The organism is Salinivibrio sp. PR6 (assembly GCF_001995955.1).
Classification (GTDB): domain Bacteria; phylum Pseudomonadota; class Gammaproteobacteria; order Enterobacterales; family Vibrionaceae; genus Salinivibrio; species Salinivibrio siamensis.
Map to the genome: position 1 here is coordinate 1 of NZ_MUFA01000022.1, position 47,731 is coordinate 47,731.

At 49.3% G+C, this 47,731-nt stretch carries 45 protein-coding genes and 1 pseudogene; 17 read left to right on the plus strand and 29 right to left on the minus strand.

From position 1 onward, the window contains the following. The first annotated feature begins 262 nt into the window (after positions 1 to 262). Positions 263 to 1,177 (plus strand): LysR family transcriptional regulator, encoded by a 915-nt coding sequence (locus tag BZG72_RS13950; protein ID WP_046075863.1) that lies wholly within the window; start codon positions 263 to 265, stop codon positions 1,175 to 1,177. An 18-nt stretch (positions 1,178 to 1,195) separates the two neighbouring features. Here BZG72_RS13950 and BZG72_RS13955 read toward each other — a convergent pair whose 3' ends face one another. Beyond that, the gene (locus BZG72_RS13955; protein ID WP_077667064.1) at positions 1,196 to 2,353 is read right to left on the minus strand and encodes a lysophospholipid acyltransferase family protein; all 1,158 of its coding nucleotides are present in this window, start codon (positions 2,351 to 2,353) and stop codon (positions 1,196 to 1,198) included. Positions 2,354 to 2,547: 194 nt separating this feature from the next. Here BZG72_RS13955 and BZG72_RS13960 point away from each other — a divergent pair, with 194 nt between their 5' ends. Further along, entirely contained in the window at positions 2,548 to 3,219 is a 672-nt protein-coding gene (locus BZG72_RS13960; protein WP_077667065.1) for a hypothetical protein, read from the plus strand. Between the two features lie 34 nt (positions 3,220 to 3,253). Here the strand turns inward: BZG72_RS13960 and BZG72_RS13965 are convergent, their stop codons facing one another. Further along, complete coding sequence (locus BZG72_RS13965) at positions 3,254 to 3,772, minus strand: nicotinate-nicotinamide nucleotide adenylyltransferase (protein ID WP_046075865.1); 519 nt, start codon at positions 3,770 to 3,772, stop codon at positions 3,254 to 3,256. A 198-nt stretch (positions 3,773 to 3,970) separates the two neighbouring features. Between BZG72_RS13965 and nadE the strand changes: the two genes are divergently transcribed. After that, the gene (gene nadE, locus BZG72_RS13970) at positions 3,971 to 4,810 is read left to right on the plus strand and encodes an ammonia-dependent NAD(+) synthetase (RefSeq protein WP_077606614.1); all 840 of its coding nucleotides are present in this window, start codon (positions 3,971 to 3,973) and stop codon (positions 4,808 to 4,810) included. Positions 4,811 to 4,859: 49 nt separating this feature from the next. Here the strand turns inward: nadE and BZG72_RS13975 are convergent, their stop codons facing one another. The 9 genes from BZG72_RS13975 to BZG72_RS14015 all read right to left on the minus strand — a co-directional run bounded on the left by BZG72_RS13975 (position 4,860) and on the right by BZG72_RS14015 (position 13,667). Then, the gene (locus BZG72_RS13975) at positions 4,860 to 5,414 is read right to left on the minus strand and encodes an HD domain-containing protein (protein ID WP_077667066.1); all 555 of its coding nucleotides are present in this window, start codon (positions 5,412 to 5,414) and stop codon (positions 4,860 to 4,862) included. Between the two features lie 85 nt (positions 5,415 to 5,499). Beyond that, entirely contained in the window at positions 5,500 to 5,658 is a 159-nt protein-coding gene (locus tag BZG72_RS13980; protein ID WP_077579155.1) for a YoaH family protein, read from the minus strand. Positions 5,659 to 5,744: 86 nt separating this feature from the next. Continuing rightward, entirely contained in the window at positions 5,745 to 6,875 is a 1,131-nt protein-coding gene (gene traF / locus BZG72_RS13985) for a conjugal transfer protein TraF (RefSeq protein ID WP_077667067.1), read from the minus strand. 123 nt (positions 6,876 to 6,998) lie between these two features. Further along, the gene (locus BZG72_RS13990; protein ID WP_077667068.1) at positions 6,999 to 7,901 is read right to left on the minus strand and encodes a DUF2861 family protein; all 903 of its coding nucleotides are present in this window, start codon (positions 7,899 to 7,901) and stop codon (positions 6,999 to 7,001) included. Next, positions 7,901 to 8,566 carry a response regulator transcription factor gene (locus tag BZG72_RS13995; RefSeq protein WP_046075870.1) on the minus strand — a complete coding sequence of 222 codons (666 nt, stop codon included), beginning with the start codon at positions 8,564 to 8,566 and terminating at the stop codon, positions 7,901 to 7,903. Before BZG72_RS13995 ends, BZG72_RS13990 begins: the two co-directional genes overlap by 1 nt. Further along, entirely contained in the window at positions 8,538 to 9,977 is a 1,440-nt protein-coding gene (locus BZG72_RS14000; protein ID WP_077667088.1) for an ATP-binding protein, read from the minus strand. Before BZG72_RS14000 ends, BZG72_RS13995 begins: the two co-directional genes overlap by 29 nt. A gap of 156 nt (positions 9,978 to 10,133) precedes the next feature. After that, positions 10,134 to 11,510 (minus strand): Re/Si-specific NAD(P)(+) transhydrogenase subunit beta, encoded by a 1,377-nt coding sequence (gene pntB, locus BZG72_RS14005; RefSeq protein WP_046075871.1) that lies wholly within the window; start codon positions 11,508 to 11,510, stop codon positions 10,134 to 10,136. A gap of 9 nt (positions 11,511 to 11,519) precedes the next feature. After that, entirely contained in the window at positions 11,520 to 13,073 is a 1,554-nt protein-coding gene (locus BZG72_RS14010; RefSeq protein ID WP_077639154.1) for a Re/Si-specific NAD(P)(+) transhydrogenase subunit alpha, read from the minus strand. Positions 13,074 to 13,385: 312 nt separating this feature from the next. Next, positions 13,386 to 13,667 carry an HlyU family transcriptional regulator gene (locus BZG72_RS14015; RefSeq protein WP_046075873.1) on the minus strand — a complete coding sequence of 94 codons (282 nt, stop codon included), beginning with the start codon at positions 13,665 to 13,667 and terminating at the stop codon, positions 13,386 to 13,388. 662 nt (positions 13,668 to 14,329) lie between these two features. Here BZG72_RS14015 and BZG72_RS14020 point away from each other — a divergent pair. After that, the gene (locus BZG72_RS14020) at positions 14,330 to 15,262 is read left to right on the plus strand and encodes a hypothetical protein (RefSeq protein ID WP_198531486.1); all 933 of its coding nucleotides are present in this window, start codon (positions 14,330 to 14,332) and stop codon (positions 15,260 to 15,262) included. 229 nt (positions 15,263 to 15,491) lie between these two features. On the opposite strand, the gene BZG72_RS14025 is transcribed toward BZG72_RS14020, so the two are convergent. Then, the gene (locus BZG72_RS14025) at positions 15,492 to 17,240 is read right to left on the minus strand and encodes a bifunctional metallophosphatase/5'-nucleotidase (protein WP_077667069.1); all 1,749 of its coding nucleotides are present in this window, start codon (positions 17,238 to 17,240) and stop codon (positions 15,492 to 15,494) included. Positions 17,241 to 17,347: 107 nt separating this feature from the next. Here BZG72_RS14025 and BZG72_RS14030 point away from each other — a divergent pair. After that, positions 17,348 to 18,259, plus strand: a pseudogene (locus tag BZG72_RS14030) (NAD(P)-dependent oxidoreductase); the annotation flags it as partial. A gap of 325 nt (positions 18,260 to 18,584) precedes the next feature. Further along, positions 18,585 to 19,529: a ribosome biogenesis GTPase YlqF gene (gene ylqF, locus BZG72_RS14035; protein ID WP_077667089.1), complete on the plus strand. Its 945-nt coding sequence runs from the start codon at positions 18,585 to 18,587 to the stop codon at positions 19,527 to 19,529. Positions 19,530 to 19,599: 70 nt separating this feature from the next. Here ylqF and BZG72_RS14040 read toward each other — a convergent pair whose 3' ends face one another. The 3 genes from BZG72_RS14040 to nrdD all read right to left on the minus strand — a co-directional run bounded on the left by BZG72_RS14040 (position 19,600) and on the right by nrdD (position 23,512). After that, positions 19,600 to 20,790: an amino acid aminotransferase gene (locus tag BZG72_RS14040; protein ID WP_077579160.1), complete on the minus strand. Its 1,191-nt coding sequence runs from the start codon at positions 20,788 to 20,790 to the stop codon at positions 19,600 to 19,602. A gap of 74 nt (positions 20,791 to 20,864) precedes the next feature. Continuing rightward, the gene (gene nrdG / locus BZG72_RS14045) at positions 20,865 to 21,362 is read right to left on the minus strand and encodes an anaerobic ribonucleoside-triphosphate reductase-activating protein (protein WP_077606620.1); all 498 of its coding nucleotides are present in this window, start codon (positions 21,360 to 21,362) and stop codon (positions 20,865 to 20,867) included. Positions 21,363 to 21,370: 8 nt separating this feature from the next. Next, a complete protein-coding gene (gene nrdD / locus BZG72_RS14050) occupies positions 21,371 to 23,512 on the minus strand; it encodes an anaerobic ribonucleoside-triphosphate reductase (protein ID WP_077667071.1) in 2,142 nt (713 codons plus the stop codon). A gap of 350 nt (positions 23,513 to 23,862) precedes the next feature. Between nrdD and BZG72_RS14055 the strand changes: the two genes are divergently transcribed. The 4 genes from BZG72_RS14055 (at position 23,863) to BZG72_RS14065 (ending at position 26,312) form a co-directional block, all read left to right on the plus strand. Continuing rightward, complete coding sequence (locus tag BZG72_RS14055; protein WP_158075482.1) at positions 23,863 to 24,708, plus strand: endonuclease/exonuclease/phosphatase family protein; 846 nt, start codon at positions 23,863 to 23,865, stop codon at positions 24,706 to 24,708. A gap of 122 nt (positions 24,709 to 24,830) precedes the next feature. Then, positions 24,831 to 24,974, plus strand: a complete 144-nt coding sequence (locus tag BZG72_RS16265) for a hypothetical protein (RefSeq protein ID WP_158010265.1) — start codon at positions 24,831 to 24,833, stop codon at positions 24,972 to 24,974. Positions 24,975 to 25,066: 92 nt separating this feature from the next. Further along, on the plus strand, positions 25,067 to 25,384 hold the full coding sequence (locus BZG72_RS14060; RefSeq protein WP_077667073.1) for a hypothetical protein: 318 nt from the start codon (positions 25,067 to 25,069) through the stop codon (positions 25,382 to 25,384). 100 nt (positions 25,385 to 25,484) lie between these two features. Next, positions 25,485 to 26,312 carry a DUF2797 domain-containing protein gene (locus BZG72_RS14065; RefSeq protein ID WP_077667074.1) on the plus strand — a complete coding sequence of 276 codons (828 nt, stop codon included), beginning with the start codon at positions 25,485 to 25,487 and terminating at the stop codon, positions 26,310 to 26,312. 71 nt (positions 26,313 to 26,383) lie between these two features. Here the strand turns inward: BZG72_RS14065 and BZG72_RS14070 are convergent, their stop codons facing one another. Beyond that, positions 26,384 to 26,608, minus strand: a complete 225-nt coding sequence (locus BZG72_RS14070; protein ID WP_046075886.1) for a DUF3389 family protein — start codon at positions 26,606 to 26,608, stop codon at positions 26,384 to 26,386. Positions 26,609 to 26,613: 5 nt separating this feature from the next. Further along, a complete protein-coding gene (locus BZG72_RS14075; RefSeq protein WP_046076078.1) occupies positions 26,614 to 27,060 on the minus strand; it encodes a hotdog fold thioesterase in 447 nt (148 codons plus the stop codon). 184 nt (positions 27,061 to 27,244) lie between these two features. On the opposite strand from BZG72_RS14075, the gene BZG72_RS14080 reads away from it, so the two are divergent. Continuing rightward, positions 27,245 to 28,069: a M48 family metallopeptidase gene (locus BZG72_RS14080; RefSeq protein WP_077579166.1), complete on the plus strand. Its 825-nt coding sequence runs from the start codon at positions 27,245 to 27,247 to the stop codon at positions 28,067 to 28,069. A 99-nt stretch (positions 28,070 to 28,168) separates the two neighbouring features. After that, positions 28,169 to 29,764: a sensor domain-containing diguanylate cyclase gene (locus BZG72_RS14085; RefSeq protein WP_077667075.1), complete on the plus strand. Its 1,596-nt coding sequence runs from the start codon at positions 28,169 to 28,171 to the stop codon at positions 29,762 to 29,764. Positions 29,765 to 29,792: 28 nt separating this feature from the next. On the opposite strand, the gene BZG72_RS14090 is transcribed toward BZG72_RS14085, so the two are convergent. The 3 genes from BZG72_RS14090 to BZG72_RS14100 all read right to left on the minus strand — a co-directional run bounded on the left by BZG72_RS14090 (position 29,793) and on the right by BZG72_RS14100 (position 32,956). Beyond that, the gene (locus BZG72_RS14090) at positions 29,793 to 30,260 is read right to left on the minus strand and encodes a PAS domain-containing protein (RefSeq protein WP_069362946.1); all 468 of its coding nucleotides are present in this window, start codon (positions 30,258 to 30,260) and stop codon (positions 29,793 to 29,795) included. 4 nt (positions 30,261 to 30,264) lie between these two features. Further along, positions 30,265 to 31,266 carry a response regulator gene (locus tag BZG72_RS14095; RefSeq protein ID WP_077667076.1) on the minus strand — a complete coding sequence of 334 codons (1,002 nt, stop codon included), beginning with the start codon at positions 31,264 to 31,266 and terminating at the stop codon, positions 30,265 to 30,267. 124 nt (positions 31,267 to 31,390) lie between these two features. Next, positions 31,391 to 32,956, minus strand: coding sequence for a hypothetical protein (locus BZG72_RS14100; RefSeq protein WP_077667077.1), 1,566 nt, complete (start codon positions 32,954 to 32,956; stop codon positions 31,391 to 31,393). Positions 32,957 to 33,261: 305 nt separating this feature from the next. Between BZG72_RS14100 and BZG72_RS14105 the strand changes: the two genes are divergently transcribed. Further along, a complete protein-coding gene (locus tag BZG72_RS14105) occupies positions 33,262 to 34,410 on the plus strand; it encodes an acyl-CoA desaturase (protein ID WP_077667078.1) in 1,149 nt (382 codons plus the stop codon). A gap of 76 nt (positions 34,411 to 34,486) precedes the next feature. On the opposite strand, the gene BZG72_RS14110 is transcribed toward BZG72_RS14105, so the two are convergent. Continuing rightward, entirely contained in the window at positions 34,487 to 35,461 is a 975-nt protein-coding gene (locus BZG72_RS14110; RefSeq protein ID WP_077667090.1) for a CobW family GTP-binding protein, read from the minus strand. 213 nt (positions 35,462 to 35,674) lie between these two features. On the opposite strand from BZG72_RS14110, the gene BZG72_RS14115 reads away from it, so the two are divergent. Both BZG72_RS14115 and BZG72_RS14120 read left to right on the plus strand, forming a co-directional pair. After that, positions 35,675 to 37,063, plus strand: a complete 1,389-nt coding sequence (locus BZG72_RS14115) for a TldD/PmbA family protein (RefSeq protein WP_077667079.1) — start codon at positions 35,675 to 35,677, stop codon at positions 37,061 to 37,063. Beyond that, on the plus strand, positions 37,060 to 38,412 hold the full coding sequence (locus tag BZG72_RS14120) for a TldD/PmbA family protein (RefSeq protein ID WP_077667080.1): 1,353 nt from the start codon (positions 37,060 to 37,062) through the stop codon (positions 38,410 to 38,412). The genes BZG72_RS14115 and BZG72_RS14120 overlap by 4 nt, the downstream gene beginning before the upstream one ends. Positions 38,413 to 38,437: 25 nt before the next feature. Here BZG72_RS14120 and BZG72_RS14125 read toward each other — a convergent pair whose 3' ends face one another. Both BZG72_RS14125 and BZG72_RS14130 read right to left on the minus strand, forming a co-directional pair. Further along, positions 38,438 to 39,343, minus strand: a complete 906-nt coding sequence (locus BZG72_RS14125; RefSeq protein WP_077667091.1) for an alpha/beta hydrolase — start codon at positions 39,341 to 39,343, stop codon at positions 38,438 to 38,440. A 96-nt stretch (positions 39,344 to 39,439) separates the two neighbouring features. Next, positions 39,440 to 40,030 (minus strand): TetR/AcrR family transcriptional regulator, encoded by a 591-nt coding sequence (locus BZG72_RS14130; RefSeq protein WP_046076083.1) that lies wholly within the window; start codon positions 40,028 to 40,030, stop codon positions 39,440 to 39,442. A 417-nt stretch (positions 40,031 to 40,447) separates the two neighbouring features. On the opposite strand from BZG72_RS14130, the gene BZG72_RS14135 reads away from it, so the two are divergent. Together BZG72_RS14135 and BZG72_RS14140 are read left to right on the plus strand one after the other, a co-directional pair. Then, a complete protein-coding gene (locus tag BZG72_RS14135; RefSeq protein ID WP_077579172.1) occupies positions 40,448 to 41,839 on the plus strand; it encodes an L-cystine transporter in 1,392 nt (463 codons plus the stop codon). A 185-nt stretch (positions 41,840 to 42,024) separates the two neighbouring features. After that, the gene (locus tag BZG72_RS14140) at positions 42,025 to 42,588 is read left to right on the plus strand and encodes a PhnA domain-containing protein (protein ID WP_077667081.1); all 564 of its coding nucleotides are present in this window, start codon (positions 42,025 to 42,027) and stop codon (positions 42,586 to 42,588) included. 410 nt (positions 42,589 to 42,998) lie between these two features. Here BZG72_RS14140 and BZG72_RS14145 read toward each other — a convergent pair whose 3' ends face one another. From BZG72_RS14145 to BZG72_RS14170, 6 genes are all read right to left on the minus strand, one after another. Next, on the minus strand, positions 42,999 to 43,955 hold the full coding sequence (locus tag BZG72_RS14145; RefSeq protein ID WP_077667082.1) for a hypothetical protein: 957 nt from the start codon (positions 43,953 to 43,955) through the stop codon (positions 42,999 to 43,001). A 1-nt stretch (position 43,956) separates the two neighbouring features. Then, positions 43,957 to 44,688: a hypothetical protein gene (locus BZG72_RS14150; protein WP_077667083.1), complete on the minus strand. Its 732-nt coding sequence runs from the start codon at positions 44,686 to 44,688 to the stop codon at positions 43,957 to 43,959. Positions 44,689 to 44,760: 72 nt separating this feature from the next. Then, on the minus strand, positions 44,761 to 45,495 hold the full coding sequence (locus tag BZG72_RS14155) for a hypothetical protein (RefSeq protein WP_077667084.1): 735 nt from the start codon (positions 45,493 to 45,495) through the stop codon (positions 44,761 to 44,763). 56 nt (positions 45,496 to 45,551) lie between these two features. Next, the gene (locus BZG72_RS14160) at positions 45,552 to 46,283 is read right to left on the minus strand and encodes a hypothetical protein (protein WP_077667085.1); all 732 of its coding nucleotides are present in this window, start codon (positions 46,281 to 46,283) and stop codon (positions 45,552 to 45,554) included. Between the two features lie 57 nt (positions 46,284 to 46,340). Further along, positions 46,341 to 47,075 carry a hypothetical protein gene (locus tag BZG72_RS14165; RefSeq protein ID WP_077667086.1) on the minus strand — a complete coding sequence of 245 codons (735 nt, stop codon included), beginning with the start codon at positions 47,073 to 47,075 and terminating at the stop codon, positions 46,341 to 46,343. 71 nt (positions 47,076 to 47,146) lie between these two features. Beyond that, on the minus strand, positions 47,147 to 47,731 hold a 585-nt coding region (locus BZG72_RS14170; RefSeq protein ID WP_206744444.1), incomplete at its 5' end, for a hypothetical protein.

Below are 47,731 nucleotides of genomic sequence, written 5' to 3' on the forward strand. Positions count from 1 at the left end.
ACAATATTTTGACAATATTTTGTATGTTGTAATGATTATCGTGATAATGAAGGTAAGGTGATCATCTTTCGCTTACAAAGGCAAAAAGTCGTGTTCTCATAGAAGTGTCGATGTCACAACATATTCGCATTTAATAAAATAGATTCGAGGCAGCATAGATGACCACCCTAGACGAACATAATGCGTGACATTGTCACACACATTCCTGACAGCCGACGTTATGTGGTAGTCTCACCCTATTGATGAAATGGATGTGCGTAGAATGCTCGATTACCTTCAACAAATCGTTGTGCTAGCGGCTGTTGCGCAAGAGCAGCACTTTACTCGCGCAGCAGAAAAACTAGGAATTTCTAAGTCCCAGGTCAGTAAACAGGTTCGCTATTTAGAGGATCGGCTCGGTGTGCAGTTGGTGCAGCGCAACACGCGTTCCGTATCGCTTACCGAAGTAGGCAACAGATATGCAGAATACGGTAGCCAACTGATCGCCACGTTGGATGAAGCTGAGGCAATGGTGGCAGGCTATCGGAATGAAGTGACAGGAAAACTAAAAATTGGGGTCGCACAGTCGTTTGGCAATACATTAATGACGCGCCACTTCGCTAAATTCCGCCAAGCTTATCCAGCGCTTAATCTTAACATTAACCTTTTTGACCACCGCCCTAATCTCGTCGAGGAAGGCTATGATTGCTGGGTCGCGATCCATGAACATCCTCCTGAAGGCATGGTGGCGCGAAAGCTGGCTGATTGCCAATTTAAACTGGTCGCGGCACCCAGCTACCTAGAAGCGAGAGGCACACCACAACAACTGGGTGATTTGCGTCAGCACGATTGCATTACCTATCAAAGCCGTGAACGCCGCTATGATAAATGGCCGTTTGTCAAAGCGGGCATAGAGCAAGTGGTGCATGTTAGCGGACAGTACACAATAAATAACGCGCCCGCTGTGCTAGAGGCGGTAAAGGCGGGACTTGGCATTGCCTATTTAGCTACTTACCTTATCAACGAGGAAATAGAAAAAGGCGAGCTTATTGAGCTCATTCCTGAATGGAAGCCTTGTCTTGAGTTACCCATTTACATTGTTTACCCAAGACGCAAGCATCTCGCGCCCAAAGTGAGAGAGTTTGTCGACTTTATGCTGCAAGAAATTGGCGATCCCCCGACTTGGGATCGCCCTTAATCGTGACGCCGTCACTTATCACTGCTCAGCAGTGAGACCGCTGGTTGGCGTATTGGAGGTTGGCACCGTCTTTGATTGGTTGAGTACCGGGTTTGCGTACATTTGGCGCAAGTAATCACGCGCCGCGTCGGGAGCCTGAGCAAGTTTTTGCTCATATAAGCGCTGCTCTGCTGGCGTGACACTGTCATGTTCTACCCCAGCGGCAATATAATTTGCGGGGTATAAACGGTATAACTGGTGGATTTGCGCATCAATTTTCGCGGCCATTGACTCGGGCGAGTCTTGTGACAACGTCACAGGCTCACCAAACGCCACGTGCACATGCCGTTTATCTCCGACAATCCCTTTCACAATGGTTTGAATGTCTTCAAACTCGCTTTTTTCGTAGGCGCCAAGGCGATTGACCGCATCTAATTCAGTCGCTTTGTCCACATCACACGGGTCATTTTGATAAGAGATAGCCACAGGCACCACATTCAGTGCCTCCATATAGGCATCAAACGCTTGCTTACGTTTTCGTCCTTCCATGAAGAACATTTTTAAGATCGCCGGATCCGTGACATCTTGACCGGTCTTTGCCCGCCCCTCACGCTGAGCAATCCAGATAGATTGCCCCTCATCCAGCGATAAGCGTAAATAGGCAGAAAGCTGTGATAGCGACTTCATCATTTCACGTGGTGCTTTGGCAGAGCGTTTGACGATAAAGCTTTTATTGAGCTTCATCAGCTCGGTCGCACACGGCTTACGCAATAAGTTATCACCAATGGCAATCCTCACGGTATCAAGCCCTTGCTGGTGCAAGCACCAGTTTACTAACGCGGGATCCATGGCAATATCTCGGTGATTCGAGACAAAGAGGTACGCTTTATTCGGATCCAACTTTTCTATGCCTGAAACCGTGACTTTGTCGCACGTTGTTTTAATCATCTTGCGCATGTAACTGGCAACATGCAGTTGAACATCCTGCACTGTTTTGATGTTGTTCCACTTTTTGGTTAGATACAATTTAAGCGCTGGCTTTAAAAGCCAACCAAGTGGGCCAGACGCATGTGGATAGCGATAAGACAAGATCGCATTAATGAACTCATCATCTTGGATGAGGCGCTGAATCGCACTGGGAACTTCGTCGTCGTGATAAGGACGAATCTCTTGATAGGGATCGTTAACTGTCTGCACTTTCTTCCATTATATCGAGTAAAAACCGCGCCATTCTACGCAGTCAACAAAGGATTCAAAGTGAACCCACCGAAATTTTACACAGGTTGGAGGTCAGACCTTCAAGCGGGTTAAGAGTTCCACTTGCCGTCCTTGACTTGACCTCGACAACAAAAGTGATCACCATTGCCGCCTTATTACATCGAGACACGGTTATGAAGAACACGAGCGAATACACTCTTTATCACACACCCTCATTGATATTCACCCCTCGAAAGCGCCGCTACACAGCGAACCTGCTTTATGTTGAGGACGGTTTGGTGCTTGTTCGCTTAGGAAAAACAGATATCCCTGTCTATACCGGTCAGGGGTTCTGGCTACCTTTTGAGTGCCTTCACGCACTGACCATCACACCCGATACCCGTTTACACCAATTGGCCGTATCACCACGCACACAACACCCTCTCCCTGAGCGCGTGGGGCATGTTGTTTTGCCTCCATTACTGACCGCTGGCTTGATGGAACTTGGCACGCCGACAGCATCTGTATTAACGGCACAGCAATCGCATCACATTCAAGCCGTGCTGCTTGACCAAATCATGCATCTGGCTCCGACGCAACAACTCGATGCGCCCACGCAAGCGCTGGCAGATTGTGTGGCGTGCGCCCAAACAGGTCAGCCACCGGTGAGCGCAGCGCAACACTACCAATTACAAGCACTCACCCAGCTAACCATTGCACAACTGCAAGAGTATTTTACCGTTCGACAACTCAGAGCGGCGATAAAGTCTGGTAAAACACCGCAGCGCGCGGCTGAGTCGGCAGGACTCTCCACGGCCGACGCTGACATCCTGTATACCCGCTACGCCTGTGTGTTTGAACGCTAAACGCGCGTGTTTTTGAAAACGCACCGATAGGCCGTTAGCGACAAAAGACCGTCTCGCTCAGCTGTGCTGCGATACTGGGTGTGGTGAGATCATCAATCGGTAAGCCTTGCGCCAGTCGTTCACGAATATGTGTACTACGCACCACCACCGTCTCAGGCATCCCTAAGACTGACCAGCGAGAGAGTATTTGCGCACTATGCGCAAATTGGCCAAATTTGAGCAAATTATCAGGGCCAACGACGAACGTGAGTGCTGCATCAGGGTAATCGCGCTGTAACGCGGAAAGCAGCATGTATGTTGTGACAGCGTCACCTTTTTGCCCTAACGACGCCTCTCGCTGACACACGTGTAGATTCGGTAAGCGCAAATCATTAATCAATGCCTGTACCCACCCGCATCGTGTCTCGTAAGGTGCCATCATTTTGCCCCATGCGTGTTTATAACTTGGCACTAGCAGCACCTTGTCAAAATGACACAATTGCGCCAAAACAGACGCGTGGCCTTGAGTGGGTGGATTAAATGCACTGCCAAATACGGCTATTTGCTCTGTCATTATACGCTCTTCGCCAAGTCATTCTCGCGTTTAGGGATTACGGGAGATGATGCCATGAATCTGACCAAAAGCCTAACCTGTCGCCATCAACGTGAGGAGATTCACTCGCGCTATACCCAAGCCAACAGAGATCATGCACAATAACTCCATAGCGTCTTCATTTACATCGTATGCCAGAGTGATTGAGAGGAACATAAGATGGAACACCAGATCCGCGAAGCCATGTGCGTTCAACCGAATATCGATCCTGAAACAGAGATCCGTCGTCGCATCGCTTTTATCAAAACCATGTTGCAACGTTCAGGGACACGTAGCCTCGTGTTAGGTATCAGTGGTGGTGTCGATTCGTCGACATGTGGACGACTAGCACAGTTAGCCGTTGAAGAGCTTAACCAAGAAGCAAGCAACGACCACTATCAATTCATTGCGGTTAGGTTGCCCTATGGCGAACAAAAAGACGAAGACGAAGCGCAACTCGCACTGTCTTTTATTAAGCCGAGTAAAACCGTCACAGTAAACGTTAAGCCGGGTGTCGATGGTAACCACCAATCGGTTTTAGACGCGGTATCTGCCGTTGGCCTACTGCCCGATAGTGATAGCCGTATTGATTTTGCTAAAGGCAATGTCAAAGCACGCGCAAGAATGGTGGCACAGTATGAAATAGCAGGATTAACCCAAGGGCTGGTCATCGGTACCGATCACTCAGCTGAGAACATCACGGGTTTTTATACCAAGTTCGGCGATGGAGCGTGTGATCTTGCGCCGCTCTTTGGTCTAAGCAAGCGCCAAGTTCGCCAACTCGCCGCCACATTGGGGGCGCCGGACATCTTGGTGCATAAAACGCCCACCGCTGATTTAGAGGACTTATCACCGCAAAAAGCGGATGAAGATGCGCTACAGCTGACCTATGAGCAAATAGATGATTTTCTTGAGGGCAAGCCTGTCGATAACGCGGTTAAGGAGAAAATCATACAGGTTTACCAAGCTACACAGCACAAACGTCAACCGATTCCGACAATTTATGATCTCGATAACTGATTGATGAACTAAAGCATTAAGGAGAAAAGCGTGTCTGGCTTAGTCTGAGTCAAGAGATGGATGCGTGCAGTTGATGATCTGGGTGCCGGTCTGCTTGTTGGCCGGCATCAATCAAGCCATCAAGCTCACGCCAGAGGTGATCACATAACCCTGGCCGATACACCGCCACCCGGAAGCCTCCATGCTCGCGTTGATATTGTAAAAAACGCGGCGGACTGTGCTCACTACTGGCAATCACATTGGCTAAACGGTCACAGGTTTTTACCACTAATGCTAGCCACGCAGCTTCATCGCTCGGATCGAGCGCGATCAAACGCTGGTTCAATGCGCGCTTTCTCTCTTTCCGGCTTGGCCGTCGGGGATCCGTCACGAGCATGACAGCTCTGGCAACCGTTGGGCCGAAAAGTGCTGAGATCTCGTCAACACGTGTGGCGGTATCTTCCAAAATGTCATGCAATTGCGCCACAATGCGTGCTTGCTCACCAAAGGGCGCGGCAATGCGCTCAACATGATCAAGGTGACAACGATAAGGCTGGGCACCATAACGTTGCAGTGCGTGCCGCACCCTCGCCCACTCGCGCGCCTTTTCAAGCCGATTGCTCATCCGACACTCCTTTTACTGATCTCCTTTAAATAAATCAGGGATTGGCGGAATTGTAAATAAAAAGGCGATTTGTTTGCAGCTTGTCTCACTCTTCAGACGAAGATGCCTGCGCCGCTTGCGCTCTGATTTCATTAGCAACGTGCATAATGGCCTCGCCACTGCTCATCCCTTCTGCCATCAGTGCATGAATGCGCTCTGCCGCTTCTTGCTGTTGTTCATGGTTTAACGTGACGCCATCAAACATAGGGAACTCTCTTGGTGGTAAATCGTGATCAAAAAAGGCAGGCCATTTTAGGGCCTGCCTCATCATTTGTCATCATCAATAAAGGGCTAGAATGTGAATGCCAGCTGAGCCGATCCGCCATAACTGTCGCTATCAATAATACTGGCAGCAATATCGAAGTTGGCCACACCAAAGGGAGACAACCCTAAACCGAGCGTAAACGCATTGTCGACGTTATCTTCAAGATCCGCGCGATAACCGGTACGTAACTGCGCATGACCAAAGGCATCAAACTCTGCCCCAACCCGGAAAAACTGGGTGTCATCGTCCACATCCAGGGTACCTTTAAAGCCCTTTTTCTTGTTCAAATCCAAATCCGCCGCGAGGGTGACAAAGTCAGATACAAAGGCTGAACCCAGCGTGACTTGCGGCTCAAGTTCATAGGTGAAACTGTGACCTGTTCTCGCGCTGGTCACAGTATCGACATCTTGGCTAACAAGGTTTTTGCCTGCAAGCCCCACCCGATAAGGGCCGGACTGCCAGACGGCGCCAAGGTCCAGGTTAAACGTGTTTTCTTCTTCACGGTAGCGGCTATCATCCCAATCATCCGTATCGTAATCGTCAACCGCGACACCGTAATTATAGGTGGTAATTCTCTGTAGTTTCGGCGTCACGCCCACCGCCACTCGCTGACCCGCGAGCTCGAGGTTAGTGGCCAACGCGACCCCTAACTCACCAATACCCGCGGCAATAATGGTCGCAGTTGAATTGGGGTTGGAAGTGACACCAAAATCACTGGTGTCGATATCAGGTAACACCGCGCCTTCAATCAACCCTGAGGTATAAAGGGTGGCCGAGACAGAGCCAGTAGGAATGCCGACTGCGGCACCGGCGCCTGCATTGAGATACGCTTTATCGCCTTGCACCGCTCTCAATGATTGTTCAATTTGATTGGCATCATTGGTATCAAACGCATCCGCCACATCATCAAGCCCATCAACCAGCTCATCAGGGTCACGCACCTCAGCGCCAAGATAAGGCACGAGAACACCAAACGCGCTGTCAGGGTCAAGCGCGGCCAGCGCAGGATTATGAAAGCCAGCAGAGAGGTAGTCGCCCGATGCGACACCCACCCCGCCCATCGCATTGCCGCGCGCATCGGTGGGATTGGTTGCAGCCATCGCACTGGCAGAGCACGTGGCTAACGCTAGAACAAGTGCTTTCGTTTTAAAAGTCATTGAGCGGCCTCTATATTGTTTGTCTCGCTACTAAAAGCAAGAATAGAGGCAAAACCCAATGGGTGGAGAGCGTTCACTAAAACCTGTGAGCTTTATCAAACTACGACACATCTAAACGTCGCTTTACTGATTATCAGCCTCAGGCGCAATCGCCTCAAGTGAGCCGGGGTCCAAGTCAGGCAGATCAATCGCACGCCCGATGCGCTGTACTTCTTCTATCGATAACGCGCCTTGCCAGCGACGCTCAATCAAGGCAACACTGAACCAATACTGTCCATTGGGTACATCCAGCATGGGTAACTGAGTCGGGAGTCGTTTGTGCTTCTCTGCCGACCAAATCGGTGCACCATCAGTTTGGTTTTGCGGATAAAGATTAAGCGTCAAAAAAGGACGCTGGCAGGTTGAGTTAAAATCATCAAAAGGCGCAATGTGCCAACTGCGGGTGTCTTTCCAGCTCAGCGTTTGACGCGGCTGAGGTTGTGTCAGCAATAACCAACTAGACCATGTCTCTCCCGCCACTGACTCAGCGATTAACTGGTAAAGCCCTTCAGAAACCGGCTCTGATAGCCCATCTTTCACAAGGCGCCAGCGATGTTGTTGCTCTGTCGATAAATCGTCACTGATGACGGTTTCGTCCGGCCATTTTTTCAGTGTAAACGCCTCAACACCAGGCTGCGACTCTCCCGCCACTTGGACGCGGTAGTAAACGCGACTGGTAGTCTGCACCGTTTCTCGACGAATGGAGACATTATTCAGCCACTCCGGCAACGTCTGACGACTCAAACTACGGCCACAATCTTCAGTAATGGCGAGTGCCAATAACTGAGCCAGATGATCCTGACGCGACGCTGAAAGACTGGGCTGTTGCCACGCCTCAATCATCGATTCGACACTGGCCGCGGTTTTCCCCTCTAACAGGCGCTGATGGGCACTGGTTAATGCATCATTGCCATCAAACCATGCTGCATGCACACCACTTGCAGTCAAAATCGTCAGTAATGTTCCAGAAACGACCCACTTTTTCATCATGCTTTCATACGGTAGCCAACGCCACGCAAGGTTTCGATATTGACCGAAGGTAGCTTTTGCCGCAGCTGTAATATGTGCGTATCGACGGTGCGAGTTGTGGGATAATGGTTGTAGCCCCACACTTGATCCAATAGTTCATCACGCGTAAATACCCGTCCCGCATTCTTGGCCAAAAAGTGTAAAAGGTCGAACTCAGTTCGTGTCAAAGTCATCTCTTCTTCGCCACAAAATACCGCTCGGCTCGCGGTATCAATACGCACATCATTGATAATGAGGTCATCGCTCGAGACTTCCACCTCACCCACGGGATGGCGAAGGTGCACACGCACGCGCGCAAGCAACTCGGCCTCCGCAAAGGGTTTGGTGATATAGTCCGTGGCGCCGGAGTCCAGGCCGCCTACACGATCGCGCACCGAGACCATGGCCGTCAGTAAAATCACAGGAATGGTTTTAAGCTTATTCCAATCCGCTAGCCACTCAATGGAGTCGCCTTCTGGCAATTGGCGATCGAGGATCACGAGATCGGCATCTCTCCATAATTCGGCCACTTTTGTCGCATTTTCTGCATATAAGCAGCGGTAGCCTGCTTGTTCCAAGCTTGCCAGTAAACCATCAGCCAGGTTGGCATCATCTTCAACCAGAAGTAACGTCGCTTGCGTCACAATGAATCTCCAAAGTAAATGTGGTGGGTGGGCCAGATAAAATTAACTTCCCTCCCATTCGCTCAATCATGGATTCTACAATCGTCAGCCCCAGTCCAAGTCCACTTTGGCTGACAAAAGGTTTACGTATGTGTTTCCAGTCCTTGGCCGTGAGTTCCCCTTGATCGCGTATCGCGATCGTAAAACGATCCTCAGACACGTGAGCATGAACATCGACGGGTGCAACGCCATATTTGACCGCATTAGCAATCAAATTGTTCAACGATGTTGCTAACCAATAAACATTCGCTCGCACGGCACCATCTTGGCTTACGTGTAACGTAACTTGGTGCTCGTCGCAAATATAACCCAACCACTCTTCAACAGAAGGGATCGTCTCTTTACTGAGAGGTTTCTGGTTGGATTGTAAATAATCTTTACTTGCCTCTGCCAATTGTTTTAGCCGTCGCGAATCCTCGCAAAGCCGGCGGAACTCCTCATAAAACTCATCGGGTAAACTATCAAATTTGCGCCGAAAGCCCTCCACTGTCATGGAGAGGCTCGCAATCGGCGTGCGCAGTTCATGGGTGAGAATTTGCAACACCAACATACGCTCTTGCATCAACCGGCGCTGCACCGTCCAACGGTTAAACGCCCAACCACCCAGTGCCACAAGGTTGATAACGATTAATGCTCCGACCAAGTAGGGCCAATAACTGGGCGCTTTTTCCTCATTCCAACAAATGTTGCCCACTCGCGCCAAACAGAAATCTTGCTCCCCACGAGGGGTGATCCTTAAATCAAACTCGGCCAGTAATGGCTGCCATTGTGAAGCTTGGTATAAATGGTAATAACTGCCAACGCGCACCCACATCTCATTCTGACTGATTAACGATTTAGCGCCGCTGTTTAAGGCATCAACAGCATTAGACTCCATCCGCTGCAATCGTCCCAACAAGCTGTCTGGTTCTGCTTGAGGCCGCTCTTGAATATGAAAAAAACGCATTAGTTCGCTGCGCCGCTCAGGAAATTGCTCTGCATATTTTGCCGCGTAACTCCCCCCACCGGGGTGAATAAAGCCAGACCGAGAGAACCATGCCACCGGAAGCTGAGTGTTATTACACATCGCTCGCGTGAACACCAACGGCTCTGTCACCTTCGGATTGACAGGCCACGGGCCTTGGCATTTTTGTGCAGCTTGATAAAGGCGGCGAATATCTTTTAAAGGATAATTAGCGCTCTGCGGCAACAAGCTATCGGGGCTAAGCAGCACACGAGGGAACGCACGGTTAATACCAATCAGGTTATAGCGTGCAACGGGATCGGCAAGCAATAACTGCGCACGAAAGGCAGTCATCTGTTCCGAGAACGTGCTCGCGGCCAAGGTTGGCCAGCCAGTCAATGTGAGAATGAGTAGCAGCAGAATTCGCATGATCGCAAGCTTACCATCAATTTTTATCAAAATGTCAGTACCGTGTAAGTTCCAAGGCCGCGCCCGGCACTCTCCTTCACGCCAAAAGACGTGGCGAAAAAAAAGAGCCAGTCGAAACTGGCTCTTTTCGGCAACGCCACCAATTAGTAGACGTCATTATAATGCTTTAAAGATCGCTTCAACGCTTTGTTTCGCGTCCCCAAATAGCATACTGCTATTGTCTTTGAAGAACAGCGGGTTTTGCACCCCGGCATAACCTGTGTTCATTGAGCGCTTAAATACCACCACATTTTTGGCGTTCCAAACCTCAAGGACCGGCATGCCAGCGATGGGACTCGATGGATCGTCCGTCGCCGCAGGGTTTACCGTATCGTTGGCACCAATGACCAAAACCGTATCTGTGTCAGGGAAGTCATCATTGATTTCATCCATCTCCAGTACAATGTCATAAGGCACTTTGGCCTCAGCCAACAATACGTTCATGTGGCCTGGTAAACGACCCGCAACAGGGTGAATCGCAAAGCGCACCTCAATCCCCATACTCCGGAGTTTTTCTGTCACCTCGTAAACAGGGTATTGGGCTTGCGCAACCGCCATGCCATAACCCGGGGCGATGACGACGCTGTTAGACTCTTTCAGCATTTCGGCAACTTCTTCGGCTGTGCTTTCTCGATACTCACCGACTTCGTCATCACCAGAAGACGCAGTGCCATCAGAGCCAAAGCCACCGGCGATCACACTAATGAAAGAGCGGTTCATCGCTTTACACATGATGTAAGACAGAATCGCCCCCGATGAGCCCACTAGCGCGCCTGTCACAATCAAGAGATCATTTGCCAACATAAAGCCAGCTGCAGCGGCGGCCCAACCTGAATAGGAGTTCAGCATCGATACCACCACGGGCATGTCTGCACCACCGATCGAGGCCACTAGGTGATAACCAAACGCTAACGCAATCACGGTCACTATCAGCAGTGCCGCTGTTGAACCTTCTGCGTTGACAAAGCTGATTAGCAACAGGAACGAGACAACGACAGCAGCCAAGTTAAGCTTGTGGCGATGTGGCAACATCAACGCCTTGGAAGAAATCACGCCACGTAGCTTACCAAAGGCGACAATCGAGCCGGTGAAAGTGATCGCACCGATAAAGACACCGAGGAAAATCTCAACCAAATGGATATTAAGCATCGCGCCCGTCAGCGGCGGGTGATCGATGTAGGTATTAAAACCCACCAATACCGCAGCCAAACCCACGAAACTGTGTAGCATCGCCACCAGCTCAGGCATTTCTGTCATTTCTACGCGCTTAGCGTAATAAATACCGATCGCGCCACCAATGACCATGGCCAGAATAATCCAGCCCACACCTTGCACTTCCGGCCCCCAAATAGTGGCAACCAGAGCGATCGCCATCCCGGTAATCCCGTAATAGTTGCCTGCGCGCGCTGACTCTTGCTTTGATAGCCCAGCCAAACTGAGAATAAAACAAAGCGCAGCGACAATATACGCAGCTTGTACCAATCCTTCAGACATTCTTTCTCCTTACCCTTTACGGAACATTTCAAGCATGCGCTTTGTAACAGTAAAGCCGCCAAATATATTGATGCTGGCGATCAACACGGCAATGAAAGCAAGGAAGGTTACAAAGCCAATGCCTTGTCCTACCTGCAATAACGCCCCAACGATGATGATGCCTGAGATCGCATTGGTCACGGACATCAGCGGGGTATGCAGCGCGTGAGTAACATTCCATACCACGTAGTAGCCCACCACACAGGCCAGTACGAAAACGGTAAAGTGTGAGAGGAATTCACTGGGGGCATAGTTGGCAATCCACCCGAACGCCCCTGCGGCAGCGGCCATCAGGCCATACTTGGTCGCACGAGAGGTTTTTTTGGGTGCCGGCTTAGGAGCGGGTTCCGCTTTATGCTCTGCTTTGGGTTGCGCAGAGACTTGAATCGGTGGCGCAGGCCAGGTGACCTCGCCTTCTTTGATCACGGTAACGCCGCGCACGACCACATCATCAAAATCAATCTGGATGTTGCCGTCTTTCTCTTTGCAAAGCAGTTTGGTGAGGTTGACTAAGTTAGTCGCATAAAGCTGTGACGATTGGGTGGGCAAACGGCCGACCATATCGGTGTAACCAATCACTTTTACACCATTGGGCGTGGTGATCACTTGGTCTTTTTCCGTGTACTCACAGTTACCACCATTCGCTGCGGCGAGATCGACGATCACACTGCCCGGCTTCATGCTGTCAACCATCTCTTTGGTGATCAGCGTGGGCGCTGGCTTACCAGGGATCAGTGCGGTCGTGACAATAATGTCGACATCTTCTGCTTGCTGCGCATAAAGCTTTTCCGCCGCCTGATTAAACTCGTCAGACATTTCTTTGGCATAACCATCGCCACTGTCTGAGTTGTCTTGTTTAAAGTCGACTTCTAGAAACTCCGCGCCCATGCTCTCGACTTGTTCTTTCACTTCAGGACGAACATCAAAAGCACGGACAATCGCCCCCAAGCTACCGGCTGCGCCAATCGCCGCTAGCCCAGCAACGCCAGCCCCCGCGACAAACACTTTCGCAGGCGGTACTTTACCCGCCGCCGTGATTTGTCCGGTAAAGAAGCGGCCAAACTCATGCGCTGCTTCAACCACCGCACGATAACCGGCGATGTTCGCCATCGAACTTAACGCATCCAATGACTGCGCACGCGAAATACGTGGGACCGCATCCATGGCCATCACATTCACGTTCTGCGCTGACAGACGTTCGAGTAATTCTTCGTTTTGAGCGGGCCAAATAAAGCTCACCAAGGTGGTGCCTGCTTGCAGCAATGCCACTTCATCTTGGCCTGTCTCTTCAATCACGCCTGGTGCATTAACTTTAAAGATGATGTCAGACTGCCAGGCAGCATCTGTATCAACAATGTTCGCCCCAGCTTGTTCGTACGCAGTGTCTTCAAAGCTTGCTTTTTCACCTGCACCCTTCTCTACTACGACGTCAAAACCGAGCTTGATAAGCTGCTCAACCGACTTAGGTGTCGCAGCTACCCTCGTTTCATTAACGAGCCTCTCTTTTGGAACACCAATCTGCATAGCTATTCCCTGAATGTTGGCTTATAAGAAATTTTTTTGGTTATCACAGGCGCTAAAACCGCGGCCTGAAATAGGTTCACTGACAAAAATAAGCATTCCAAGCGGTTTTATTCGCTTATCACGCTGTTGCGGTCTGTTGTCAGTATTTCGTGCTTAGCAACGCAACAGTGTTAACTTAACGAGTTTATTCCTTAATCACCACAGGGCGGGGATCGCCATTGGGGCATAAATGTGATCTGGGCTACACTTTATCCGAATTAATTGCTCATATTTATGCATTATTTTTGCTATCGCGCGATTCGTTGACGCCCCTCAATCAAATAGCCGATCACCGTTTTGATCAATCATCATTTTTGCTTTTGTGACCATCAAGCTGTTGGCATCTTCCTGACTTCCCAGCAAATCTGAGCGAATAAACGTATGAGTGAGTACCTTGTCATCAAGCGGTTTGCAAATGCGGCCACTGACACGATATTGACCGTTTTCGGCGGTCGATTCAGGGTATATCAAATAGCCTTGGTATTCTGTGGGGGTGACTGACACCTGTGGTTGTTTGTCGCTTCCCTTGGAAAACAGTGCAGAGAACCATCCCATCTTTTGTACTCCTCAATTGATCGCATTCGTCGGCTTAGCAAGCCACTCATTTTACGTAAACATTCGAGAACGATTAAACCATAAAAAAACGCCACATCTCGATGATGTGGCGTTTCGCGTTCTATCCGTTTTAAGTCGTCTTATCGGTTTATACCAATATCACGCTGCAAATGTGCCGGTAAGCGACTGGCATCATAAGCGGGAGCGTGTGTGCTGCTAGTGAACAGCACATCCATGGCGTGAGCGATCAGTCCTTTGATTGTTACCGCGTAAGATCGACGAGAACGGGGCATATTAACCGTTGCAGTCGTCATAAGATCCTCGCTTTGTTGTCTTAATCACTCGCCGCAAATTATAAGGGGCTGCCCCGAGATTTAAACTGATGAAAATTAAACCAATGGATTAGTTTTTCTAATCTAAAGTGCTTGCCGGTTAGCACGTATTCATTATGTTAAGTTGCAGTAAAATAAGCTAATCACTTACCTGACATACAAACCATCAATGAATTCAGTTTGTCTGTTTGAATTCACTGCTCGCTCCCTTATCCTGTCTGACTTTTTGTACGACAAAGCGTATTAATCATTGAAAAAGACTATTTTTCACTCGATTACTTATGTAAACCTGATAACATCGTGGTTACACATGTGACCAAGGTGTTGACTATGCTCGCGTTTCTCGCCAAACATTCAGCGTTGTGTCTTTTTATTGCCGCATTGATTGGCTTTGCCTTTCCGAGCGTCTCGTTAGCCTTATTTCCGTTTTTACCTTATGTGCTATTCGCCTTGATGCTGTTTACCCTACTTGGCATTCATCAAGGCCTATTAGTGAAAGCGTTAGCTCAGTGGCAGGTCTGGGTGTACGCATTAGTTCACTCAGTGCTACTTACCATACTCACTTGTTCTCTCGCGTGGCTACTCGGCGCGTCTGCACCTTTGTTACTTGCCATCAGTGGTATTTGCGCTACTGGATCTTTGTTTGCAACACCAGCCATCATTCGTTCTTTGGGAATGGATGCGCTCATCGCCATGGCATATACCATTGCTTCAACGTTGCTGATGCCCGTGGTCTTGTTTATTAATCTCACGGTGCTATCCGGTGACTCATTTTCACTGGACCTGCAAAGCTATGCCGTGCGACTGGTGATCTTCATTTTTGGGCCCATGCTGTTTGCCGCGCTTTTTCACGCGCTGATCAAACCAGAAAAGCTCAAACGCATTCACAGCAAACTGGCACAGTTTACGATTGTGCTAGTGTTCAGTTTTCCATTAGGGCTAGTAGGGCCATTCGGGGCAATGTGGCAAAACGACTCTGGGTATGCGTTAGAACTTTTAGCCATTTCAGTTGCAATTTGCATACTTTTTTTCATCATTGCGTATGGGCTATATCGCAAACGGGGGCGGGAGGCGAGCATGATCGCCGCCGTTTCGGCGGTCAATCGGAATGTACTGCTAACGTACACCGTTGCCGGTGCCGCGCTCGGGCCAGCATTTCTGCCATTAATCGGCGCGATACAGCTGCCAATCTATTTACAACCATTGTTAGTGCGTTGGGGAACCCGGCTCAAACAGGTTCCCCCGCAATCCGCGGATCAGTAAATAGGTTAAATGACCGGCACAAAGTAGACAATCGATGCCCAAGCCACCAACCAAAAACTGATCAAGCCGATATCAAACCAATCACGTTTTTCCATAACCCCTCACCTTTCGATAGTGTGTCGATCAATTCAGGTTCACTCTATGTATCGACAATCTTGTCAAAAACTTAAACGGCAATTGTCTGCCGTAAACACCAAGCTGACTATCAATAAGCAAGGGGCAGGCCAAGTTATTCCCCCCAGCAGGTTTTTCTCTCACTAGACGTTTGGAGGTAACACACTAAAGGCTCAGTAGGTAGCGCTAACACTGACTGCTGACGCGCATAGTCAATAAAGCACTCCGCCATGGATAAACCAATCGAGCGACGGTGGCCGGTTTGAATCGCATCGTATCCTTCTTTTCCTTGGGCGGTATAAGATGACGACACACCTGTGTATTGTCGCTCATTATCTATGGCTATCCAGTGATTACCGCGCTTTATCTCGAGTTGTGTTACCCGCGCACCCATCGGCTGCCACGCTTCGTAGCGATAGCGTATATCGGCGCAATACGGAAAACTGCCTGACCCGAGGCCCGTCATGCCATTGTCTGTGGCATTGTTGATCGCGCCTTCAATCGCACGACGGATCTGTGCCCCGGTTACCTGGTAGGCGATCACGTCGATAGCAAATGGTAACAACGCGCCTGCAATTAAAGCGGCCGAGAGCGGCCCGGCGTTTAAACTGACTCTCACGCCACCCGCATTATGAATAGCAAAATCGGCTTCAATGCCTTGCTCACGTGCCGCCCATAAAAAGCTTTCTGTCACCAGCGGCGCCACTTCGCTGCCGCCCTCGCTGTCAGGCACGCGCACATGACGGAGTCGTTGCGGCACATATGTGACAACGTCACTTTCTAGTTGTGCCACATGGGGACGGTAGGTGCGCTGTAGATACTGTTTCAACGCGAGATCACTGGGTAATATCAGTACATTGTCTTGTCGGTTAAGATAGCTTCTTACTGCTTGATACGAGCCTTCGGTCAATTGCTGTTCCCGCGAGGCATCCATCGCGAGACTGCGCCCCAGTAACAAGTAATTTTGACCATCAAAGGCAACTGGCCGACCGTTTTCATCGATAGATAACGTAAAGCGACCGATGGCTTGCGCATGGCAACCCGCTTGCACAATCCAGGTATCGTTGACTTTATAGCCGTAGGGATCTTCTTTCGCCAAACCAAGGTTTTGAAAGTCTCCCTGCAGCACATGGGTATGTCCTCCCACAATCACATCAATCCCATTAACCGCAGCCGCTAATTCCTTGTCTTTGTCATAACCCAAGTGGCTCAATAGAATAATGGTGTTCACGCCTTGTTGACGCAAAAAAGCCACGGTGTTTTCAGCGATGCGTGTTGCAGGCAAGAAAGGAGTATCATGATCAGGGTGTGCCAATGCCGCCATTTGCTCAACCGCTAAACTGAAGATGCCCACTTTGTGTCCGGCATAGGTTTTAATGAGTGTACTCGCGCGCTCCTCCGGGGCGATGTATGGCAGTAAAGCGGGTTTCTCACTGACGCGCTTGTCCTTGTCTTTTGACTCATCCGCCACATGCCAATTCCCCGCAAGCAATGGGAATTGAATATCATCAAGAAAGTCAGCCACGGGGCCATTCCCTTGGTCAAGCTCGTGATTACCAATCGCCATCGCATCAATACCGAGTCGATTCAGCAAATCTGCATTCGCTTTACCTTTGAACAAGGAGTAATACAGAGTCCCTTGAAAGCAATCACCTGCGTGCAGAAAAAGGAATGCATGGTCATCTTGCTTAGCCTGCTCACGAAAATGTGCCACGGCTGAAGCAATACGTGCGAACCCGCCGCTATTGGCATAAACCGGTGTCGCCTTATCATCCAAGTTCAGCGAGACAGGCGTGGACTCAAAGTGAGAGTGGGTGTCGTTAATATGGGCAATCGTTAACGAGAAAGGTTGTCGTGCTGTCATAATTATCCGTGTTACAACACAAAAAAGGATGATACAAGCTTAACATTGACACATGCAAGAAAGGTTAAGTTTCTGATAAATTAACGACAACGAAACGACAAGGAAGCAAGATGACCATGCAAGTTAATGATATCAAGGTGGCCTTTATTGGCCTAGGCGTGATGGGCTTTCCAATGGCTGGGCACCTTCAGCGCCACGGCTACCCAACTTGCGTCTATAACCGCACCACCGGCAAAGCCGAAGCTTGGTGCGACACCTATTCAGGCACATATGGAATAACGCCAGCCGAAGCCGTGGCTGATGCTGACATCGTCTTTATGTGCGTGGGAAACGATGATGACGTACGCAGTGTGGTGTATGGCGATATTGGTGTGTTAGCCAATATGAAAAAAGGCAGTACACTGGTCGATCACACCACCACCTCTGCCGAGCTGGCCCTTGAGTTGGCACAAGTATGCGAGCGTCAAGGCCTGAGCTTTCTCGATGCCCCCGTCTCAGGCGGCCAAGCCGGTGCGGAAAAAGGCGCACTCACCATTATGGTCGGTGGCAACCCGACTGTGTTCAGTGACATTGAACCAGTAATGAACGTCTATGCCAGCGCAATCCAGCATATTGGCCCGCATGGCAGTGGTCAACGCTGCAAGATGGCTAACCAAATATGTATTGCCGGCGTCTTACAAGGCTTATCCGAGGCACTCACCTTCGCGCAATCCGCTGATCTCGATATCGAAAAGATGATCAATGCCATTAAGCACGGGGCCGCAGGCTCTTGGCAAATGGAAAATCGTGCTTTGACCATGGCAGAAGACAGTTTTGATTTTGGCTTTGCGATTGATTGGATGCGTAAAGATCTGGGCTTTTGTTTAGAAGAAGCCGCCAAGTTAGGCGTGGGACTTCCCTTAACCGAGCAGGTGGATCAACAGTATAACAAGTTACAAGCGCGCGGCTATGGCCGTTGCGACACCTCGGTCCTGATCAAGCAGTTTGATACAGATACCAAACCATCTTCATCGACCTGATCCAAACACGCGCCTTTCCTCGGCACCTGGGGCCGAGGAAAGGCGAAACAAGGTGTATACTAAAGTTAACCAATAAGGAGGGTTGCAATGACAGCTATCTATGTAATCTGCGCCATCGCCATGATGATTGGCCTGTTCACCTTATACGCCCCCTCTATTGAAAAATGGTGTGATAAGCAATTAAGCCCGAGAAAGAAAGATACGTAGTTAGTCACACCTGCCCCAGCTTTTCTCATCCCTCTGATTAAGTGGTATGATGCGCGCCATTCTTGCGCCACTGACTGATATCGTGTTGGCGCACTGGCATCAGCAAGGTTGTACAAACATGGTTAACAACAAAATCCAGTGGTTTCCTGGGCATATGCATAAAGCTCGTAAGGAGATCGAAGAGGTCATCCCTAAGATCGACGTGCTCATCGAGGTGCTCGATGCGCGCATTCCGTTTAGTAGCGAAAATCCGCTCATCAGTACGCTGCGTGGTGAAAAGCCGGTGATCAAGGTACTGAATAAGCGCGATCTGGCCGATCCGACGATGACCGAAATGTGGATGGCTCACCTAGAAAAAGAGCAAGGCGTGTCGGCGATGGCAATCACTACCTCGCACCCGCATGAAGTCAATCAAATCATGGATCGCTGCCGCTCACTCGCCCCACACCGTGAAACCATGGGAAAAAACATTCGCTCGATGATCATGGGGATCCCCAACGTCGGCAAGTCCACCATTATTAATAGCCTTGCTGGCCGAGTGATAGCCAAAACCGGCAACCAACCCGCGGTGACGCGCCAACAACAGCGGATCAACCTGCAAAACGGCGTGGTGCTATCCGATACACCCGGGATTTTATGGCCAAAGGTTGAGAACCCACACAGCGGTTTTCGTCTCGCGGCAACCGGCGCCGTTAAAGATACGGCAATGGATTATGACGAAGTCGCCTTTTATACCGTGGAATACTTGGCGAGCGCCTATCCCGAGCGGCTTAAAGAACGCTATCAGCTTGATGTATTACCCGAAACAGACATTGAGTTAATGGAAGCGATTGGTGCCAAACGCGGTTGTTTGCGCGCGGGAGGACGGGTCGACTTGCATAAAGCCTCAGAAGTGCTGTTGCACGACTTACGCGCTGGTGCGCTGGGTGGCCTCACTTTAGAGAAACCGGATATGATTGAAACCGAGCTGGTACAGGTTGAAGAAGACAACGCCCGCCGAGAACAAGAAAAAGCCGCTAAAAAAGAGGCCCGTCGTAAGCGTTACCTCAAAAATAAGCGATGATTTAGATATAGACGAACAAAGGGGCTTAAAGCCCCTTTTTATTAAATTTCGACCATTAGCGCCGCAGCAGTTAGCCGTTGCGTGTCACATCCACCAGCGCATCGGCCAGTCTATCAATATGACGTTCAGCCAAGCCGGCAATGTTAATCCGACTATCACCCACTGCGTACACGCCATGTCGGTCGCGTAGCTGATTCACCTGATCAACCGTTAACCCGAGGACAGAGAACATACCACGGTGGTGCTGAATAAAATCAAAATAACCATCGCCCGTACGGTCGCGCAGTGCTGCTGTCAACCCTTCACGTAACGTATTGATCCGAGTGTTCATCGCCTCAATTTCATCTCGCCACTGTTTGGTGAGGGCGTCGTCGGTGAGGATGGTTTCAACAATCGCGGCACCGTGATCAGGCGGCATGGTATAAGTGCTTCGCGCAAGCTGAAGGATACGCCCTTTCGCATTTTGCGCTTCTTGGGCAGATTTACCCACCACAATCGCCGCGCCAGTGCGCTCACGGTACAACCCAAAGCTCTTAGAGCACGAGGTGGCAATCAACATTTCCTCAACGTTGTCGGCGAGAATACGCAAACCACGCGCATCTTCCTCCACACCATCACCGAAGCCCTGGTAGGCAATATCCACAAACGGTGTAAAGCCATTACGGTTTGCAAGCTCGGTAATCGCTTCCCATTCTTTCAAGCTGATATCAGCGCCCGTGGGGTTATGGCAACAGCCATGCAGTAATACCACATCGTCCGCACCAGCTTGCGACAACGCGTTAAGCATGGCATCGGTATCCACCATTTTGGTGTCGCGATTAAAATACGGGTAGAACTTGACCGTCAGGCCTGCCGCTTCCATGACAGGTTTGTGATTCACATAGCTAGGATCGGTCAACCACACAGTGGTCACCGGCTTGGCCAGATTCATCAAATCAGCCAACATGCGCAGTGCGCCACTCGCACCTGGGGTTTGCACCGCCGCACATCGGTGGTAAGCATCGGTCCCTTTGAGCAAGAGGTCAACCATGGCTTGGTTGAAGTTTTCATTACCCGCCAGCCCGACATAGGCTTTGGTTTGTTGGCTTTGTGCCAATGATTGTTGCGCCGCTTTAACGGCGTGCATGATCGGCGTTTGACCCTGACTGTCACGGTACACGCCAATGCCCAAGTCCATTTTGTGCTCACGCGGATCGTCACGATACGCCAATGACAAGGAGAGAATCGGATCCTGCTGAGCAGGCGAGAGCAGATCTAACATAGTATTACGTCCTTTTAAGCCTGAATGCTCAAGATACGCTATACCCTACCCCATGCGGGAAAATTGGCAACCTCTTAACCATGATTCTCTTGCCCTTTTCGGGCACGCTCGGACAGAAAGTGTACGCATTGATTGGCACTTCCCCGCCACACTAAATGAGGATCCGCTTCATCTTGGATAAACTTGCCGTCAATTAATACATCAACCAAATCGACAACATCTCGCTGTTTTGATGACAATTCTGCCAATGTATAACCTGTCCACAGCCAAATGTCTTTGCTCGGTGCGCGGCTCACCACCTCTTGTAACAATTCTTTTACACTGTCGATATTAGCAGGATGAAGCGGATCACCACCGCTCAATGATAATCCTCGGCGCGGGATCCGTGAATCGAGTAAGTCTTGAACAATCTGCTCTTGCATCAGATCAGTGAAAGGATGGCCGCTGTTCAGCGGCCAGGTGGCTTTGTTGTAACAACCACGGCATTGGTGTTCGCACCCCGATACAAACAAGGTACAACGTGTGCCTGGCCCGTTGACCACATCAACGGGAAGGTATTGGTGATAGTTCACGCTTCCCCCTACATGTGTTTCACACGGCGAATCACTTCTTGTTGTTTACCCGGATTAAAAGGTCGCGTATCAGGGCTTCCTAAATAGCCGCACACACGTCGTGTCACTGACACACGTGCTGGGTCATGATTGCCGCAAGCCGGACAAGTGAAGCCTTTACTGGTGCAATTAAATTCGCCGGTAAAACCACATTCGTAGCATTCATCAATCGGCGTGTTGGTACCATAGTACGGCACGCGATCGTAGCTGTAGTCCCAAACGTTCTCTAACGCTTCTAGGTTGTGCTGAATGTTGGGGTATTCCCCGTAGCAAATAAAGCCACCATTGGCTAAGCGCGGGTAATCCATCTCAAAATCGATTTTATCGTAAGGCGTCACCTGCTTTTCCACATCCAAATGGAAGCTGTTGGTGTAATACCCTTTATCTGTCACCCCTTCAATCACACCAAACGCCTGGGTATCGAGCTGACAAAAACGACTGCACAAGTTTTCACTTGGGGTGCTGTACAAACTAAATCCATAACCTGTTTCGGCTTTCCAGCGCTCGGTCGCATCATGTAAATAAGCCACAATCGCTTTGGCTTTCTTTTGTTTCACCACGCTGTCGTAGATGTGCGGCACACTACCGTACAGCGCATTGATGGTCTCGTGCAGGCCAATGTAACCTAGCGAAATGGACGCACGCCCATGTTTAAAAATATCACTGACATCATCGTCTGGGTTCAAACGGATACCACATGCGCCTTCCATATATAAAATCGGTGCCACCCGCGCTTTTACCCCTTTAAAACGAGCAATACGGGTATCGAGTGCCTGGCGCGCAAGGCTTAGCGTTGCATCAAGGCGCGCATAGAACTCGTCTTCGTCCCCCTCCGCCTCAATGGCTAAACGAGGTAAATTAACGCTGACGACACCCAAGTTGTTACGTCCTTCATGTACCAGTGTACCGTCCTCTTCGTAAGCGCTTAAAAAGCTTCGGCACCCCATTGGGGTTTTGAAGGAGCCCGTGACTGATATCACTTGGTCATAATTGAGAATATCTGGGTACATACGCTTAGAGGCGCACTCGAGTGCCAACTGTTTGATATCGTAATTGGGATCACTCGGACGGCGGTTTAAGCCCTCTCGGATGCAAAACACCAGTTTCGGGAAGACGGCCGTTTTTCGATTTTCACCCAAACCAGCAATCCGATTCGCTAAAACAGCACGTTGCACGGCACGTGCCGCCCAGCTCTTACCTAAGCCGAGGCCAAAGGTGACAAAAGGAGTCTGCCCATTCGCCGTGTGCAACGTGTTGACCTCATACTCCAACGACTGAAAGGCATCAAAACACTCTTTATCAGCACGGGCGCGGGCATAAGCGTCGGGATCACTGACAGACCACTCACGCGCCACCAACAAGTGCTTTTGATAACTGGCTTCAACATAAGGGGCCAGCACTTCATCAATGCGGTTAATCGTGGTACCACCGTAAATATGACTCGCGACTTGTGCGATGATTTGCGCGGTCACCGCGGTAGCGGTTGAGATGGATTTGGGCGGCGCAATTTCCGCATTGCCCATCTTAAAGCCTTTTTGCAGCATGCCAGCCAAGTCAATTAGCATGCAGTTGAACATCGGAAAGAAAGGTGAATAGTCCAAATCGTGATAGTGAATTTCACCTGACTCATGCGCTCTTACCACGGCACTGGGCAACATGTGTTGCTTGGCATAGTGTTTGGCGACGATCCCCGCGAGCAAGTCACGCTGAGTGGGGATGACTTTACTGTCTTTGTTGGCATTTTCGTGCAGCAATTCAGTGTTAGTTTGCCCGACCAGCCCTTGTACTTCATGATTCAAACGGCCACGGCGCTCGCGAGCGATGTCTCTATCATGGCGATATTCAATATAGGCACGTGCCACCGCTTTATGCGGTCCGGTCATGAGGACATCTTCAACGGCATATTGAATATGATCAATATCCACCTCGGCCTCGCCAGCAAACTGCGTCGCGATGGTATCTGCTAAGCGGAGGATGTCTGCGTCGGTCAGTTGACACAGCTCAGCCTCTCGCATCGATTGCGCCGACTCTCGCGCACATGTCACCGCCTGGACAATCCGATCTGCATCAAATGGGACGCGTGTTCCATCGCGCTTAATTACCGCTGGCATATGCCCTCCACACCATATATAGGATACAAAATACACTAAAACACAATATGTGGTATTAGATAGCAACTAGGGGGCACATTGTGTTGACACAGATCATCGAAGTCTCGAATAACGTCCAACCGACGAATCAAATGCCTATCTGTACCGCAATCTCACTGATCTTCGTTATGATAGTTATCAGTTAAAATCAAAGGTTCTCCGCAAAGTGCTACAATGCTCCACTGCATGCGCAACATTTCCAGTAGGATCACAGTGGAACGCGTAATAATGAGGTATCCACCATCGTACTTCGAGTTTTAGGTCTGCTCGTGCTTGTTGGGGTATTTTCGGCCCCTAGCTATGGACTGACAGTGGCAACATGGAATTTTGAGTGGCTGACCTTAAAGGGTGATCAACGAGCCGGCGTCCGTCATCAAGACGATTATCAACAGCTTTCGTCGATCTTTGTTCAACTCGCCCCCGATGTGTTGGCTTTTCAGGAGGTTGATAGTCCTGAGGCACTGGCACGAGTCATTCCCACAGAGGCGTATAATGTCTATTTTTCCGATCGTTATGCCGCCCTTAAAGAAAGCACACAAAGCCAGCAACTGACGGGGTTCGCCGTCCGTAAAGACTGGAAAGTAGACGACCCTCGCGATCTGCGTCAAATCGCGCTACCTGGTTTTTTTGGCGTGCCCTCTCTGCGATATGGCACCTATGTTGTGGTCACACCGCCGGGCCAAGAACCGGTTCATATGCTGTCGGTGCATCTTAAGTCCGGCTGTTTTAAGCAAGCGCAAGCCTCACGAAGCTGCGAAAAGCTACGCAAGCAATTCAGTGTGTTAGCCGATTGGGTGCGTGAACATGGTGATAAAAACATCCTCATTGCAGGTGACTTTAATCGCTATATCAGTGAAAAACAGGATCCGTTTTGGCTACAATTCCGCCAATCCCTTCTCGACGATGCCTCGAGACCAACAAACATCATCAACGTAACAGAGAGTGTCCGCGCACGTTGTAAAGCACGACGCTATAACTGGCGTACTCAGACCTGGAACCAAGTGATGTACAGCCGCTTAATCGATCATATTTTAGTCTCCGAATCGTTGGCGTCTCGGTGGCAATATAGTTTTCAGCATCATTTTGCCTATCATAACGTCATGAACTTCAGGCTCAGCGATCATTGTCCCGTCGTGGCGACGTTCAAACCCCAATAAGCGCTAAAAGTCATTGACCTACCAAAAAGATTGCGAGAGTCTAGCAAGCTGTCATGGTGATGACATAAAGGGTCGTTAGCCTTCCTTCATGTGGGCTGTTAGAGTCACCCAAGGAGAAAGAAATGGATAGTTTACAACATCAAGTCATCCCAACCGATGACGACCTATTAGCCGACTACTACGGCGATATTGGCGTGCTCCAAGGCCAAGACGCACGCAGTGACAACGACGTATTTAGCGACGATATCGAAGACGCCACACGATAGGCGTTGATATCACGTTTCTAACATGACGCTGACAACCCCTTTTCCGCTGCGTAGTAGGTTGTCAGTAAATTCACCAATGTATCCGATGTCTTATGAAAAAAGGTCTCTCTACTGCGCTATTTGTTCTCTCTTTTTTATCATTTCACGCCTCTGCAGCGCCTGAGCTAATTGCCAAGTCCACGCTTGAGTTTGGTGATTTTGAAGAAACGGCCAACGTGGAGATACAAGGCGATATTCAAGAAGATGTCTTACGCCTGGCCGAACGAGGGGTGGAAAAAGAAGAGGCGGATTATTTCGTGATCGATCAGTTTAGCGAAGATACCAAGAAAAACCTCTTAGTGGTCTCCGTTACGCTTTATCGTGAGCACACCACAGACACACAAAAAAGCATAGAAGCTCGCCTCGGCTAATCCGTTTTCGAGACAGGCAGGTTGTCGCTTGCCTGTTTTCCTCTCTGCCTTACTCCGCTCTCTCCCATTTGCTACACTTGCCGCTCTTAATAAAACCATAATGAGCAAAGTCGTGATTGGAACCCTAGATAAGATGCGCACAGAAGCCGGCGCCGACGTACAATACTTTCTGCGGGTGGGTAATGAAGAGCTACACCTCAATCCATTGCTTGGGCAGAGATTAACCCTGACTCATACTGGCAATATCTTTTGCGATGCCTGTGGGCGAAAAACCAAAAAAAGCTATTCGCAAGGCCATTGTTACCCCTGCATGAAAAAGCTCGCGCGTTGCGATATGTGTATTATGAAGCCTGAAACCTGCCACTATGCGCAAGGAACCTGTCGAGAGCCCGAGTGGGGAGAACAGTTCTGCATGACGGATCATATTGTTTATCTCGCCAACACCTCGGGATTAAAAGTGGGGATTACCCGCGCTAACCAGATGCCAACACGCTGGCACGATCAAGGTGCCACGCAAGCTCTCCCGGTGTTTCGGGTTAAAACACGCCAGATTTCCGGGCTAGTTGAAGTCGCGATGGCGAAACATGTCGCGGATAAAACCAATTGGCGCGCGCTCCTAAAAGGCGACAATGACCCACTTGATCTTCACGCAGAGGCTGAACGTTTAACCCAAGCGATCGAGCCAGAATTAGCGGATATCCGTCTGCAATTTGGCAATGATGCGGTCTTGCCTGCAGCACTTGACGCCCTCACTTTTAGTTACCCTGTCACTGAGCACCCAACCAAAATAAGTTCACATAACTTTGATAAAAATGCCGAGGTGAGTGGGGTTTTGAAAGGCATTAAAGGGCAGTATTTGATTTTCGATACTGGCGTGATTAACGTGCGTAAATTCACCAGCTACGAAGTCAGCACCTCACACGGCTAACGGCGCATCAAGTTAGCATCTAACCAACCGTGCGAGTGATCGTTGCCACTAGCACGGTATTGGTAAGGTGGCTACTGAGGTTGGATACCCGTCATATCTGAAATCAACGCAATATGTTGTGCACTTAACGGCAATGACCAACGCACATCACCGGCATCAGCCACCAGCACATTGGCGTCGGCGATAATCTGTAACGAGTCAGATTGCACCTGCATGCTCAATTTCATTGCGGGCAATTGGATCACCACCTCATGCGCGGTCACGATTAGCTTGCCGTGTTCTATATCGACCACCATCTTGCTCAGTCCTCCAAGGATTTATCGGCGCGCTTATCAGTGAGTACCGCCATAGTGAGTCGGCTCACGCACACATCCCGGCCTCGTTCATCTTGGATGGTGATATTCCACACCTGCGTGGTTGCGCCGAGATGCACTGGGGTCGCCACGCCCGTCACCGTGCCTTCTCGCATCGCACGCAGATGATTGGCATTGATGTCCAACCCGACACAGTACTTTCCTTCTGGCACACACATGTTTGCTGCCAAGGAGCCTAGTGTTTCAGCAAGCACGACAGATGCGCCACCATGGAGCATGCCCAGCGGCTGATGCGTATGCGGTGCCACCGGCATGGTTCCCGTTAAACTCTGCGCATCAAAAGCCGTATATTCAATCCCTAAATGCGCGACCAACGTATTAGTCGAAGAGGCATTTAACCCCGCTAACGACATGTCTTTTTTCCAAATACTCACAATACTTTCACCCATTGCTGTTTATCCCGATGGAAAGGAAATCGCTGCGCGAAACGCGGACTATCAAGCCGCGCCTAACGCTGCCTGCGCGCACCAGTAGACGTTCAGTCAAGAAGCCAGTACATTAGCACTCTGATATCTTTGCTTATATTCACTGCGACTGTGGCGCAAAACGATACAGGAAATGACCATGCTACGCACTGCTAAAACCGTCATGCTATCTCTATGCCTGATGGTTATGCTTTCATCTTGCTCTCACTCGCCAACGGGACGAAACCAGTTATTGCTTTTTTCCGGTGATGACATGGCGAATCTGGGACAGCGTTCGTTTGAGGAGATGAAAAAGTCGCAACCTATCAGTGACGACAAAGCCATCAACGCCTACGTGCAATGCGTCACCGCCGCCATCTTAAAAGTGGTGCCACCGCAATCCAACTTCTCGGAATGGGAAGTGGTGGTATTCGACAGTGATCAAGTCAACGCCTTTGCACTTCCCGGCGGAAAGATCGGCGTTTACACCGGACTGCTCGACGTTGCAAAAACGCCCGATCAATTGGCTGCAGTGATCGGCCACGAAATTGGGCACGTCCTTGCCGATCACAGTAACGAGCGCTTATCGCGCTCGCAACTCACTGCCTTGGGGTTGACCATTACCGGCATCACTCTTTCTGATAACCCCTATGGCGATCTTGCCCTCGCAGGGCTTGGGCTTGGCGTCCAAGTGGGAATATTGCTTCCTTACAACCGCGCTCAAGAATCAGAATCGGATAAGATTGGTCTGCAGTTAATGCATCAAGCAGGGTTTGACCCGAGCGCTAGCGTTACCCTGTGGCAAAATATGGCAAAAGCGTCCAAAGGCGCGCCGCCGGAGTTGCTTTCAACCCATCCATCACCCGACACGCGTATTAATGCGTTACAAACAGGTGTCAATCAACTGCCTAACGTGCCCCATCGCTTGACATCGTCGTGCCCTCGGCCACCATCAAAGAAACAGAGTAAAAACATTTAACTAACATAGTGAGCATCATCACAAAGCCTGCATACAAACACGGACAAAGCGTCGTCGCGTGAGAACAGCCCGTCGCCGTCACACAAAAAATTAACCTATATGTTACGCTTAAGTTTTCATTGGGGACGAGTGACGACACGCGTGATGAAGCCGTTTTTCATCTTATTTTTTTTTATACTGCAGGTGCCGTTTGCGTTCGCAACGACGCAAGAGACAAACGATCTTTTCGATCAGCTGTTTGAGAAACATGCACTGGTCATGCTTCTCCTTGACCCAGATACTGGTGAAATCAAAGCCGCCAACCCAGCAGCTAGCGACTTTTACGGCTATTCACAGCAGACGCTGACCCAAATGAATATCGCCAGCATTAATGCCCTGCCCCCTGATGCCGTCGCTGAAGAACGTAAGCTGGCGGAATTAGAAAACCGAAACTATYTCGTTTTCAGCCATATATTATCGGACGGCACGACCAAAACCGTAAGGGTATCCTCGATACCCATTATCTACCGCGATGAACCAACCCTTTTTTCAATTATCACCGATATCAGTGATTATCGGGCCACTCAGGCATCACTGTGGCACTATCAAAACCGACTCGAGCAAATGGTGGCACAACAGACCGAGCAAATCGCCACGCAAAAAAATCACCAACTGATTATTACATCCTTGATTATCATTGTGCTCGGTGCAGGGCTCGCGACAATGTGGTTTATTCTCGCTAAGTCACGACGCACCGAATATGAGCTGCAACTGGAGCGTAAACGCTTAGATGAAATAATCCGCGGTACCCATGTCGGCACTTGGGAGTGGCATATCCCTAGCGGAGAGCTGGTTATTAATGAGCGCTGGGCAGAAATTTTGGGATATCAAAAACACGAGCTGATACCTGCCTCATTTGAAACCTGGAAAAAGCTTTGTCATAGCGAAGATTTCGCGCGCGCGTCTAAAGAAATTGATGCCGCCTTTAGCGACTCTAACCCTTTTTATGAATGTGAGTTTCGCATGCTGCATAAAGATGGGTTTTGGGTTTGGATCTTGGCCAAGGGTAAAGTCATGGAGTGGGATCGCGACCATAACCCAATTCGAATGGCGGGCACGCACCAAGATATCAACGAAACCAAGCGTCTTTACCTGCAGTTTGAGCATATGGCGCATACCGACACCCTGACAGGCGCGCTTAACCGCGTCGCCTTTAAGCAGCGTGCGGATATTGTGCTGGCGCAAGCACGTCAGCAAGGCGCACATTTTGCCCTACTGTTTATCGATCTCGATGGCTTTAAGAAAATAAACGATACCTATGGCCATGACGCCGGAGACAGTGTGTTAGTGGAAACGACTAAGCGGATGGGCCAAAGCATCCGTAACTCAGATACCCTCGCTCGCCTGGGCGGCGACGAATTCGCGGTGATTTTAGAATATACCAGCCACTCAGAAGACGCAGCACGCGTCGCCGAGAAAATTATCTCCAGTCTCAATCAGCCATTTGCAATAGATGACCAGCAACACGCACACCTTTCCGCCAGCATCGGTATCGCTTGCTATCCAGATCATGGAGAATCGGTCGAACAGCTGCTCAATTGCTCAGATGCCGCCATGTATTATGCGAAGAAATCGCTAAAAGGCGGCACTTATGCCGTCTGTGACCCTGATAATCATGCAACCACGAGTAACAACCGCGGGAAACAATCACTCTAGACACTCACGGTTGGCTATTTTGAGATGCTTATTTTTGCGCGGCTTGTTGTGATGGTGCTGTGGCACGCGGGGTTTGGCTCGCCAACGCCTCATTAGTCACATCCTGGATGGAGATAAACATGTGATTGACCTCACCCCGCGTATTCGCCATTGGATGCATGGTGACGTTTTGATACATAAAGGGGAGCTGACCGGTGATCGGGCGAACATGACGACAACGGAACAAATACGGGCGTTGCTGCCAGACAATAAAACTGCGACAACGGAGATCGAACACGGGTTGCGACTTGGCACGAAACCAAGGCTCATTGATCTCCGGAAACACCTCGAATAACGAGCGGTTTTGCACATCTTTAGCGTGTTTACCGCTATGGTGAACCATAAAGCCATTCCACATTTGGATATGGAAGTCTCTGTCTAACACAATCAATCCCATGTCGATGTGCTGTACCATGTCGAGCATCCAATGGAATTGGTCAAAATCTTCTGTGCTCATCGCATTACTCCTCATCCATTAGGTAGGCCAACTTCGCATCGAGCAGCGGCAAAGACTCATCCAGTAGCAATAGTAACAAATCGCATTTTATATCTGTCCCATCAATTTGATAACTGACTTCAATGGTCACTGTTCGTTTCCATGACCCTTTCATCGCCGCTATCAACTGATCCACTTCAGCGTGCTGACCCAAGAGCGCCGGATAGCTTTGCGAAAACTCTAACGCGCCTTGATCGCCTAAGCCCTTTAAAAAGGCACTAATCAGAATATTGCTAATATCGACCAGCAATTCGAGCTCGTTGTCGACCGACCCATCCTCGGGATAGTCCAACAATTTCACCATCTCGGTAATACTGGAATCACTAATCAGCATCAGCGCTTCGCCAGCGATCCCCTCCCCACTGAAACCCTGACACACACCGTTCATGGTATTTGATTGGGCCAAGTGCCGGATAGTCATCGTCAACTCGGTCACTTCAAACACATTGACCTGTGGCAGTGGCATGTGGACAAACACCCCGCAATGTCGGGCAAGTTTATCTGCTGCCTGCCCCATCGCAATGTTCACCACTTCCATGTAAATATCTCGGCGACTGAGTTTTTCTTTGGGCGCGTGTGAACGCTCGGTCTCTGACGCAGAAGCAGTGGGTAAATACGCCTTGATCAATGCATCGACGCGCTCACGACTGATGGGCTTTTTAACAAAGTCTTTGGCCCCCCGTTCCAGCACTTGCTGCTGGGCAAGCGGCTGAATGTCGCCTGAGACCACGACGACAGGCACCGTCATTCCGGCTTCTTGCATCGCTTCAAGTGTCTGATACCCATCAAGTTCCGGCATAGTCAAATCAAGGAACATGATGTCGATCGGCTGACTACTCAACACATCCAGGGCAACATTGCCATTTTCGGCAAAGTGCACGTCGGCATCCAAATCGTTGGGTAAGGTTCGCGCTAATTGCTTACGCGCAAGCGCAGAATCGTCAGTGATCAGAATTTGTGTGGTCAAAAGCCTCTCCTTTCCTACATCTTTACTGAGAGTATGGCTGGGTAAACACTGTAAGCATAAACCAATATCGCGAGGAATGAGGGCAAACCAGTCAAAATGCGATGATTCTTTTTATATCAGGGGGCTACTCTTGTCGTTGGCATAATTGAGCAAGGCGATCAGAGCGACTGATCAGGCTGGGCGCATGCAAGTAGAAATAATGCAAACATGTTAAACAAAGCTGAACGCATTCGTACACTTTTTCGCTGATGATCTCAGGCGAAGCGTCAAATTCACCGGTCAGTAACGCTTGCCAATCCTCGGCAAGCCTATCGATCAGAGTGACGTCTGTCTCTCGCTCAAGAATATGGCTCAAGGCCTTTTTTATCGGGATAATATCTTCACTCGCGGCAAAAATATTTCTCAGCGCAATAATCACATCCACCAATGCGTCTTGTGTGTCTGGCTTTTTCGCTGCGGTATATAGACGAGACATTGCCAAGCGAATCCCCCTCGAGTCGGTGTCATCCACGAGCATACTCCAACGCTCAATATTGACTAAGTCTGTCTCACTGATAGCAACAGGATCGTCCGTTTCTGCCACTGAACCAAAGTCTTGTCGCCGGTTATCAAGCGAGAATGGATCGATACGCCAAACCCACTCTGGCGCCACAAAGGCTTTGTGTTCACCGAGGTAACAAAGCGCCATACACAAAACAATATTCAGCTCAGTGGTTTGTTGTTCAGTCGTGGCGTCCAATACCTCTTCTGGCCAATCATCGTCCTCTAAAAAATCACCAAAGTTAATCGCAAACGCATACCCCGACTCGAGCATGAACCCGTTATCGCGACGTTTAGCCATTAAACTCGCCGCTTGTAGGACATATTCCGCAATCCCTGGGGTATAGCGACGCACACTGCCCCATTTGGTATCCAGCTCGGCCAAGTTCGTGAGCGCCGCATTGCGAAAGCCCACAAACATCGGAATATGAGCGACTTCACCATCAGCTAAGCTACGTGCCATCTCCAACATTTCTTGCACCGTTTCTACGAACATATCAGGGCTGACAACCCCACGAATACGCATCAGGTCGTAGCTATTAACCAGAATCGACACGGGTAAACTGGCCAAGCTGACCACGCCGCGGTGGCCACTGGCATCTTTGTAGTCGCCACAGGTTTGCTGCGGCTCTTTCCCCGACGTTGTGAATAGGCGAGACAGAGCAGGGTCTGCCGCCATGCGTTTTTGAACCTGCTTACTGACCGGGAATTGCTCAATGGCTGCGGTGAGATAGCCGGCGCCTCGATAAAAAAGATGCGGCCGCTGTCCTGCTTTAATAAGAAATAAAGGATAGAGTTCACCCGCCAGTTGGCAAAAAGCACTGGTTAATGGGTCTGAACTGTTAATTCGCGTCGCCAGCTCACCGCCCTGCTGTGCACGCCAAACATTAAAGACGTGGCGGCCGTTTTGCATCACGTGCGGTAAACGATAAAAGAAGGATTGTTCACTTTCCCCTTGCTCAACCGCAGACACACGTAGCTGGCGACACAGCTCAATATATTGATTGAGTGTGTCGCGCTGAATCCGGCTCAAGCCGAGTTTTTGCATCAAAATTAAACGGCCTTCCGCTTCTGTGACATTCAGGATGTAACTAACCACACGGTGGCCCATCGCTTTCACAAAATGCGGAATGGCCGGATAGGACATCATCGTTTCCTAACCTTGTGTCAATCGTTCACGGATATCAATGCGTGCTCCAGCACCTATGAAGGGTATCGGCCTCCGTACGGGAAACTGTACCGAGCGGACAATAATGCGATAAAAGCCGTCGTACCTGTGGCTGATTTGTCGTACCTGTAGCTAATTTAAAAAAGTATAGTGCTTCCATTAACTTGGCAAGTCACGACAAACCCTGAAACATTTTTGCGCGCAAAGGCGACAGTGAGGACTTGACCAAGCGGTAACACGCACCTATTCTAGCGTACAAGTGTACGCTTAAATAAAGATAACGAGTTATGGATACCAAGGCTTCAACCTCTCCCCCTCAGAAACCACGCTTAATCTGGTTAAACATTAGCGTGTTTACCCTCACTTTTTTGATTGCGGTGATAGGAACGCCACTATGGGCATGGCACCATGGTTTTGATTGGATGCAGATCACTGCGCTGATCGTCGCATTCAGCTTTTGTGGCCTGTCGATCACCGCTGGCTATCACCGGTTGTGGGCCCACAAAACCTATCAGGCCCATCCAGCTCTACGCTTTATCTTCGCCATTGGTGGGGCATTTGCGCTGCAAAACAGTGCACTTCATTGGTCGTCAGATCACCGCATTCACCACCGCCATGTCGATGACAACGATGTTGACCCCTATTCGGCCAAGCGCGGCTTTTGGTTCTCACACCTTGGCTGGATGCTGCGCGAATACCATCCCAACCGCTATGGCGATTACAGCAACTGTCGCGATCTGCAAAAAGATAAGATCGTGATGTGGCAACACAAGCACTACCTTGCGCTGACACTGGCCACCAACTTTGGCTTCCCTATCGCGTTTGGTTTGCTCCATGGCGATCTTTGGGGCGCTGTCTTACTGGTCGGCTTTACTCGATTAGTGCTAAGCCACCACACCACCTTTTTCATTAACTCGTTAGCGCATGTGTGGGGCAGCCAGCCTTATACCGATAAAAACACCGCGCGGGATAATGGCGTGCTCGCCTTGATGACCTTTGGCGAGGGCTACCACAATTTTCACCATATTTTTGAGAACGACTACCGCAACGGCATTCGCTGGTGGCAGTTTGATCCGACTAAATGGCTGATCAAAACTGCATCTTGGTTGGGTTTAGCGGAAAAACTGCGCGTGACCCCCGAAGAGAAGATTGAAAAGGCGCGTGCGACCATGCAATTGCAGCGCGTCACACAACAGCTTAGTGACAAGCCACACGCTTCGCATCGTCTGCAAATCCTGCAACAAGAGTATGATGCTTTGGTCGCCAAAATGGCGGACTACTACACGCTGAAAAAACAGCTGTTAGCGCTCGAGCGTGACAAGCTGCGCGAAAAAGTCGAGAACGCCGAGCTAACCCAGCAATACAAAGATTTAAAGGTGCGTTTTCAGCAACAAAAACGTAGCTGGCAGGTGCTCACCGCCAAATACGCCAGCTAGCCGCGACCCGTTTCAGCAAACAACAAACCGGCCACTTGGGCCGGTTTGTTATCTGGCAAGGATCTGTTGGTGCCAGTTAGTTGGACGGGGTAAGAAAAGAAAGCAGGATCGACTCCAGCTCATCCCAAGGTAAGGCGTCGGTATCGATCACTTCGATGCGCGACTCGGCCTGTTCAATCGACATAGGCGTCACGGTAACCACCTGATTAGCGACGTTAAACGCGTAAAAACCCTCGTCTGTATTGACCACTGCTTTAATCCGTTGAGCATTGATGTTGCTCAATAGCCCGTACAAGGCATCAAACGGAAAACAACAGTGCGCGGCAAACAACCAACCGCAGCTGACATAGCCCTGCCCTTGGTTTTCTTTGCGGGTAAAGGTATCGTCCGGGCCCAGAGCTAATGTAGTCATGGGCTCGGCATCGTTGTGATGGTGATGATAGTGCGCTTGACGAGCGTGACGCGGTAACGCAAGCCACGCGGTCTCGAGCGCCCCTTGTTCAACACCGGTTACCAAGCTTTTCTCGCCATCAAACGCGGCGACATAATCATAAAAGGTGGCGATTTGCGCCTCGCTACACTGGTCAAGCTTGTTTGCCACCACCACATCCGCAAGCGCGATTTGATCATGAAAATTTTGATTTTCACGATAGCGCACATCGTCAATACAACGCGGATCGACCAAGGTAATGGTCGCGCCCAGCGACAAAGAAGTATCGAAAGGCGGTTGAGTCAGCTTACCGATAATGTCTTTGGGATGACCGAGTCCCGTCGGTTCAATCAAAATCCGATGCGGCTTCTCGGCAAGCAAGGTATTTAGCCCCACCGTCATGGGTAGGCCGGCCACACAACACATGCATCCTCCCGGCACTTCCTTCACCAACGCACCTTGTTCAGAGAGGATTGCGCCATCGACACCTACCTCGCCAAACTCGTTCACCAAGATAGCCCAACGCTCATGCTCGGGTTTATTCGCGAGTAAATGACGAATCGCCGTGGTTTTCCCCACGCCAAGAAACCCAGTGATAATGTTGGCTGCGAACTGACTCATTGCTTTATCCTGCTTGTTATCTGCATCAGCGTAGTGTAACGGATTGCGCCACACTCGTCGCCTTTTGGTAAAGCACATTGAACCAGCCATATGCAGCTCAGTGAGTAGCACAAAAAATGATGAAATATCATGCACTCACTGCAAGTGGTGATCATTACGCATAAAAGCTTGGTAAAATAAAAGGTTCGCTAACACACTTCTTTAGGAGGAAGTATGCTGAATCCATCAACGGCAAAGTCGGTGATTGACCATGCCCTGTTTTTAGGCGCGGATTTCGCCGAACTCTTTGTCGAACGCCATCACTCAGGCAACGTGGAGCTGTTGTCTGGTGAGGTGGATAAAGTCAGCTCAGGGATTGATTTTGGTATTGGTATCCGGTTGTTTTTCGGCCACAAAGTGCTTTATGGCTACACCAACAGCCGCGATGAAGAACAATTGAAAAAAGTCACCAGCTTGCTGTGTGCGCGTGATAAGCGCGATCAAATCGCCACCGCTGGTCCACTTAATTTGTCCCATTTAAATGACAAACATCCGGTGTCTGAGCCGTTATCGGCAGATCAACATGTGGCCGATAAGGTGGCGTTCTTACGCCAAGTGGATGCGCGTATTCGTGCCGAAAGCGATAAAATCGCGCAAATTATTGGTCGTGTCGGCCAACGTGAGCAACAGGTCGAGATTTTCAACTCTCATGGCCTGCATGCCACAGATACCCGCCACTACACGCGTATTGCCGCTACAGCGGTCGCCACTAACGGTGAGGAACAGTCAACGGGCTTTGATGCCCCCGGTGCACTCACAGGCTGGGAGTTCCATCAGGATATCGATCCGGTTGCGCTGGGCGAGCGTGTGGCACGACAAGCGCTGATTAAACTCGGTGCCCAAGCCTGTCCATCAGGCGAAATGCCTGTAGTGATTGGCAACGGTTTTGGTGGGGTAATTTTCCACGAAGCCTGTGGCCACTTGTTAGAAACCACCTCGGTTGCTAAAAAGGCTTCCGTCTTCCATGACCAAATGGGCGAAATGATTGCCAGCCCTGTAGTGAGCGCGGTGGACGATGGCACCTTGGCGAATGCGTGGGGCTCAATCAATATCGATGATGAAGGCATGGAAACCCAGCATACCCAGTTGATCAAAGACGGTAAGCTCACCTCCTTTATGGTCGATCACATGGGCAGCCTGAAAACCGGTTATGCGCGCACCGGCTCTGGCCGACGTGAGTCTTATAAATTCGCACCGACCTCGCGGATGCGAAATACCTTTATTGAGCCCGGTAACGACAGCTTAGACGCCATGATTGGCTCCATGGAGCGTGGCATCTACGCCAAGAAGATGGGGGGCGGCTCAGTACAGCCCGGCACCGGCGAGTTTAACTTCGCGGTTCAAGAAGCTTACTTGGTCGAAGACGGCAAGATCACTGTGCCACTCAAGTCTGCCACCTTAATCAGTACGGGGCCTAAGGTGCTTAAAGAAATCAGCATGGTCGGCAAAGATCTTGCCCTTGCCGCCGGTATGTGTGGCTCGGTGAGCGGCTCAGTCCCCACCACCGTGGGCCAACCTGCATTGAAAGTCGATAATATCCTAGTAGGAGGCGGTAACGCATGAGTGAGCAAATCATTAAAGCAACCCTAAGCGATGCCGTCGATCAGGTCCTCAGCTTGGTGAAACAGCAAGGTGCTCAAGCAGACGTGATTGCCAACGCCAGCGAAAGCTTGTCACTCAAAGCCGACCAAGGCGATCTCTCCGAGCACAAAGTCACCGCTGGTCAAGTGATCGGCGTGCGGGTGATCAAAGGGGTTCAAGTCGCCACCAGCTATTCAGAATCGCTAGATAGCGACAGTCTTGCCAGCATGGTGAACGCCGCACTCACCAACGCAAGCTTTACCAAGGCCGATCCGGATCAGCAAATTCGCGCTGAAGGGCAGCAAATTGATCAGCAAGATCCCAGCTTGCTGCAAGCAGATAACACCCCGATTGAAGACAAGATCGCGTTGGCGCTGGCCCTTGAGCAAGATGTGGTCAGCCAACCCCGCGCAACGGGGGCGCCCTACAATGGGTACAGTGAGCAAACCCAATATCAGTTGCTTGCTAATACTCTAGGCACACGCTGCTATCACAGTGAGCGTAGCTTTAGTTGCTACACCGCAGCACTGCTCAATCACGACGGTAAGCAAGCGATGCATCTCGGCGCCTCAGTGTCACGCCGCTTTGCTGATCTTGATCGCGCCCATGCCACTCAACTGGCCTACCAAACCGCTGACGCCTTGCTTGAGGGTGGCCCAGTGAAAACCGGTTCGTATCCGGTGATTTTTGAGCATGATTGTCTCAGCGAATTGCTGGGCGCCTTTGGCAGCTGCTTCTCCGGCGATGCGGCCAAGCGCGGGACTAATCCGTGGCATGAAAAAGTCGGCAAGCCCGTTGCAGATACGGCGCTCACCATCACCGATGTGGCAAGACTTGATGGCGGGATGCGTATTAAAGCCTTTGATAGCGAAGGCTTTGCCACCGCCGACACGCCTTTGATTGAAAACGGCGTCTTAGTCGGCTTTTTACACAACAGCGCCACGGCGCAGCATTTTGGTGTTCCCCATACGGCTAACGCGGGCCGCAGCCCCAAAGGCGGTTTGGATGTCACTTCTCGTCATGATGTGATTGCCGCAGGTAAACACAGTGATGCAGACGTGCATGCCGGTGAATATCTTGAGTTAGTGTCACTGCAAGGTGTGCATTCAGGCGCTAATGCCATCAGTGGCGACTTCTCTTTCGGTGCAAGTGGGTTTGTCTGCCGAAATGGGAAACGGGTTCGTCCGGTTCGCGGGATCACAGTCGCTGGCAATTTCTATACCATGCTCAATGAGATAGATGCCATCGGCAATACCGTGTTACCCAACTATGATGGCGCCTTCTTTGCGCCACGGATCCGCTTCGCCCGCTTATCCATCGCGGGTGAATAACAGCGCATCTTCTAAAGGCATCGGTTTAGGCTGATGCCTTTTTATTCTCGGTTTGTGCTTCCACACTGTGTACCGCAGGATTCATCTTTGCCGCCAAATCGGTGAATGCCTGCATGGCGACGTCACTGGTCAGAATACGCCCGTGCCCCAACTCTTCGGTAGCTAGCACAGTCACATGCGGGTAGCTGGTTGCTCGCTCGGTGACGGCGAAGGAGGCAAACCGGTCGTTTTTGTCGTGAGCAATCACCACCGGATGACGGCGACGCGACAATTTCTCGAGCGGCTCAATGGTCTCGATCGGATAACCGTGCTGCTCGCCAACCTCTTGGACAATTTCATCAAATAGCTTTAGTGAATAACCCGACTTTCGTACCGTGGCGTATAAATTCTCGCGATAATTCAACACGGGGGCGACCAAAAAGAGCGGTAAATCATCCACCTGGGGGTGTTCGCTTTCCAACACCGCGGCAGCGCCCATACTGTGCGCAATCACCCCAGAGACATTATCGACTTGATCTAATACATCATTGATTGCCTGTACAAAACCGGGAATATGGCTCTCATTCCCCTCACTCTGTCCATGTGCGGGATGATCGAATGCCACCGCACGAAAGCCCAATGAGGCAATGTGCGCCATCAGAGGGAAAAACTGGCTGGCGGATCCAGACCAGCCATGCGTCAGCAGCCAAGTTGGCCCCGCCCCCAAACTATACATTTGCAAGACCCCTGCTTGGCTTTGCACTTGAGAGCGCACTAAACCTTCAGGCTCTGCGTTCACCATTGGACTGCGCGTTGGGGAGAGAAACAGCTTACGCGCCACTTTTTTAGCATGTCGAGGGGCTAAGCGATGATGACAACGGCTCACCGCCCCCACCAAAGAGCGCTTGGCGCTAAAGCGACCCGGCGTTGAAAAATACACTTTTTTACTCATGGTCATTGAATCCTTAAAATCGAACGAGTGTTCGTTTTTACACTGAAAAGTGTCGTTGTTTTCAATACCGACACCCTCTTCGTCTTATTGGGAAAATTAGCGGCGACTTTGCGCGAGCAACTGCTCGACACCATGCCAAAAGCGTGTTCCTTCCGGCGATTCAAGTGACAAACGCAGAAATAACTGGCTACTCAAATAGTGCCCATATAACTGATAAACAGCTTGCCACGTATCGAGGTCGGCACGAAACTCTCCGGCTTGTTTGCCCTTTTCAAATTGCGCGGCCAGGTAATCGAGCCACTGACGAGTAACACGCTGCAACGCCTGATGGATGGGATCATTGCTCGCGCGCTGCTCATGCCACGCATCTAAAAACAAGCACTGACCCTGAAAGTGCTGATGCCAACCCATCCAATTACGCAGTAAGTGTTGCAATTTGGCTTCAATACTCGCGTGGTCCGCTTCACGACTGGGGGTGATCACCCGCTCGACAAAGCAATCGCCCGCAAAATGGACCACGGCGATCTGCAAGTTTTCTCGCGAATTAAAATGCGCAAAGAGACCACTTTTTGACATTTGCACGTCGCGCGCCAAACTACCTATCGTTAAGCTCTCCAACCCATATACACTGGCAGCTTCAAACGCGGCTTCGAGAATACGCAATCTCGTTTGCTCGCGCTTAGACAGCGAGTATGTTGAGTCTACGGAAACGGCCATGACACTCTCCCTCAAAGCAGCCGAGTTGATACGCCACTATCTATTGATAACAGTGGCGCAGTCGGATCACCTTACCCCAACGATGCCTTCATTTATAGTACGAACGTTCGTTTTTATCCAATTGAGATTCGCTCCGACCGTGTCATCGCCTCCAACATTGGTAGACCTTTCATGCTATTGCACACTGACTCAGCAAATATTGCTGAAATTTTGCGCCATATTCTTTTTGGTTTTAATAAGTGCTTTTTTTATCTAGCAAGAATGTGACATAGGTCTTCATTGCATGCACCTTCCGGCATATGATGCCAAGCAATCGCTAATCCTTGAATACATTTAACGGGGTTAGAGCTTCACGTCATTATAATTCTCTAGATTGGAACGCCGACTATGACAGTTATCCTTTTTAATCTGATCGCTTTTGCGCTGTTGCTGGCGGTGCTTGTCAAATTGCACAAGCAACAAAAATCCTTATCCACACGTGTGTTTACAGGCCTCGGCTTGGGGGTTGCCTTCGGTGCGGCGCTGCAAGCGTTATACGGTGCTGACGGCGCGATCACGCGCGAAACCATCAACTATATCAATATCGTCGGCTCAGGCTACGTCAGCCTACTCAAGATGATCATCATGCCGTTAATTACGGTGTCGATAATTGGCGCGATTTTGAAAGTGAAAGACTCAGGCTCACTGGGCAAAATTTCCAGCTTGAATATCGGTATTTTGCTGGCCACCACCGCCGCGTCTGCGCTCATTGGTGTACTCGTCAGCAACCTATTTGGGTTGTCTGCGCAAGATATCGTACAAGGTGCGCGAGAGATGGCGCGTGGTGCCGCCTTGGAGCAGCGCTTGGGCTCGGTCGAAGACTTATCACTAGCTGATATGATTATCTCTTTCTTCCCACAAAACCCATTTGCAGATTTAGCCGGTAGCCGTCCAACCTCGACTATCGCTGTGGTGATTTTCTCTGCGCTCGTGGGTATCGCTGGTGTCACATTGTCGCGCACTCAACCTGAGCTTGGCGAGCGTTTTGAGCGCTTTATGGATGTGGCTCAAGAATTAGTGCGTACGTTGGTTCGAATGATCATCGGCCTCACTCCCTACGGTATTTTAGCTTTGATGAGCAAAGTGGTAGCTGGCTCAAACGTAAGTGAAATTCTTGAACTTGCCAACTTTGTTGCCGCCTCTTATGTAGGCTTAGGTGCCATCCTGGTCATGCACTTGGTATTGATTGGCCTTGTCGGTATGAGCCCAATTCAATATCTCAAAAAAGTGCTCCCTGTGCTGACGTTTGCCTTTACGTCTCGCTCAAGCGCGGCCACGATTCCGCTCAATATCGATTCGCAAATGAAGAACTTGGGTAACGATCCGGCCAGCGCCAATTTCTCAGCGTCATTCGGTGCCACCATGGGTCAAAATGGCTGTGCCGGCTTGTATCCAGCTATGCTGGCGGTCATGATTGCGCCTACCATTGGCATTAATCCACTCGATCCGGGCTTTATCGCCACCTTGGTTGCGATTGTCACTGTCAGTTCATTCGGTATTGCCGGTGTGGGCGGCGGCGCGACCTTTGCGGCATTGATTGTACTCTCGGCACTAGATATGCCAGTCGCGCTAGCGGGTCTGTTGATTTCTATCGAACCATTAATCGATATGGGTCGTACCGCTGTGAACGTGAGCGGCTCAATGACGGCCGGTACCCTCACCTCTCGATTGACCGGTGGCCAAGATAAGACCATCTTCGATCACCATGAAGTGGTGAAGCAAGACACGGCAAATGCCTAATTATTTAAAACAATAAACGTTACCCATGCCACGCCCATGCGTGGCATTTTTGTGTTCGTACTGAGCCTACACAAAGCAACGTCATGCGATGACCTAATCCCTTACAACTTGTAAGAAATTATTTCAGCGATTACACTCTGCGGCACTGTAACTGCAGGGATCCCCTGCCAACCGTGAGATAACCAATGAGTATTGAACAAACGCTTCAGGCGCGCAGTGGCGGCCAATGTGAACTATGCACCAGCCCAGACAACTTATCTGTGTATGAAGTCCCGTACTCGCCCGACACCACAGCGAACAGTTGCGTATTGGTTTGCAGCACGTGTCACGACCAACTTCAACACCCAGACAATATGGATGTGAACCACTGGCGCTGCCTGAACGATAGTATGTGGAGCCAAGAGCCTGCCGTACAGGTAGTTGCCTACCGCCAGCTCTCTCGCCTTTCTAGCGAAAGTTGGGCGCAAGATAATCTTGATATGATGTATATGGAAGACGATGTCCGTAAGTGGGCAGAAACCGGTCAAGATATCGAAGAAGTCAAAGTATTGGACGCTAACGGCGTGGCACTGCAAAAAGGCGACGACGTGACCGTGATTAAAGATTTGCCCGTTAAAGGCTCAAGCCAAGTGATCAAACAAGGCACGGTGATACGCGGCATTAACTTGACCGACGACCCTACCCACGTGCAAGGAAAAGTAAACGGCCAAACCCTGTTTGTGATTGCGGAGTTCTGTCGCCGTAAATGAGCCTCAAAGCAATTGATGGGTCATCTTAGCCCACAAGCGGCGTCCTGGCGGCGCCGCGTTAATCACGCTTCCGCACAGTTTACACTGTAAAACGTTACGCTTTCCTCACCATCAAACCCAATAGATTGAACATTGGCAGCCCTTCGCCTATTTTCAAACCATGGCATTCGCCACCTTCCTCTTTTGACTGACAGCCGCAGCAGTAGGCGTAGAAACCGCCTCTCAATTACGCAAATGACGCATGTTGCCCATGTGACATGTCGATGAAATTCAAGGTTTCTATTTCTTCAAACCCATGAGTGCGGAGAAAGCGTTGGATAGGTTCGTGGAAAAGGAGTAATAACCCGCTGGCTGAAATTCATTATATCAGTGCCAACTCTTTACGAACTGAAGCGAGTTATTGAATCATCTTAATCATCCGCAAAGATGTTGATCTTTGGACCGGTGGCGGGCGATGTTTTTTGTTTTTCGGCTATTTCCGCTAGCGTCTTCTTGTAGGTGTCATCGCTCATATCTCGCCAGTAACGCGGATCACGGCCAGTCTGTTGATCATGGGCAGCGGTTACGGGGTCTTTGGCTCGGGCTTCTTCTAACACCAACAGATCTGGCATCGGTTGACTCACATCCATGTAACGCTGGATCACATTCCACAAGCGCTGGTACTCTACCACTCGCTCGTTGGTGCCAATCAAGTTACTAATAGGTACACCCACAGAGTAAGGCTGATAGCGATGAACTAACATCAAATTGTAGTTCAGGTGACCTTGCGGACTCGGTGCCGACATCAACACACAGTCAAACTCGATAAAAGGATGCGTAAAGCGCACTTTATTGCCACGCTTATACAGCGTCACCATCCCTGTTTGACGGTTTAAGCTATATACACGTTTGCTTTTCAAAAAAGGTGCTAGGAAATAATAGCCTTTACATACCAACTTGTAGTGCCCCCAAATTAATAGGCATGGCAACGTCCCATAGAGTGTTTGTCCATAGAAGGCAGCTGATAAGTCATCCCATCTTTCACTCCAGCTTCCATGGCTGAATAATAGTGGATAAAGCAATATTAGATAAGCCAGAGGCAAAAATATAATTAATAGTATTTTTGCCAGTCCCACCATTAAAAAGTAAAGTTGAGACCAGCCTGATAAAGATTCACTATCTAGGCTTTCTTCGGTCCAGAATGAAGGCTTTTCACTTCCTTCTGTCTCTTTTATTTTAGATGGTAATGTTTCTCGAGCAAGTGATAAAGTAATGGTGTCATTTGCCTTGGTAAAGGGGAAGACTTTCCCCTTAGTGAGTAGCTGCTGCAAAAAACCGTGCGGTGGTTTTGTGGGTTGTAGCGATAGTTGCTCGGTGTTGTAGGTCATACTATTCGGCCGTTTTCTCTTCTTCTTGCTGATAAACAGGGTGTTTATACTGCTCTTTCAACCTTTTTATCTTAACGAACTCGATACTTGGAAAAAGTGAGTGTAATTTAGAGAGTAACTCTTGCTTTTGGTCGACTGTCATGGTGTATATATCACCACCGTATGCATGCGCACCTTTCTCGGGAACAGCGAACGATAAGACACCATCACTCTCTAAGTCAAACACAACCGTGCGCTCAGAAATCAATATGCAATACTTATCAATCTTAGGGCTAAAATTCGTCATCCCAAATGACATCAGCGCAAACCCACCAGCCCCAACAAACGCAAGAGGACCTAGCATAAACCCTGCAATAATACAGACTGCGATACCCACCCAAGAAATGCCGCGAACGACTTTGTAAGCAGCCTCTGGGATCACATCTTTCTCTGTGTAATGAATTCCCAATAAGGTCAAGTGATAACAGCGATGTTTGTCAGGAAAAAAGAGATATCTCGTCATTAAAAAACCCATGGTTGCTAATGTAAAACAAAACAAAGAACCAGAGCTCCATATCGGAGTGTCTTCAGCTACCATTAATAATACAGGTAGAAATAAGCCAATTAGGAGAGCAACAACCAATCTAATGAGGCTAGAATGTTTCCCAGCAATACCAGAAAACTCCCAATAATATTCAACTTTACTCTTATACAATTGCTCTTTAAGTACTTCGGTTTTTTTATTAAACGTCATTTAATTAACTCTCACTTCAATGGTGCGTATCATTAACTTTTTCCGAATTGAAGTGAGTTATTGGACGCCATACTACTCAGCCACTTTCTCTTCTTCTTGCTGATAAACAGGGTGTTTATACTGATCCTTCAACCTTTTTATCTTAACGAACTCGATACTAGGGAAGAGTGAACGCAATGTAGAAAGTAGTTCTTGCTTTTGATCGAGAGTATTGGTGAATATATCACCATAGTAAGCATACGCACCTTTCTCGGGGATGGCGAATGACAGTACCCCATCGTTCTCTAAATCAAACACAACCGTACGCTCAGAAATCAATATATAGTGGTTATCAATAGAAGGACGAAAGTTCGTCATCCCAAACGACATCAGCGCAAAACCACCTGCCCCAACAAACGCAAGAGGACCGAGCACAAACACGGCAATAACACAAACCACGATACCCACCCATGCCAAACCACGCACCACTTGATAGGCAACATCGGGGATCATGTCTTTTTCTGTGTAATGAATGCCCAGAGACGTTAAGTGATAACAGCGATGTTTATCAGGCGTAAATAGGTATCTTGTTATCAACGTCATCATCGTCATGAAAGACAAAACCACCCAAAAAAAGGGCCTGCCTACTGTAAAACCATCAAGAGCCAACCATAACAAAATAAATATTGAATAGTTAACAAATATCGCGACTCCCCAGCGCCATAGGTATTCGTATTTTCCTCCCCACCCTTTATGTTCCCAACAGTGGACGATTTCCGCCTCATAGAGGCTCTTTTTAATAGAACCTGTAGTTTCGCCACTACTCATTTTTCAACTCTCACTTCAATGGTGCATGTCATTAGTTTTCTCCGAATTGAAGTGCGTTATTTGGTCGCGCTCCCTTCCTCCTGATGATAAACAGGATGTTTAGACTTATCCTTCAATCTTTTTATCTTAACGAATTCGACATTTGGGAAAAGTAAGCGTAATTTGGAGAGTAAGTTTTGCTTTTGGTCGAATGTCATAGTGTATATATTACCATAATAAGCATATACACCTTTCTCAGGGACGGCGAATGACAAAACACCATCGTTCTCTAAATCAAACACAACCGTACGCTCCGAAATCAATATGTAAGAGTAGTTTACATTAGGGCGAAAGTTCGTCATCCCAAACGACATCAGTGCAAAACCACCGGCCCCAACAAAGGCAAGAGGACCGAGCATAAACGCGGCAATAATGCAGACTGCGATACCCACCCAAGAAATGCCGCGAACGACTTTGTAAGCAGCCTCTGGGATCACATCTTTCTCTGTGTAATGAATTCCCAATGAGGTCAAATGATAACAGCGATGTTTGTCAGGAAAAAAGAGATATCTCGTCATTAAAAAACCCATGGCTGCTAATGTAAAACAAAACAAAGAACCAGAGCTCCACATCGGAGTGTCCTCAACTACCATCAAGAATACAGGTAGAAATAAGCCAATAAAGAGAGCAACAACCAATCTAATGAGGCTAGAATGTTTTCCAGCAATACCAGAAAACTCCCAATAATATTCAACTKTACTCTTATACAATTGCTCTTTTAGTACTTCGGTTTCTGTATTAGAAGCCATTTAATTAATCCTCACTTTAATGGTGAATATAATTAGCTCTCTCCGAATTCAAGTGGGTTATTCGGCTGCTTTCTCTTCTTCCTGCTGATAGATAGGGTGTTTATATTGATCATTAGCCCTATTGATTTTGATAACTTCTAGATTAGGGAAAAGAGTATATAGGTGGTTTACAACGGTGAGCTTTTCCTCATACGTTTGAGTATATACACGACGTTTATATTCCAGATTATCTTTCTCTGGAATGGTGAAAGAGAGCACATTATCGTTAATCAGGTCAAACAAAATAGTTCGTTCGTCCATCAATATGTAAGAGTGGTTTACATTAGGACGAAAATTCGTCATCCCAAACGACATCAGTGCAAAACCACCGGCCCCAACAAAGGCAAGAGGACCGAGCATAAACGCGGCAATAACACAAACCACGATACCCACCCATGCGAAACCACGCACTACCTGATAGGCAACATCGGGGATCATGTCTTTTTCTGTGTAATGAATACCCAGAGGCGTTAAGTGGTAACAGCGATGCTTGTCGGCGAAAAAAAGATACCTTGAGACTAATACCATCATCGTCATGAAAGAAAATAATCCCCAAAACGCGATTGAGTCTATAGTGAGCTCGTCGATTACAAACCATAGAAAGCAAAAAGGGGTTAGCCCTGCAAAAATTGATAGTCCCCAAATTCCAAGGTGGGCAAATTTTCCGCCCCATCCTTTATGCTCCCAATAATATTTAGTCTCCGAATCATATAATTTTTCCTTGAGGGACTCTATGTTTTCTCTATTGCTCATTTTTCAACTCCCACTTCAATGGTACGCATCATTCACTCTTCCCGAATTGAAGTGAGTTATTGGGCGCCACACTACTCGGTCGCTTTCTCTTCTTCTTGCTGATAAACAGGGTGTTTAGACTGGTCATTCAATCTTTTTATCTTAACGAACTCGATACGTGGAAAAAGTGAACGCAATGTGGAGAGTAATTCTTGCTTTTGGTCGACTGTCATGGTGTATATATCACCACCGTATGCATGCGCACCTTTCTCGGGGACAGCGAACGATAAGATACCATCATTCTCTAGGTCAAACACAACCGTACGCTCAGAAATCAATATATAGTGGTTATCAATAGAAGGACGAAAGTTTGTCATCCCAAACGACATCAGTGCAAAACCACCTGCCCCAACAAACGCAAGAGGACCAAGTATAAACACGGCAATAATACAGACCACGATACCCACCCACGCCAAACCACGCACCACCTGATAGGCAACATCAGGGATCATGTCTTTTTCTGTGTAGTGAATACCCAGAGACGTTAAGTGATAACAGCGATGTTTATCAGGCGTAAATAGGTATCTTGTTATCAACGTCATCATCGTCATGAAAGACAAAACCACCCAAAAAAAGGGCCTGCCTACTGTAAAACCATCAAGAGCCAACCATAACAA

Excerpts from the sequence above, each read along its gene's own strand:
- BZG72_RS14090 (WP_069362946.1), bottom strand. The coding sequence starts at position 30,260 with ATGAGCACAGAAGATTTTGACCAATTCCATTGGATGCTCGACATGGTA.
- traF (WP_077667067.1), bottom strand. The coding sequence starts at position 6,875 with ATGACTTTTAAAACGAAAGCACTTGTTCTAGCGTTAGCCACGTGCTCT.
- BZG72_RS14070 (WP_046075886.1), bottom strand. The coding sequence starts at position 26,608 with ATGGTGGTCGATATAGAACACGGCAAGCTAATCGTGACCGCGCATGAG.
- BZG72_RS13975 (WP_077667066.1), bottom strand. The coding sequence starts at position 5,414 with ATGAGCAATCGGCTTGAAAAGGCGCGCGAGTGGGCGAGGGTGCGGCAC.
- nadE (WP_077606614.1), top strand. The coding sequence starts at position 3,971 with ATGGAACACCAGATCCGCGAAGCCATGTGCGTTCAACCGAATATCGAT.
- nrdD (WP_077667071.1), bottom strand. The coding sequence starts at position 23,512 with ATGCCAGCGGTAATTAAGCGCGATGGAACACGCGTCCCATTTGATGCA.
- BZG72_RS13990 (WP_077667068.1), bottom strand. The coding sequence starts at position 7,901 with ATGAAAAAGTGGGTCGTTTCTGGAACATTACTGACGATTTTGACTGCA.
- BZG72_RS13965 (WP_046075865.1), bottom strand. The coding sequence starts at position 3,772 with ATGACAGAGCAAATAGCCGTATTTGGCAGTGCATTTAATCCACCCACT.
- BZG72_RS14010 (WP_077639154.1), bottom strand. The coding sequence starts at position 13,073 with ATGCAGATTGGTGTTCCAAAAGAGAGGCTCGTTAATGAAACGAGGGTA.
- BZG72_RS14110 (WP_077667090.1), bottom strand. The coding sequence starts at position 35,461 with ATGAGTCAGTTCGCAGCCAACATTATCACTGGGTTTCTTGGCGTGGGG.
- BZG72_RS14165 (WP_077667086.1), bottom strand. The coding sequence starts at position 47,075 with ATGAGCAATAGAGAAAACATAGAGTCCCTCAAGGAAAAATTATATGAT.
- BZG72_RS14040 (WP_077579160.1), bottom strand. The coding sequence starts at position 20,790 with ATGTTAGATCTGCTCTCGCCTGCTCAGCAGGATCCGATTCTCTCCTTG.
- BZG72_RS14105 (WP_077667078.1), top strand. The coding sequence starts at position 33,262 with ATGGATACCAAGGCTTCAACCTCTCCCCCTCAGAAACCACGCTTAATC.
- BZG72_RS14135 (WP_077579172.1), top strand. The coding sequence starts at position 40,448 with ATGACAGTTATCCTTTTTAATCTGATCGCTTTTGCGCTGTTGCTGGCG.
- BZG72_RS14140 (WP_077667081.1), top strand. The coding sequence starts at position 42,025 with ATGAGTATTGAACAAACGCTTCAGGCGCGCAGTGGCGGCCAATGTGAA.
- pntB (WP_046075871.1), bottom strand. The coding sequence starts at position 11,510 with ATGTCTGAAGGATTGGTACAAGCTGCGTATATTGTCGCTGCGCTTTGT.
- BZG72_RS14065 (WP_077667074.1), top strand. The coding sequence starts at position 25,485 with ATGAGCAAAGTCGTGATTGGAACCCTAGATAAGATGCGCACAGAAGCC.
- BZG72_RS13980 (WP_077579155.1), bottom strand. The coding sequence starts at position 5,658 with ATGTTTGATGGCGTCACGTTAAACCATGAACAACAGCAAGAAGCGGCA.
- BZG72_RS16265 (WP_158010265.1), top strand. The coding sequence starts at position 24,831 with ATGGATAGTTTACAACATCAAGTCATCCCAACCGATGACGACCTATTA.
- BZG72_RS13960 (WP_077667065.1), top strand. The coding sequence starts at position 2,548 with ATGAAGAACACGAGCGAATACACTCTTTATCACACACCCTCATTGATA.
- BZG72_RS14000 (WP_077667088.1), bottom strand. The coding sequence starts at position 9,977 with ATGCGAATTCTGCTGCTACTCATTCTCACATTGACTGGCTGGCCAACC.
- BZG72_RS14150 (WP_077667083.1), bottom strand. The coding sequence starts at position 44,688 with ATGACGTTTAATAAAAAAACCGAAGTACTTAAAGAGCAATTGTATAAG.
- BZG72_RS14060 (WP_077667073.1), top strand. The coding sequence starts at position 25,067 with ATGAAAAAAGGTCTCTCTACTGCGCTATTTGTTCTCTCTTTTTTATCA.
- BZG72_RS14025 (WP_077667069.1), bottom strand. The coding sequence starts at position 17,240 with ATGACAGCACGACAACCTTTCTCGTTAACGATTGCCCATATTAACGAC.
- BZG72_RS14120 (WP_077667080.1), top strand. The coding sequence starts at position 37,060 with ATGAGTGAGCAAATCATTAAAGCAACCCTAAGCGATGCCGTCGATCAG.
- BZG72_RS14015 (WP_046075873.1), bottom strand. The coding sequence starts at position 13,667 with ATGGGATGGTTCTCTGCACTGTTTTCCAAGGGAAGCGACAAACAACCA.
- BZG72_RS14155 (WP_077667084.1), bottom strand. The coding sequence starts at position 45,495 with ATGAGTAGTGGCGAAACTACAGGTTCTATTAAAAAGAGCCTCTATGAG.
- ylqF (WP_077667089.1), top strand. The coding sequence starts at position 18,585 with ATGGTTAACAACAAAATCCAGTGGTTTCCTGGGCATATGCATAAAGCT.
- BZG72_RS14100 (WP_077667077.1), bottom strand. The coding sequence starts at position 32,956 with ATGATGTCCTATCCGGCCATTCCGCATTTTGTGAAAGCGATGGGCCAC.
- BZG72_RS14020 (WP_198531486.1), top strand. The coding sequence starts at position 14,330 with ATGCTCGCGTTTCTCGCCAAACATTCAGCGTTGTGTCTTTTTATTGCC.
- BZG72_RS14080 (WP_077579166.1), top strand. The coding sequence starts at position 27,245 with ATGACCATGCTACGCACTGCTAAAACCGTCATGCTATCTCTATGCCTG.
- BZG72_RS14115 (WP_077667079.1), top strand. The coding sequence starts at position 35,675 with ATGCTGAATCCATCAACGGCAAAGTCGGTGATTGACCATGCCCTGTTT.
- BZG72_RS13950 (WP_046075863.1), top strand. The coding sequence starts at position 263 with ATGCTCGATTACCTTCAACAAATCGTTGTGCTAGCGGCTGTTGCGCAA.
- BZG72_RS14125 (WP_077667091.1), bottom strand. The coding sequence starts at position 39,343 with ATGAGTAAAAAAGTGTATTTTTCAACGCCGGGTCGCTTTAGCGCCAAG.
- BZG72_RS14145 (WP_077667082.1), bottom strand. The coding sequence starts at position 43,955 with ATGACCTACAACACCGAGCAACTATCGCTACAACCCACAAAACCACCG.